43 protein-coding genes and 1 tRNA gene are annotated in these 52,706 nt (G+C 67.1%); 26 read left to right on the plus strand and 18 right to left on the minus strand.

The annotated features are described in order from the left end of the window. Positions 1-117 precede the first annotated feature (117 nt). From ACFCV3_RS30685 to ACFCV3_RS30695, 3 genes are all read right to left on the minus strand, one after another. Positions 118-190, minus strand: a tRNA-Asn gene (locus ACFCV3_RS30685). A 114-nt stretch (positions 191-304) separates the two neighbouring features. Further along, the gene (locus ACFCV3_RS30690) at positions 305-862 is read right to left on the minus strand and encodes a hypothetical protein (RefSeq protein WP_376035729.1); all 558 of its coding nucleotides are present in this window, start codon (positions 860-862) and stop codon (positions 305-307) included. Between the two features lie 44 nt (positions 863-906). Beyond that, positions 907-1,794, minus strand: a complete 888-nt coding sequence (locus ACFCV3_RS30695; RefSeq protein WP_376035731.1) for an RNA polymerase sigma factor RpoD/SigA — start codon at positions 1,792-1,794, stop codon at positions 907-909. A 152-nt stretch (positions 1,795-1,946) separates the two neighbouring features. Between ACFCV3_RS30695 and ACFCV3_RS30700 the strand changes: the two genes are divergently transcribed. Together ACFCV3_RS30700 and ACFCV3_RS30705 are read left to right on the plus strand one after the other, a co-directional pair. Next, positions 1,947-2,813 carry an exodeoxyribonuclease III gene (locus ACFCV3_RS30700; RefSeq protein WP_376035733.1) on the plus strand — a complete coding sequence of 289 codons (867 nt, stop codon included), beginning with the start codon at positions 1,947-1,949 and terminating at the stop codon, positions 2,811-2,813. Then, positions 2,813-3,934 (plus strand): hypothetical protein, encoded by a 1,122-nt coding sequence (locus ACFCV3_RS30705; RefSeq protein ID WP_376035735.1) that lies wholly within the window; start codon positions 2,813-2,815, stop codon positions 3,932-3,934. The genes ACFCV3_RS30700 and ACFCV3_RS30705 overlap by 1 nt, the downstream gene beginning before the upstream one ends. On the opposite strand, the gene ACFCV3_RS30710 is transcribed toward ACFCV3_RS30705, so the two are convergent. From ACFCV3_RS30710 to ACFCV3_RS30720, 3 genes are read right to left on the minus strand one after another with little or no spacing between them, the layout of a single operon-like run. Beyond that, entirely contained in the window at positions 3,931-4,431 is a 501-nt protein-coding gene (locus ACFCV3_RS30710) for a DinB family protein (RefSeq protein WP_376035737.1), read from the minus strand. The two genes, ACFCV3_RS30705 and ACFCV3_RS30710, sit on opposite strands and share 4 nt — an antisense overlap. Positions 4,432-4,488: 57 nt before the next feature. Further along, a complete protein-coding gene (locus tag ACFCV3_RS30715) occupies positions 4,489-5,193 on the minus strand; it encodes a M50 family metallopeptidase (protein WP_376035739.1) in 705 nt (234 codons plus the stop codon). A gap of 18 nt (positions 5,194-5,211) precedes the next feature. Further along, on the minus strand, positions 5,212-6,387 hold the full coding sequence (locus ACFCV3_RS30720) for a hypothetical protein (RefSeq protein ID WP_376035741.1): 1,176 nt from the start codon (positions 6,385-6,387) through the stop codon (positions 5,212-5,214). Between the two features lie 100 nt (positions 6,388-6,487). On the opposite strand from ACFCV3_RS30720, the gene ACFCV3_RS30725 reads away from it, so the two are divergent. Both ACFCV3_RS30725 and ACFCV3_RS30730 read left to right on the plus strand, forming a co-directional pair. Beyond that, complete coding sequence (locus ACFCV3_RS30725) at positions 6,488-8,389, plus strand: S41 family peptidase (protein WP_376035743.1); 1,902 nt, start codon at positions 6,488-6,490, stop codon at positions 8,387-8,389. A 128-nt stretch (positions 8,390-8,517) separates the two neighbouring features. Then, positions 8,518-9,312 carry a phosphatase PAP2 family protein gene (locus ACFCV3_RS30730; protein WP_376035745.1) on the plus strand — a complete coding sequence of 265 codons (795 nt, stop codon included), beginning with the start codon at positions 8,518-8,520 and terminating at the stop codon, positions 9,310-9,312. On the opposite strand, the gene ACFCV3_RS30735 is transcribed toward ACFCV3_RS30730, so the two are convergent. Then, positions 9,255-11,408 carry a bifunctional SulP family inorganic anion transporter/carbonic anhydrase gene (locus ACFCV3_RS30735; protein WP_376035747.1) on the minus strand — a complete coding sequence of 718 codons (2,154 nt, stop codon included), beginning with the start codon at positions 11,406-11,408 and terminating at the stop codon, positions 9,255-9,257. The two genes, ACFCV3_RS30730 and ACFCV3_RS30735, sit on opposite strands and share 58 nt — an antisense overlap. Before the next feature lie 215 nt (positions 11,409-11,623). On the opposite strand from ACFCV3_RS30735, the gene ACFCV3_RS30740 reads away from it, so the two are divergent. Beyond that, entirely contained in the window at positions 11,624-12,397 is a 774-nt protein-coding gene (locus ACFCV3_RS30740) for an SDR family NAD(P)-dependent oxidoreductase (RefSeq protein WP_376035748.1), read from the plus strand. Between the two features lie 24 nt (positions 12,398-12,421). Here ACFCV3_RS30740 and ACFCV3_RS30745 read toward each other — a convergent pair whose 3' ends face one another. Next, on the minus strand, positions 12,422-14,470 hold the full coding sequence (locus ACFCV3_RS30745) for a fibronectin type III domain-containing protein (RefSeq protein ID WP_376035750.1): 2,049 nt from the start codon (positions 14,468-14,470) through the stop codon (positions 12,422-12,424). 197 nt (positions 14,471-14,667) lie between these two features. Between ACFCV3_RS30745 and ACFCV3_RS30750 the strand changes: the two genes are divergently transcribed. Further along, the gene (locus tag ACFCV3_RS30750; RefSeq protein WP_376035752.1) at positions 14,668-16,152 is read left to right on the plus strand and encodes a lysyl oxidase family protein; all 1,485 of its coding nucleotides are present in this window, start codon (positions 14,668-14,670) and stop codon (positions 16,150-16,152) included. A gap of 58 nt (positions 16,153-16,210) precedes the next feature. Here the strand turns inward: ACFCV3_RS30750 and ACFCV3_RS30755 are convergent, their stop codons facing one another. Continuing rightward, entirely contained in the window at positions 16,211-17,599 is a 1,389-nt protein-coding gene (locus ACFCV3_RS30755) for an MFS transporter (protein ID WP_376035754.1), read from the minus strand. Between the two features lie 241 nt (positions 17,600-17,840). On the opposite strand from ACFCV3_RS30755, the gene ACFCV3_RS30760 reads away from it, so the two are divergent. Continuing rightward, on the plus strand, positions 17,841-18,713 hold the full coding sequence (locus tag ACFCV3_RS30760) for a LysR substrate-binding domain-containing protein (protein WP_132175360.1): 873 nt from the start codon (positions 17,841-17,843) through the stop codon (positions 18,711-18,713). A 258-nt stretch (positions 18,714-18,971) separates the two neighbouring features. Here ACFCV3_RS30760 and ACFCV3_RS30765 read toward each other — a convergent pair whose 3' ends face one another. Next, the gene (locus tag ACFCV3_RS30765) at positions 18,972-19,772 is read right to left on the minus strand and encodes a UbiA family prenyltransferase (RefSeq protein WP_376035756.1); all 801 of its coding nucleotides are present in this window, start codon (positions 19,770-19,772) and stop codon (positions 18,972-18,974) included. Positions 19,773-19,790: 18 nt separating this feature from the next. On the opposite strand from ACFCV3_RS30765, the gene ACFCV3_RS30770 reads away from it, so the two are divergent. The 4 genes from ACFCV3_RS30770 to ACFCV3_RS30785 all read left to right on the plus strand — a co-directional run bounded on the left by ACFCV3_RS30770 (position 19,791) and on the right by ACFCV3_RS30785 (position 23,320). Next, on the plus strand, positions 19,791-20,843 hold the full coding sequence (locus ACFCV3_RS30770; RefSeq protein WP_376035758.1) for a type III polyketide synthase: 1,053 nt from the start codon (positions 19,791-19,793) through the stop codon (positions 20,841-20,843). A 112-nt stretch (positions 20,844-20,955) separates the two neighbouring features. After that, positions 20,956-21,465 (plus strand): isoprenylcysteine carboxyl methyltransferase family protein, encoded by a 510-nt coding sequence (locus tag ACFCV3_RS30775; protein WP_376035759.1) that lies wholly within the window; start codon positions 20,956-20,958, stop codon positions 21,463-21,465. Then, the gene (locus ACFCV3_RS30780) at positions 21,462-22,571 is read left to right on the plus strand and encodes an NAD(P)/FAD-dependent oxidoreductase (RefSeq protein WP_376035761.1); all 1,110 of its coding nucleotides are present in this window, start codon (positions 21,462-21,464) and stop codon (positions 22,569-22,571) included. The genes ACFCV3_RS30775 and ACFCV3_RS30780 overlap by 4 nt, the downstream gene beginning before the upstream one ends. Positions 22,572-22,732: 161 nt before the next feature. Then, on the plus strand, positions 22,733-23,320 hold the full coding sequence (locus ACFCV3_RS30785) for a DUF305 domain-containing protein (RefSeq protein WP_376035763.1): 588 nt from the start codon (positions 22,733-22,735) through the stop codon (positions 23,318-23,320). Positions 23,321-23,517: 197 nt separating this feature from the next. On the opposite strand, the gene ACFCV3_RS30790 is transcribed toward ACFCV3_RS30785, so the two are convergent. Beyond that, positions 23,518-25,056, minus strand: coding sequence for a helix-turn-helix domain-containing protein (locus tag ACFCV3_RS30790; RefSeq protein ID WP_376035765.1), 1,539 nt, complete (start codon positions 25,054-25,056; stop codon positions 23,518-23,520). A 90-nt stretch (positions 25,057-25,146) separates the two neighbouring features. Here ACFCV3_RS30790 and ACFCV3_RS30795 point away from each other — a divergent pair, with 90 nt between their 5' ends. Continuing rightward, positions 25,147-26,412, plus strand: coding sequence for an NAD(P)/FAD-dependent oxidoreductase (locus ACFCV3_RS30795; RefSeq protein WP_376035767.1), 1,266 nt, complete (start codon positions 25,147-25,149; stop codon positions 26,410-26,412). A 245-nt stretch (positions 26,413-26,657) separates the two neighbouring features. Here ACFCV3_RS30795 and trxA read toward each other — a convergent pair whose 3' ends face one another. Next, positions 26,658-27,047: a thioredoxin gene (gene trxA / locus ACFCV3_RS30800; protein WP_344153778.1), complete on the minus strand. Its 390-nt coding sequence runs from the start codon at positions 27,045-27,047 to the stop codon at positions 26,658-26,660. Between the two features lie 67 nt (positions 27,048-27,114). Continuing rightward, the gene (locus ACFCV3_RS30805) at positions 27,115-27,990 is read right to left on the minus strand and encodes an aldo/keto reductase (protein WP_376035769.1); all 876 of its coding nucleotides are present in this window, start codon (positions 27,988-27,990) and stop codon (positions 27,115-27,117) included. A 633-nt stretch (positions 27,991-28,623) separates the two neighbouring features. Between ACFCV3_RS30805 and ACFCV3_RS30810 the strand changes: the two genes are divergently transcribed. The 8 genes from ACFCV3_RS30810 to ACFCV3_RS30845 all read left to right on the plus strand — a co-directional run bounded on the left by ACFCV3_RS30810 (position 28,624) and on the right by ACFCV3_RS30845 (position 38,571). Next, positions 28,624-29,709, plus strand: coding sequence for a conjugal transfer protein (locus ACFCV3_RS30810; protein WP_376035771.1), 1,086 nt, complete (start codon positions 28,624-28,626; stop codon positions 29,707-29,709). Between the two features lie 49 nt (positions 29,710-29,758). Then, positions 29,759-30,046, plus strand: a complete 288-nt coding sequence (locus tag ACFCV3_RS30815) for a hypothetical protein (protein ID WP_376035773.1) — start codon at positions 29,759-29,761, stop codon at positions 30,044-30,046. Further along, positions 30,046-30,624: a hypothetical protein gene (locus tag ACFCV3_RS30820; RefSeq protein ID WP_376035774.1), complete on the plus strand. Its 579-nt coding sequence runs from the start codon at positions 30,046-30,048 to the stop codon at positions 30,622-30,624. Before ACFCV3_RS30815 ends, ACFCV3_RS30820 begins: the two co-directional genes overlap by 1 nt. Then, a complete protein-coding gene (locus tag ACFCV3_RS30825; protein ID WP_376035776.1) occupies positions 30,621-33,488 on the plus strand; it encodes an ATP-binding protein in 2,868 nt (955 codons plus the stop codon). The genes ACFCV3_RS30820 and ACFCV3_RS30825 overlap by 4 nt, the downstream gene beginning before the upstream one ends. Positions 33,489-33,529: 41 nt before the next feature. Next, positions 33,530-35,467, plus strand: a complete 1,938-nt coding sequence (locus ACFCV3_RS30830) for a hypothetical protein (RefSeq protein WP_376035778.1) — start codon at positions 33,530-33,532, stop codon at positions 35,465-35,467. 7 nt (positions 35,468-35,474) lie between these two features. Next, on the plus strand, positions 35,475-36,347 hold the full coding sequence (locus ACFCV3_RS30835) for a hypothetical protein (protein ID WP_376035780.1): 873 nt from the start codon (positions 35,475-35,477) through the stop codon (positions 36,345-36,347). A 16-nt stretch (positions 36,348-36,363) separates the two neighbouring features. Continuing rightward, positions 36,364-37,509, plus strand: a complete 1,146-nt coding sequence (locus tag ACFCV3_RS30840; RefSeq protein WP_376035782.1) for a hypothetical protein — start codon at positions 36,364-36,366, stop codon at positions 37,507-37,509. Positions 37,510-37,737: 228 nt separating this feature from the next. Beyond that, positions 37,738-38,571 carry a hypothetical protein gene (locus ACFCV3_RS30845; protein ID WP_376035784.1) on the plus strand — a complete coding sequence of 278 codons (834 nt, stop codon included), beginning with the start codon at positions 37,738-37,740 and terminating at the stop codon, positions 38,569-38,571. A 71-nt stretch (positions 38,572-38,642) separates the two neighbouring features. On the opposite strand, the gene ACFCV3_RS30850 is transcribed toward ACFCV3_RS30845, so the two are convergent. Next, the gene (locus ACFCV3_RS30850; RefSeq protein ID WP_376035786.1) at positions 38,643-39,737 is read right to left on the minus strand and encodes a winged helix DNA-binding domain-containing protein; all 1,095 of its coding nucleotides are present in this window, start codon (positions 39,735-39,737) and stop codon (positions 38,643-38,645) included. A 92-nt stretch (positions 39,738-39,829) separates the two neighbouring features. Next, positions 39,830-41,386 (minus strand): hypothetical protein, encoded by a 1,557-nt coding sequence (locus ACFCV3_RS30855; protein WP_376035788.1) that lies wholly within the window; start codon positions 41,384-41,386, stop codon positions 39,830-39,832. A 192-nt stretch (positions 41,387-41,578) separates the two neighbouring features. On the opposite strand from ACFCV3_RS30855, the gene ACFCV3_RS30860 reads away from it, so the two are divergent. Beyond that, positions 41,579-43,987, plus strand: coding sequence for a tetratricopeptide repeat protein (locus ACFCV3_RS30860; protein ID WP_376035790.1), 2,409 nt, complete (start codon positions 41,579-41,581; stop codon positions 43,985-43,987). Here the strand turns inward: ACFCV3_RS30860 and ACFCV3_RS30865 are convergent. The 3 genes from ACFCV3_RS30865 to ACFCV3_RS30875 form a co-directional block, all read right to left on the minus strand. Beyond that, entirely contained in the window at positions 43,931-44,269 is a 339-nt protein-coding gene (locus ACFCV3_RS30865) for a hypothetical protein (protein ID WP_376035792.1), read from the minus strand. The genes ACFCV3_RS30860 and ACFCV3_RS30865 overlap by 57 nt on opposite strands. Before the next feature lie 89 nt (positions 44,270-44,358). Further along, complete coding sequence (locus ACFCV3_RS30870) at positions 44,359-45,174, minus strand: SDR family oxidoreductase (RefSeq protein ID WP_376035794.1); 816 nt, start codon at positions 45,172-45,174, stop codon at positions 44,359-44,361. Continuing rightward, complete coding sequence (locus tag ACFCV3_RS30875; RefSeq protein WP_376035796.1) at positions 45,171-46,625, minus strand: flavin-containing monooxygenase; 1,455 nt, start codon at positions 46,623-46,625, stop codon at positions 45,171-45,173. Before ACFCV3_RS30875 ends, ACFCV3_RS30870 begins: the two co-directional genes overlap by 4 nt. Positions 46,626-46,700: 75 nt before the next feature. Between ACFCV3_RS30875 and ACFCV3_RS30880 the strand changes: the two genes are divergently transcribed. The 5 genes from ACFCV3_RS30880 to ACFCV3_RS30900 all read left to right on the plus strand — a co-directional run bounded on the left by ACFCV3_RS30880 (position 46,701) and on the right by ACFCV3_RS30900 (position 52,495). After that, positions 46,701-47,288, plus strand: coding sequence for a TetR/AcrR family transcriptional regulator (locus ACFCV3_RS30880; RefSeq protein ID WP_376035798.1), 588 nt, complete (start codon positions 46,701-46,703; stop codon positions 47,286-47,288). A 136-nt stretch (positions 47,289-47,424) separates the two neighbouring features. Beyond that, positions 47,425-48,882, plus strand: a complete 1,458-nt coding sequence (locus ACFCV3_RS30885) for a M36 family metallopeptidase (RefSeq protein WP_376035800.1) — start codon at positions 47,425-47,427, stop codon at positions 48,880-48,882. Positions 48,883-48,919: 37 nt separating this feature from the next. Continuing rightward, a complete protein-coding gene (locus ACFCV3_RS30890) occupies positions 48,920-49,831 on the plus strand; it encodes an oxidoreductase (RefSeq protein WP_376035802.1) in 912 nt (303 codons plus the stop codon). A gap of 58 nt (positions 49,832-49,889) precedes the next feature. Then, entirely contained in the window at positions 49,890-51,458 is a 1,569-nt protein-coding gene (locus tag ACFCV3_RS30895; protein ID WP_376035804.1) for a CocE/NonD family hydrolase, read from the plus strand. After that, positions 51,455-52,495 carry a lactonase family protein gene (locus tag ACFCV3_RS30900; RefSeq protein ID WP_376035806.1) on the plus strand — a complete coding sequence of 347 codons (1,041 nt, stop codon included), beginning with the start codon at positions 51,455-51,457 and terminating at the stop codon, positions 52,493-52,495. The genes ACFCV3_RS30895 and ACFCV3_RS30900 overlap by 4 nt, the downstream gene beginning before the upstream one ends. Positions 52,496-52,706 lie beyond the last annotated feature (211 nt).

The raw sequence follows: 52,706 nt of genomic DNA on the forward strand, positions 1-52,706 counted from the left end.
GGTCATTTCTTGTTCAAGCCCACTACGGGGTGTCCACGCTCATGGCTGGCGGACGTGCGCCGGGCATGACTAAGGCCGGCTCCTGGTGGAACCGGCCTTTGGACTACTGCGTTGGAGCTCCCGCGACTGGACTCGAACCAGTAACCTGCCGGTTAACAGCCGGCTGCTCTGCCAATTGAGCTACGCGGGATCGTATTTTTCTGTCCTCGATCCCCTGAGGACTTGAGTAGGTTAGCAGGCCGGAGGCGTCCTGCAAAAACGGGATTCCATCGGTGGGATTCCCCCTTCTGAGTCAGCTTTGGCGTCAGACTCCGAACTCTTCGCGGACGGCGGCCAGGGCGGCTTCGGCGGCGTCGACGATGCCGGGCTGGGTGGGCTCCAAACCCTTGTCCAGCACGAAGTTCCAGGTGATCGGGGCTTCGGTGGTGGACGGGTTGCGGCGGCCGACGATGCGGACGCCGCGCTTGCCGGCCAGCGGGACATGCCGCTGTACGACGATGCTCGCGTCGACGCGCTCCCGCAGCAGCTGCCCGAAACGGCCGGGGTCGTCGATCTTCAGGTCGGTCGCGCGCAGGGGGGTGCCGAAGGCGGTGGTCTCGTAGACGTGCAGCACCGACGCCTCCGAATCCCAGCCGGCACGCTCGATCTGCTCCCACCCGACGCGTCGTACCGACTCGGGTGTCGGCTTGCCGGGGGACTCGGTCGGAGCGTCCGTCGGGAGGTAGACGGCCGCGCGGGTGCCCGCGACCCAGTTGCCATCCGCTAGCTGAGCAGCGGCCAGGATGGACTCCTTACGCCCGGTGCTCGATCCGCGCACGGCATCGGCAAGCTCGTTGGGCCAGGTGCTACGCCTGAATCTCACTCCTTCATCATCCCAGCCCCGGCCAACCCGCTGGCCGTGTGGGGTCAGGCGGCATAGTCGCGGAGGTGGTGGCCGGCTCGGCGGCGGAGATGGCGGAGGGCCTCGCGCTCGAGGGATCGGATCTGGTCGGGGGTCAGATTGAGATGGTTGGCGGTCTCCTCGATGGTGGCGGGGGTGTGACCTTGCAGGCCGTAGCGGTGCCGGATGACTTGCTCGTGGACCTCGTCGAGGAACTGGAGCTGGTGGGCGATGTCCCGGCGGAGAGCGGCCTGGAGGACCAGGGTCTCGTCGTCGATGAGGGGCTCGGAGTCGAGGAAGTCGAGGGCTTCGGGGTGGATCTGCCAGGCCTGGGCGCGCTCCAGGCGGGCGATGGTCAGGGCGGTGGCGCCGGCGAGCTCGTTGAGGGTGGGCTCGCGGCCGAGTCGTTGGGTGAGGTCGTGGCGGGTGACGGCAACCCGGCAGGCGTCGGCGTACGCCTGGGCCGGCATTCGAACGAGGCGCGAGCGGTCGGAGATCGCCCGGCCCAGGGCTTGGCGGATCCACCAGATCGCGTACGTCGAGAAGCGGTGGCCGAGGCGGTAGTCGAACCGCTCGATCGCGCGGATCAGCCCGATGTTGCCCTCCTGGATGAGATCCAGCAGGGAGATGCCCTTGCCCGTGTAGCGGCGCGCGATCGTCACCACGAGTCGCAGGTTGCCCTCGATCATGCACCGCCAGGAATGGCGCCCGAGCGCGACGACCTGCTGCAGCTCGGCAGCGTCGTCCGGCGCAGGGTCGCTGGTCAGCCGGTCGGCCGCCAGGACACCGGCCTCGATCCAGTGTGAGTGCTCAGAGACCTCCTCCAATGTCAGTAGTTCGTGCCGGCCGATCTCGCGCAGGTAGGCCACCAGCGCGGTCACGTCGGCAGGTTCGCAGTCCAGGTGCTCAGCCATCCGCTCCCTCTCTCCTGACAAGAGGATGCAGCGAAATCCACCCTCCGTGACCGACCAATTCCAAATCGGTGGATAACTCACTGACATCGCAGGTAGTTCGAGAGGTAGGTCGAGAGGTGGGTGGGGGACTGGTTGGCGGGTACCTTGGGGCGGTGCGAGTGGCTACGTGGAACGTGAATTCGGTGAAGCAGCGGATGCCTCGGTTGCTGGAGTGGCTGGACGAGCGGCAGCCTGATGTTGTTTGCCTGCAGGAGACGAAGTTGGCGGACGACGCATTTACCGCCTTGCTGGGTGGTGAGCTGGCCGGTCGGGGGTACGAGACTGCGCTGTACGGCGAGGTGCAGTGGAACGGCGTTGCGATTCTGAGCAAGGTCGGGCTCGAGGATGTGGTGACCGGGGTTGCCGGTGCGCCGGGGTTTCCGCATCCGGAGGCGCGGGCGGTTGCGGCGACCTGTGGTGGCATTCGGATCCACGGGCTGTACGTGCCGAACGGGCGGGTGCCGGACTCGGATCATTACCAGTACAAACTCGCGTGGCTCAAGGCACTCGCTGCCGTCGTTGCGGATGGTCCGGAGGACCAGATCGTCTGCGGTGACATGAACATCGCGCCGACCGACGCGGATGTCTTCGATCCGGCCGCGTATGTCGGTTCGACACATGTGACGCCGCCTGAGCGTGCGGCGCTGGCCGAGTTGATGGCGGCCAAGGACTTGCGTGATGTGGTCCGCGACCGGTGGCCGGACGAGCGGGTCTTCAGCTACTGGGACTACCGCGCCGGCATGTTCCATCAGAACCTGGGGATGCGGATCGACCTGATGCTCGCGACCGAGGCTGTGGCGAGCCGGACGAAGGCGGCGTGGATCGATCGGAAGGCCCGCAAGGGGACCGGGCCGAGTGACCATGCACCGGTGATCGTCGATCTCGACGTGGCACCGGACGGCGACATCGGCCCGATGGTGCCGCCACCGTCGGCGCCACGTGGCCGGAAGCGTCCGACGACGCTGCCGCAGAACCGCTGATGCGCCGGGTCATCGCGGCCACCGTACTGGCCGCCTCCGCCCTGACCGCGTGCACCAGTAAGAGCGAGGCCCAGCCGACCATCAGCTGGGAGAAGGTCGACGTCGGTGCCGAGCCGGTCGCCCTCGCCGAGCACGACGGTCAGATCCTGGTCGGCGTCAAACACCAGGGTGCCAAGATCGTCCCGGGCATCGTCGTGCTGAACGGTTCCGAGCGCAAGACGGTCGCCATCAGACCCTCGGCCTCGAGCCCGTACTCGTTCGAAGCGATCTGGTACTCGATCGCCTGGGACGGCAAACGTGTGCTCGGCCTCGGCGGCGCCTCCGGCGGTGCGCACGGTAACGTGCGGTGGACTGTCTGGACCGGCTCGGTCGACACCGGTCTGCAGGAACACCCGCAGACCTTCGACACCTTCAACGGCCTGTCCGCCGGCCAGATGACCTCCGCCGTCCTGACTCCGGCAGGGGAGGCCCTGACAGGATCGTGGGAAGGCGTCGTGACCGGGCTGGACGCTGCGGTCTGGTTGCCGCAGGCCAACAACAAGTGGCTCAAGCAAGACTCGGCCAAGACACCGTTGCAGAACACGAAGAACCTGCTCGTCGGCACCGGCTATGCGACCGCGTACGGCGAGGGTCTCGTGCTGACCGGTTCGCAGGTCCGACTCGAACCGAACGTCGTCCAGCAGAGCGCCGCGATCTGGCGTTCCGAGAAGCTCGCGCAGGGTTGGACCCGCGTCGAGCTACCGGACCCAGGTGACCGCAGTCAGGCGAACACCGCGACCTGCGCGGACACCTGCGTGATCTCCGGCTTCGTCGAGAACAAGCTTGCGATCTGGCGGTACGACGGCGCCCAGGCGCAGCGGCTGAGCGGCGTACCGGCGATCCCGGTCGGTGACAAGGACGTCCTGCCACCTCCGCTGTCCGACGGCACTCCCGACGGCAGCGTGACCCAGGTGATTGCCCAGGACAACAAAGTGAAGGTCGTCAACGGCCGCGACGGCAACTGGAAGGTCCTCGAGTCGACCGGCGGTCTCCAAGGCCCGGTGACCGCGCTGGTACGCACCAAGGATCATCAGGCCTACCTGATCGCCGGCGGCGCACTCTGGAAAGCGAACCTCCCCTAGCTGACCAGGCCCTTCAGGTACGCCGCCTGGCCGATGTGCTGTATGTCGTCGTCCAGCACGCTGACCAGCCGAGCGCCCAGCGTGACCGGCGGATCCCACCGGGTGTCGACGATCCGGTCGAAGTCCGAATCGGACTGCAACCGCAGGAACTCCAGCGTCTGCTGATGCACGGCGTCGTAGTACCCGATCAGCAGCTCCGCGGACACCTGAACCTGCTCGACCTGCTCCGGCGTGTGCCCGTAGCCCGTGTCAGCAGCGTCGAACGGCAGCCCGAGCCGCTCGTGCCACCCGCCGGCCGTATAGACCTGCTCGTGCGCGGCGACCTCCGAGACGTGGTCGTCCTGGACCCGCGTCAGATGCCAGACGAGCCAGGCAATCGAATTCGCCGAGTCGGATGGTCGTGAGGTGAGGATCTTGTCGTCCTGCCCCTGCACCACCTCGTGCACCTGCTCCTGAATCCGGCTGTACCCATCGATCAGTATCTCGTTGGCCTTCATCGCAAAATCCCTTCGTCGACGCACAAATCACACTAGACCTCGCCGCCGACAAAACCATTAGCCAGGGATTACGCCTGACCAGATCACACCGAGGGCCAGGCAGCCGAGCGCGACCAGCCCGAAGACACCGACCCACATCACCGCGGGTACGCCGGTGAGTCGCCGCAGCTGATCGGCATCCGAACTCCGCCCCTGCCCACCGCGGCGAGAGTGCTGCAACTCGACCACCGCACGCGGTGCAGCGAGCAGCAGGAACCACGTGAGCAGATGCGCGAACGCCGACTGCACCAACGGCGACCCCCACCAAGTCACCCCGAAGACGACCGCACCGAACACCAGCACCGACCAGAGCCCGTACAGGTTCCGGATCTGCAGCAGCAGAATCACCAATGCGAGGAGCAGTCCCCAGAGCAACGCAACGGCGTACCCACGGCTGAGCGTGAACGCGGCGGCGAGCCCGAAGAGCGCCGGGCCGGGATAACCGGCCAGCAGTACGGCGATCATCCCTACACCGGTCGGTTTACCGCGTGACACGGTCACCCCGGAGGTGTCCGAGTGCAGGCGGATCCCGGCCAGCTTGCGGCCGACCAGCGCAGCGATCAGACCGTGCGCGCCCTCATGCGCGATCGTCACGACGTTCCGGGTGAACCGCCACAACGGCCGCCAGCCGATCAGCACCAGCGCGACCACGCCGGTGCCGATGACCACGCGGACGGATGGGTCGGGTTGTGCGGACGTGATGCTGTCCCAGAACTCACTCACCCGCCCATCCTTGCAGTACTACGGAAATGCGACGTGCACGGTCACTCTCTCGCGCAGCTGCTCGTTCATCAGCCACAGCTCGTTGGTGGCCGGCCAGTAGGACAGGTTCTCGGTGTTCTTCGGTGCCTTCGTCCACACTGACGTCGAAACGCCGCCGGTACCGCGATGCAGGCAGCTCGGATAGTCGACGCCGTCCCCGATGTTGTCGGCGTACTCCGGACAGACCCCCGGGATCACGAAGCTGTTGTTGTAGGAGACCGCACCCTGCATACCCCACACCGGCGAGTTGAACGCCTCTACCGCCCGCACCACTCCGTCGGTACCAGCAGCCGGCAGTCCGGTCGCCTTGTTGAGCGGCCAGCGCACAATCCGTCCACCGCCACGCGTGGTGTGTTCAGCCGCAACGAACGAGCCAGTCCCGGCGTGGTCGAGCGCCAGGCTCGCAAAACACGGCCGTACGCCGGTGGTCGACGCGCACCCACCTCCGGCGTACCAGTAGGCCCCGACCTGCGGTAGCGCGAACGCGTGCCAGAGTGCGTGGTACTTGCCGTCAGCACCCAACCCGACCTCGCCAGTACTGGTGTCGGTCCGCCAGATGTGCCGCAGATCGAACACCCGCAGTACGGCGCCGCCCGTCGCGACCACCAGCATGTTGCCGGACCAGTACAGCCCATGGCCGTGCCCAGCGACCGCCTGGAAGTTGCCGTCGGCAGTCGGCTCCACCAACAGCACATGCCGGTACTTGTTGGTCGCCACGTCCAGGAAGGAGATCCGGATCGCCGTGTCCCCACTGTTGTGCCAGCTCGCGACGACGACCCGGCGCGCGCCGCCCGCCGGCTGCGCGTCGCCCGACCCCGACAAGCCCTGCGGGATCCAGACGTTCAGGTCGTCGTCCTCACCGTCCTGCCAGCAGAACCCCTTCGGATTCAGCGACGCGGTCAGGTAGGTCGCGTGGCACAGCGGGCGTCCGGTCCGGTTGGACGCGGCCAGGACTTCGGTGACGCCGACCGGTGCGAGGGCCGGCTTGGTCTCGAGCTGAGCCACGCGAGCGCCGTACGTCGCGAAGGTGTCGCCGGAGACGAGCTGGAATCCGCTCGCGTCGATTCGGGGGAAACTGGCAGCGGCCTGTGCCTGGGGTGCCGTGAGCACGCCGATCAGCAGGGCGGCGGTTAACAACATTCGACTGATCCGCATGGGTTCGATAGTCCTTCACATCTGCCGGCCCCGCACTTCGAATGTGGCGCGTCGTTGACAGTGCGCAGACAGCGGCGGACCGTGGGACGAGGGGGCGAAGATGGCTACTGCAATTGACGAGGGTGCCGTTGTCCCGTTGCCGGCGTTCCTGGCCGGAGCGGGGACGCTGACGCTGGCGCAGCGGAGGATCGTGGTCGACCAGGCATTGCTGCTGCTCGACCAGAACTACGTGCACCTGCCGCTGAAGGTCGCGATGCATGCGGTCAATCCGCTGCAGCGGCTGCGAGTGCTGCGGGCCCGAATGGATCGTCAGGCCATGGAGCCCGAGTGGCTCTTCCATCGGCGACTGTCGAACATCTTCCACTCGGTCCGCGACCTGCACACCAACTACCTGCTGCCCGCACCGTTCGCCGGGAAGATCGCGTTCCTGCCGTTCATGATCGAGAAATGCCATGACGACGACGGCACCGAGCACTACCTGGTCACCCGGACCGTGACGGGTTACAACGCACCGCAGTTCGGCGCGGGTGCCGAGGTGACGCACTGGAACGGTACGGCGATCGCCCGCGCGGTCGCGCTCAACGGCGCACAGTTTGCCGGTAGCAACGAAGCCGCGAACCTGGCACGCGGTCTCGAATCCCTGACCCTGCGCCCGTTGGTGATCCAGGCGCCGCCTGACGAGGACTGGGTCGTGATCAGCTACGCCGGCCTCGACGGTTCGCAGCGCGAGCTGCGCGAGCAATGGCAGGTCACCACCAACCTCCCGCCGATGACCGATCTCGACGCGATCAACGCGACCTCGGCGTTGATGGGCGTTGACCTGGACTCGGACGAGAAGGCCCGCGCGAAGAAGGCGCTCTACGTCCGCGAGGTCGTCGCGCTCGAACGCGGTCAGAGTTCGGCCGAGCTGTCGAAGCCGGCCGCAGTCGGTGGTTCCGACCTGCCGACCACGATGCCCGGCGTCTTCCGGGCCCGCTCAGTCAGTACGCCGTCCGGCAGCTTCGGCCATCTGCGCATCTTCACGTTCAGCGTGCCGGATCCGGTCGCGTTCCGGGACGAGTTCGTCCGGCTGGCTGCGGCACTGCCGCAGAACGGGCTGATCGTCGACCTCCGTGACAACGGCGGTGGGCACATCCATGCGGCCGAGTTCACCCTGCAGACGCTGACCCCGCGGCGCATCACGCCCGAGCCGGTTCAGTTCCTCAGCTCGCCGCTCAATCTGAGCATCTGCCGCCGGCATCGCGACAACCCGGCCGGGATCGATCTCGGGCCGTGGTTCGATTCACTCGACCTGGCCACCGAGACGGGAGCGGCGTACTCGGCGGCGAAGCCGATCACCCCGGAGGAGGGTGCGAACGACGTCGGCCAGACGTACCTCGGACCGGTCGTGCTGGTCACCGACGCTCGCTGCTACTCGGCGACGGACATCTTCACCGCCGGATTCGCCGACCACGGCATCGGCACGATCCTCGGCGTCGACGAGAACACCGGCGCGGGCGGCGCGAACGTGTGGACCCACGGCCTGCTCGCGGCCCTGCTCAACGAACCACCGCCACCCGACCCGACCTCGCCGTACGAGTCCCTGCCGAACGGCGCCAACCTGCGCGTCGCGATCCGCCGTACCCTCCGCGTCGGTGAGCTCGCCGGTACGCCGGTCGAGGACCTCGGCATCCAGCCGTCCGAACTGCACCGGATGACCCGGGCCGACCTGCTGAACGGCAACGTCGACCTGCTCGCCCGAGCCGGCGCCCTCCTGGCCGCGATGCCCACGCGCAGTCTCCAGGTCGCAACCGCCATCTCCGGTACGACGCTCACCGTCACGCTGACCGTGATCGGTATGGACCGCGTCGACCTCTACCTCGACGACCGCCCGATCAGCTCCGAGGACCTCACTGCCGCACCGCTCACCATCACGATCCTCGACGTCGCCCGGGGTCAGCGCCTGCGCGCGGATGGCTACGAATCCGGCAGCTTGGTGGCATCCCGCCGTACGACGATCTGATCGCCGTGCCCAGGTGAGCTGACCGATCGGGCAGGACCGCCCTGGTGTGACCGCGCTCACTGCACAAAACGAATGTCCGTTCTTAGAGTGGAATCTCAGAGAACGGGCGTTCGGTTTGGGGGGTCGTCGTGGCGCAGTTGGCTCTGGAACGGGTTGATCCGCAGCGCGGAGGGGTGCGGCGGATCGTGCGGGAGGCCGGGCTGCTGGCTGTGCTGTTCGGGGCGTACAACCTCGGTCGGCTGGTGTCGGCCGAGCACGCGGGATCGGCGTACCGGCATGCGGGGGAGCTGATCGCGTGGGAGCGTGCGATCGGGTTGCCGAGCGAGGCGGCGGTGCAGGGGAGTGCGCTGCGGATTCCGGGGTTGGCAGAGGGGGCCAACCTCTTCTATGCGGGCGTGCACTTCCCGCTGACTGCGGCGGTCCTGCTCTGGTTGATGATCCGGCGGCCGGGTGTGTACGGGCAGGTGCGCTGGGCGCTGGCGTCGTTGACCGGGCTGGCGCTGATCGGGCACCTGCTGTTCCCGCTGGCGCCGCCGCGGATGATGCCGGGCTGGGTCGACACCGGCGTCGAGCACGGTCAGTCCGTGTACGGCGCCGACGCGTCTCAGGGGCTTGCCAATCAGTTCGCCGCGATGCCGAGTCTGCATGTCGGCTGGGCGTTCCTGATCGCGGTCGTGCTGATCCGGATCTCGACGTCCCGCTGGCGCTGGTTGTGGATCGCGCACCCGGTGCTGACGTTCGCGGTGGTCGTGGTGACGGCCAACCATTACTGGTTCGACGGTCTGGTGGCGATCGCGCTCGCGATTCCGTTGCTGGTGGCCTTCGACCCCGGTGCCGCACGAGGGGGCGGCACCGGGATCGACGGTCAGCGGACTGTGCGGCGGCCTGAGGTGGCGAGCTCTTCGTCGGCGCGGACCAGATAGGGCTCACGATCGAGCACCAGCCGGGCCGCGGCCGCACCGATGTCGAACCAGAGTCCGATCAGCTCCAGCCGTCCTTCGGCCTCGGCCTTGCGGACACACGCGAAACTGCGCAGGTTCGACAGTTGTACGCCGACATTCGCGACCGATAGTTTGTCGGCCGGCGACAGCTTCACCCCGGCGGCCGGATCGACGATGTCGGGCATCGCGACCGCCCGCCGTACCGATGGTTCGAGATGACGCAGCCAGTTCTGCAGGCCGGTCCCGGCTGGGGTCTTCGCCTCCAGTGCGGCCGCGGCGGCACCGCAGTGCGAGTGCCCGCAGACCACGATCGACCGGACGCCGAGCACCTCGACCGCGAACTCGATCGCGGCGTCGACGGAGTTGCTGTCCGAGCCGTTCGGCGGGACGAGGTTGCCGATGTTCCGCACGCAGAACTGGTCGCCGGGGCCGGTGGACGTGATCAGGTTCGGCACGATCCGCGAATCGGCACAGGTGATGAACAGCTGCGTCGGGCGCTGCCCCTCGGCCGCGAGTTTGGCGAGCATCGGCCGGATCTGATCGGCCGACTCCTCGAACGCGCGGATGCCGTCGAGCATCGAGGCGCGCTGGTCCGGCTCCGCGATCACCTGGGGTTGCCAGGGCAGCAGCCGGTGCGTCGGGGTGGAGCGCAGGGCGGCCCGGAAGGCCATCCGGTTCAGCTCGACCGTGCCGCCGCGGGCGAGGTGACCGCGCCGCCAGTCCTCGATCGCTTCGTACGCCGCGTGGTCGAGATGGTCGACCGACAGATCGACCCGAACCCGGGCACCGGTCGGGATGGAGCGCAGAGTCCGGATCAAGGACGAGACTCCCAGGAAGACCAGGGTCCCGCGGATCTGCACGGTCCACCACCCGTCGTCGGACTCGGTCGCGGTGACCGTTGCCCTCGACAACCGATACAGCACCCGTACGATCGCGAGCACCAGGCCGATCAGCACCCCTTCGGCCAGTCCGAGTACGGCGACGCCGGCGCCGGTGACGACGTACACGAGGAGCTCGTCGTGGCGGCGTAACGTACGGATGTGGGCGAGCTGCACGAGTCGCAGCCCGGTCACCAGCAGCACGCCGGCCAGCGCGGCCATCGGGATCAGCTCGAGCATCGAGCCGGCCGCGAGGACGAACGCCGCGATCCAGAGACCGTGCATGATCGCCGAGGCGCGCGACTTGGCACCGGCCGCGACGTTGGTCGAGCTCCGCACGATCACCCCGGTCACCGGCATCCCACCGAGAGCGCCGGAGACCGCGTTGGCTGCCCCTTGCCCGATCAGCTCTCGATCGAGGTTGCTGCGTTTGCCGTTGTGTAACTTGTCGACGGCAACGGCCGACAGCAACGACTCCACGCTCGCGACCAGCGCAACAGTCAGCACCGCGGCGATGATCTGGCCGGGTGTGCCATCTGGGATGGCAGGCAGGATCAGCTCCTGCAGCGGCTGGTCCGGCAGGTTCACCCGGGTGACATCGGGCATCCAGAGCGCGGCCAGCGCCGTCACGGCGACCACCGCGACCAGCGGCGCCGGCACCACTTTGACCTTGGGCAGTCGCGGCCACACGAGCAGGAGCGCGACGGTCAGCACACCGACCAGCACCGAGTGCGGATGGTGGGCGACCAGTTGGCCGGGAAGCTCGGCCACGTTGGCGATCAGCGAACTCTGCGCTTGACCACCAAGGACGACATGGAGTTGCTGTACGGCGATGGTGACGCCGATCCCCGCGAGCATGCCGTGCACGACAGCGGGGGACAGGGAGAGTGCGAGCCGCCCGATCCGGGTGACTCCGAGCAGGATCTGGACCACACCGGCAGCGCAGGTGATGCCGGCCGTGGCGGCCCACCCGAACTGGCCGACGAGGCCCGCAACGACAACGGTCAGGCCCGCGGCGGGGCCGCTGACCTGCAACGCCGAGCCGCCCAGTGCACCGGCGACGACGCCGCCGACGACCGCGGCGACCAGGCCGGCGATGAGTGGGGCGCCCGATGCGGCGGCGATCCCCAGGGACAACGGAATGGCTATCAGGAAGACCACCAGCGAGGCTGGTAGGTCATGGCGAAGGATGGACCCCACAGAACTGCGTGTACTACTGGACGTGGCAGTAGTACTCGTTGGGGGCGGTGAGTGGGAAGTGGACATGGTCGGCACGGGTCCCTCCGGCGTCTGGTGCTCACGGCATCTGGCGTCGAAACAAAGAGTGTCGATCTGGTCACTTACTGTACTGGGCCGCTCAAGCCCACCCAAGCGATTCTCATAATTCGTTGCCAGAAGCATCCAGGAGGAACGCAGTGGATCTGCAACTGTCCGGAAAAGTTGCCGTCGTCACCGGAGCGAGCAAGGGAATCGGCCTGGCCTGCGTCGAAGCCCTGGCCTGGGAGGGTGCGACGGTCTTCGGGATCTCGCGCAATCCGGTCAACCTCGGCGCGGCCCGGGAGCAGCTGGCGGCCAAGGGCCTCGAGTTCATCCCGGAGCTCGCCGACCTGACCGACGCGGACGCGACCGCCGAGGTGTTCGCGAAGATCGGCGTACCGGACATCCTGGTCAACTGCGCGGGAGCCGCCCGCCAGATCCCGGTCGACGAGCTGAGCAGCAAGTCGTTGCACGATGCAATGGAGTCGAAGTACTTCACCTACATGCACGCCACCGAGGCAGTCATCCGCGGGATGGCCGAGCGCGGCAGTGGCTCAGTGGTGAACGTGGTCGGCTCGGGTGGCAAGTCGGCGAACCCGCTGCACATCGGCGGCGGTGCTGCGAACGCGGCACTGATGCTCGCGTCGGTCGGCTATGCCAAGGCGTACGCCGGACAGGGGGTCCGGGTGAATGTGATCAACCCGGGCCTGACGCTCACCGGCCGGATCGACGACCGGCTGGACGCAGCGACCCGAGCCACTGGCCGGCCGCGCGACGAGTTGCTGACCGAGATGGTGGCCGACATCCCGCTGGGCCGCCCGGCCGATCCGGCCGAGGTCGCCAACGTCGCGATCTTCCTCGCCTCACCCAAGGCCAGCTACGTCACCGGCGCCGTCATCACGATGGACGGCGGCACCGCGTCGATCATCTGACGCGGCACCGCCGTACTGGATCAATCAGACGGTGATCCAGTCGATGTCCGCGATGTAGCCGGACGGGTTGCTGACCTTGAGCGAGTTGGATCCGGCGGTGAGCTTCACCGGCAGGTAGACGACCTGCGGTGTTCCCCAGTCGTTGTCGCCGAGACCGTGGTAGTTCACCCAGTAGCTGTCACCGTCGTTCACCGTGAGCATGCTCTGCCGGCTGGTGTCGCCGTCGGTGTAGGCGATCTTCACCAGGTACGTCCCGGTCGTCGGCACGGTGATTCCGTTCAGCGTGACCGAGGCGTCGTACCCGATGTTGCCGATCTTCTTCCCGCCCGAGCACAAGGTGCACCCGTTCGCACTGGCGTTGCCGGTGAGCGTGCTGGTCGCGGCCTCGGCTTCGTACCGCACCGGTCCGCCGTTCTTCGCGGTCAGCATGGTGATCGGTGCGCTGGCTGCCGACGTACGACCGCCGTCGACGCCCTTCACGGTGAACGTGTACTGCGTCTGCGGCAGCAGCCCGGTCACCACGGCGCTCGTCGTCGAGCTCGTCGCCACCTGCTTACCGTTCGCATAGACCTTGTACGACGATGCGCCGGTGCTCGGCCGCCAGGTCAGCGACGTGGTCGTGCGGCTGACGTCGGTCGCGGTCAGGTCGGCCGGGATGCTCACCGACGGGCGGTCGTTCGGGGTGATCTTGTACAGCTTCGAACCGTGCGCAGGCAGAGCCGCGCTGACCGAGCCGGAGACGTTCCGCGTGTTCTGGTCGGCCCAGATGTCGCGGACGGTCGCCTTGCCGTTGATGCCGAGCTGCCCGAAGTCACCGGTGACGGTGGCCGGCGTCTCGGCCAGGTTGAACAGGCCGACCGTCACACTGCCGTCGGCGTTCTTGGCGTACCAGGTCTGCTGCAACTGGTCCTGGTTCAGCGGGCGGGCCGGGTTGCCGGACTGGTTGATCGCGATGACCTCGCGGTTCGTCAGCAGCTTCAGGCCGTAGGCGTCCAGCTTGGTCATGTCGTCGCCGACGAACAGCGGTGCCGCGTTGATCGCCCAGAACGACATGTAGCTCTGCCGCTCGGCCTCGTTGAGTCCGTCCATCTCGCCGACGCCGACGTTGATCGCGTCCAGGTTGTTCCAGTGCCCGGGGCCCGCGTCGTCGATCCACTGCGGCAGGTCCCACCAGCGCTGCTTCACCGAACCGTCCCAGCGGACGATCGTGTCGCAGTAGCACTCCACGTCGGTGTCGATCCGCCAGCCGTTCGAGTTCTGCTTCCAGACCTCGGCGTACCGGTGACTGAGCGACCACGACAGTGTGTACTGCATCGGGCGGCCGGCGTTCTGCACCGAGCGCCACCAAGCCTCGACGTCCTCGGTGTTGTTGTGGTTGGGGTCGTCCGGCGCACCCTTCCAGGAGCCGGGGCCGACGCCGTCCATCTTGATGAAGTCGACGCCCCAGCTCGCGAAGAGTTTGGTGATCGAGTCGGCGTACTTCTGCGCGCAAGGGCTCTCGTAGTTGATCTTGTACGCCGCGTCCCAGCCGTTGGTCTTGCGCAGGTCCGGGTAGACGATGTCGCGGGTGAAGCAGCCCGGCGCGTCGTAGATCGGTGTGTTGCCCTCGCGGTAGACGTCCATCCCGAGGCCGACCACCGTGTAGATGCCGAACTTCAGGCCGAGCTTGTGCAGGTCGTCGCCGACCGCCTTCATCCCGCGCGGGAAGCGCTTGAGATTGGCGACCGGGCGGCCGTACTCGTCACCGCCGTCCTGCCAGCTGGCGTCGATGTTGATGTACTCGTAGCCGTACGGCTTGAGCTTGGTAGCCATCGCGTGGGCCTGGGCGAGGATGTTCTTCTCGCTGATGAAGCTGCCAGGACCGTCCGGGTTCACCCCCGGGTAGTTGGTCGACTGCAGGCTCCAGGAACTCCAGCCCAGGTAGGGCTTGGCCGCGACCTGCGGGTACTTCGCCGGGACCGGGCGAGGGTCCTGGACAGGCAGTGGTTCGGCGGCGTCGGCGGGGGACATCACGGCTGTCGTCGTCACCAGAGCGACGGCAGCCAGGACAGTGGTGACACGGCGTCTGTTCACCTGGCCGAGCGTAGGGTCGCTTAATTTACATCGTCAAGTATTCAGCCCCGATGACTGTGAGTGCCGGTTGTGACACGGATGGCACGTGACTGTGATCAACCTCGGGAGGGAGGCGCGCGTCGTACGCACAGAGGCCGGTTCGTGAGGACCCGGCCCGATGTGGAGGGGGTTCCATCATCATCACGTCAAACAAAGCCGTGCGGACGGCGATCGCGGCAGCCAGTGCTGCCGGACTGGTCGCCGTCGCGGCAACCAGTGCATCGGCCGCAGGTCAGGCGGTGCCCGCCAGGCCCGCGCTGGCCCTGGTCGCACCGGCGACGGACATCACGCTGACCGGCGACCCTGAGCAGGGCGTCGATCTGAATCTCGGCACCCACCTGGTGGCCGGCAACGCACCGATCGAGGTGCGCGCGACGCGGGCGAACTACAACTCGCCGGTGGTCGCGCAGCGGATCGTCAACGGTAAGGCGGTGGCGATGCCGAAGGGTCTCGTCACCGACTTCGGCGGTCTGTCGAAGTTCCTGCACATCACGTTCACCGATGCTGCGGGCAAGAAGGTTCTCGACCAGGACCAGACACTGTGCCTGAACGGCGAGGGTTCGCGGACCCGGCCGGACGCGCCGGCCACGTCGCCGTACCCGGACGACTGCCGGGCCAACCCGTTCACCCAAGGTGCTGTCTGGGGAGTGCAGAAGGGCTGGTCGGTCAACACCGCCTGGTGGGGTCAGGAGCCGGTCAAGATCGCCGAGGGCAAGTACAAGGCCACGGTCTCGGTGAACAAGAAGTTCCGCGACTACTTCAAGATCCCGGCGAACCAGTCGTCGGTGACCCTGAACGTCACGGTCAAGCACGAGGACCACTGCGACCCTGGGCACCCGGTCCAGGGCTGCATCGCCGCCAAGGGCATGAAGGCGGAGGGCAAGAAGGGGGTCGCGCTGAAGGCGAAGGCTGCGCGCCCGACCGGCAAGGCGAGTACGCCGAAGGGTCCGAAGCCGGACCTGGTCTCGGTGCCGGCCTGGGGGATTCAGGTCGCACCGGGGGAAGCAGGCACACCGGATGCCGGCAAGGACTTCCTGGCCTTCTCGGCGACGGTGTGGAACGCAGGACCGTCACCGCTGGTGCTGGACGGGTTCCGTCAGAAGGGCAAGGACCTGATGGACGCCTACCAGTACTTCTATGACGACAAGGGTAAGGAGATCGGGTACCAGAACACCGGCACGATGGAGTGGGACCCGCGCGAAGGCCACACCCACTGGCACTTCACCGACTTCGCCCGCTACAGCCTGCTGAACGGCAAGCAGTCCGAGGTCGTCCGCAGTCAGAAGGAAGCGTTCTGCCTGGCCGCGACCGACTCGATCGACTACACGGTGAAGAACGCCAACTGGCACCCGATGAACACCGACCTGCACACCGCCTGCGGCGACCACACGTCGCTGTCGGTGCGTGAGGTCCTGGACGTCGGATCCGGCGACACCTACGAGCAGTTCCGGCCGGGGCAGTCGTTCGACATCACCAACCTGCCGAACGGCGAGTACTTCGTCGAGGTGAAGGCGAACCCGGAGGGCAAGCTGTTCGAGGGCAACACCAAGAACAACGTTGCCCTGCGCAAGGTGATCCTGGGCGGCGTGAAGGGCGCCCGCACGGTCAAGGTCCCGGCGGTCGGCGTGATCAACGTCCCGTAAGGCCTCGTGATCCCCGAAGGCGGCTCGCCCCGCCTTCGGGGGTTTCAGCGGTACGGCGTTATCTCCGCAGCCGGCTGCGATTGCGGCGTGGCCGTCCGTCGGCCGCGCAGCGGTGGGTGCTGCCTGACCACCTGATGTGTGCGGTGTTGGTTGATGGGTGCTCGACGTGGGTCGGAGCCGACAGTTGGATCGTGTTCTGCTGGAGGGTGAGGCGGATCGGGACCTGGTGCCAGGGGGAACGGGTGCGCACCAGGACGACCCGGAAGCCGCCGTCGCGGCGGAGGCGGAGACCGATCAAGATGGTGGCGATCGCCGGCACCAGGCCGGCCAGCGCAAGGCTGATCCGGGCGCCGAAGTTCTGCGCGATCAGGCCGACCAACGGACCGCCGATCGCGCCGCCGCCGATGAAGACCAGGTTGTAGATGCCGGAGACCCGGCCGCGCAGCCCGTCCGGCGTGGTCAGTTGCACCATCGACTGGCAGGCGGTCAGGAACATCAGCGTGGCCATCCCCATCGCGGCCAGCACCGGAATGAAGGTCCACAGCGACGGCTGGACCGCTGCCAGCACTTGGGTGATCGTCAGCAGGGCTGCGATCCCGACCAGGTTGCGTAGCCGAGTCGGCCGGACCCTGCGCGCCGACAGCAACGCACCGGCCAAGGCCCCAACCGCGACCACCGAGTTCAGTACGCCGTACCCGGTGGCGCCGGTGTGGAAGACGCGGTCCGCGAACGCCGTCAGGGTCACCGGCAGGCTGATCGCGAACATGCCGTAGATGCCGACGAGCGCGATCGCCCAGCGGACGGCGGGCTCGTGGAACGCGTACTGCAGGCCGTCGCGCAGCCCGTCGCGGATCCGCAGCCCGGTCTGTCTGGCCGCCTTGCGCGCGGGCATCTCGCTCTCGCGCATCATGGTGAGCGCGGTGATCGACGCGAAGAACGTGCACGCGTTGATCGCGAACGCCCAGCCGGTGCCGAGCGTGCCGAGCAGTACGCCGCCCAGTGCCGGACCGATCATGCTGCCGAGCTGGAACGTCGACGAGACCATGCTGATCGCGTTCCGGACCCGGTCGCGGCCGACGAGTTCGGTGACGAACGACTGCCGGGTCGGGTTGTCGACCGCGGTGGCCAGGCCGAGGAACAGGGCCATCATGTAGACCTGCCAGACCCGCACCTGGCCGGTGAACGCGAGCACGGCGAGTACGCCGGCCGCCACGCCCATCGTGGTCTGGGTGACGAGCAGGATCCTGCGCTTCGGGAAACGGTCCGCGAGCACGCCGCCGTACAGGCCGAGCAGGAGGGTGGGGAGGAACTGCAGGGCGGTGGTGATACCGACCGCGGTGGCGCTGCCGGTGATCGTCAGCACCAGCCAGTCCTGGGCGATGCGCTGGATCCAGCCGCCGGTCGAACTGACCAGCAGACCGCTGACCAGGAGGCGGAAGTTGCGCACCTGCAAGGCGCTGAAAGTTTCGCGGAACCCTGGGCGGCTTCGGGTTTCGCCTTGTTTTGCAGGGTTATGGGTGTGGTAGTCGGCTTCTCGGACAGGACCGCTGGTCCGGGTGGTCAAAGGAGATCCCTACACGAGTGGGGTTGTCAGGGGAGGACATGTCCATCCTGGTCGATAGGTCCTGAATTCCGACAGCGAATTACTCCTATTACTCTTATTGCGTCCCGTGATAGGAGGTCTATCGATGTACGACCCGGACCAGCTGCGGACGTTCCTCGCCGTCGCCCAGTCGCTGAGCTTCACCCAGGCCGCCGAGCGGCTGGGGATCCGGCAGCCGACGGTCAGCCAGCACGTCCGCAAGCTCGAGGCCGCCGTAGGTCGCCCGCTCTTCCTGCGGGACACCCGCACCGTCACCCTCACCGCCGACGGCGACGCCATGGCCGGTTTCGCCCGCACCATCCTGGCCGCCCACGAGGAGGCCGCCGGCTACTTCACCGGCTCCGAGCTCCGCGGTCGCCTGCGCTTCGGCGTCACCGACGACCTCGCCCTCACCCCACTGCCCCGGATCCTCCGCGACTTCCGCCAGCTCTACCCGCGCATCGACCTGGAACTAACAGTCGCCCAGAGCCCGAACCTCCTCCGCCGGGTCGAGTCCGGCCACCTGGACCTCGCCTACGTCAAACACTCCGTCGGCACCGGCTACGAACCCAACGGCCGTCTAGTCCGCCGAGACCCCCTCGTCTGGGCAGGCATAGCCGGCACCCGGATAGCCCCCGACGGCCCAGTCCCCCTGGTCGCCTACCAAGCCCCCAGCCTCAGCCGCTCCCTAGGCGTCCAAACCCTCGAGCAGGCCGGCCGCTCCTGCCGAATCACCTGCATCGTCCGCGGCGTCAACGGCGTACTGGCCGCCGTACGCGCCGGCCTGGGCATAGCCATCTTCGCCCGCACCCTCATGCCCGCCGACCTGGTAGAGCCCCCACCCAGCGCAGGCCTCCCCGAACTCCCCGCCATCGACCTGGTCCTCATCACCAACCCCCGAGCCGCCAAAGAACCAGCCGAAGCCCTAACCGCCGCCATCCTCGGCAGCAACGCCCCCCTAAAACCCGACGCCGCCTAGCCCCGGCCTCGCCCTCCGTCGCCCAGCCTCCGCCCTCCGGCCTAGCCCTGGCCCTGCCCTCCGCCGCCCAGCCCTCCGGCCTAGCCCCCCGCCGCCTAGCCCCGGCCTCGCCTCCGCCGTCCGGCCCTCCCGCCCAGCCCGCCTCCGGCGGCGCCCAGCCCAGCCTCCTCCGCCGCCCTCAGCCCCTGAGCCCGGCCTACGCCCCCACCTCGTTTGTCGGCGCGCCGTTCCCACGAACCACGCTGGCCCGGAGCACGCCTACAGCACCCCGCCGCGCAGTACCAGGGCTGCCACGCTCACTCCGGCTATTGCGATCGTGACCAGGAACGGCGCCTCCTGCCACAGCACGATTGTGATGAGCAGGGCCGCGGCGACGACTAGTGCGACCCAGCCCACCAGTCCGACCGGACCGGCTGGGGCGATCACCAGGAGTGCGGTGGCGACTGCCAGGGGGAGGGGAGCGAGCAGGCGAGCGGCAGGGCCGAGGCGGTGGGGCCAGCCGCGGATGCCTGTTGCCAGGTCGTCCTTCAGGTCTGGTACGACGTTTGCCAGGTGGGCACCGACCCCGAGTAGTGCGGTGGCTGTGGTGGCCCACCAGGGTGCCCACGTGTGGGTGGTTCCCAGGGTGACGAACGACGGCAGTGCGCCGAACCCGACGGCGTACGGGAGCCAGGAGATGACGGTGGACTTCAGACCGAGGTTGTACGCCCAGGCGCAGGCCACGAAGAGCAGGTGAATCAGACCGGCCGCGATTCCGTTGGCCAGTGAGACGGGGATGGTGACAGCCAGCATGAGCCCGGCCGCGACCGCCAGCGTGCGGCGACTCACCAGTCCGCGCACCACTGGCTTGTCTTTCCGGTTCACAATGGTGTCGCGGGCGGCATCTATCGCGTCATTGCTCCAGCCGATCGAGAGGTGGCCGGTGAGGATCGTTGCTGCGACAAGGAGACATCCGGCGGGACTGCGCCCGGCTGACCACGCCACGGCGGTCACCAGCGCGGTGACGGCGACAGTCGGCCCGAGGTGGCAGGCCAGTGCCAGTCCCTTCAGCGCTCTCACCGACACCACGATGTCACGATGACGCGGATCGCAGCGGTCCGGCCCGCGTTGCCGCCGTACCGGTATGAGCAGGCAGAGCTCACAGACGCCTTCGCTGCGATCTGCCTGCCGGACGGGCGTGGGAACGCACTACTCCGGCGACTGCACGCGAATGCGGGCGTGTCGTCACGCCATCTGGCGCTGCCACTCGAGCAGTACGGCGTACTGAAGGACTTCGGTGCAGCCAACGACGCATGGATCGCGACAGCTGTCGATCTGGGCGCAGAGGCAGTCGCTGGTGCAGTAGCGGACGCTGGACTCGAGCTGTCCGACGTCGACGTCCTCATGTTCACCACGGTGACCGGAGTGGCAGCGCCGTCGATCGATGCGCGGGTTGCGGTGCGGTTGGGGCTACGTGAGGACGTGAAGCGACTACCGCTCTTCGGACTGGGCTGTGTGGGTGGTGCGGCCGGGATAGCGCGGTTGCACGACTACCTGCTGGCCTGGCCGAAGCAGGTCGCCGTACTGCTGTCTGTGGAGTTGTGTTCACTCACCCTGCAGCGCGACGACTCGTCGCTACCCAACCTGGTCGGGGGAGCGCTCTTCGGCGACGGTGCAGCCGCCGTGGTGCTGACAGGTTCCGAACACCCGCTTGCTGCCGGACCATCCGTGCTCGCGACCCGGAGTCGCCTGTATCCCAACTCTGAGCGAGTCATGGGCTGGGACGTGGGCTCCGGCGGTTTCCGGATCGTGCTGGGTGCGGATGTGCCGGAGGTAGTGCGGAAGTACCTCGGGGGTGATGTCAGGGGCTTTCTGGCCGACCACGGCCTGACCGTGCCGGAAATCGGTACCTGGGTCAGTCACCCCGGCGGACCGAAGGTGCTGGAGGCAGTGGCCGAGACCCTCGACCTACGGCCCGGTGCACTCGACCTGACCTGGAAGTCCCTCGATGCGGTCGGCAACCTCTCCTCTTCATCAGTCCTCCACGTCCTCGGTGACACGCTCACCCTGCATCCTTCGGGAAAGGGCCTGCTGCTAGCTATGGGCCCCGGATTCTGTTCCGAGCTCGTCTTACTGGAGTGGGCCGAATGACTGTTCACATTGCCACGCTCCGCGCGGCGGGTCCTGAGGCCTGGTTACCTTTCTTCCCTCGTCTCTCCAGTCGCTTCGCTCCCTACGTTCCTCAGTCCAGAAAGGGGGCCTCATGACCTGGTACGTCGTCCTCGTGGTGCTCGTCGGTCTCGAACGCGTCGCCGAGCTGGTGGTTTCGCTGCGGAACGCCAAGTGGAGCTTCGCCCAGGGCGGAGTGGAGTCCGGGCGGGGGCACTACCCGTTCATGGTGGTCCTGCACACCGGGCTGCTGGTCGCGTGCCTGGTGGAGTCGTTCCACCGCCCGTTCATCCCCGCACTGGGGTGGACGATGTTCGCACTCGTGGTGCTGTCGCAGGCGCTGCGCTGGTGGTGCATCAGCGTGCTCGGGCAGCAGTGGAACACCCGGGTGATCGTCGTACCGGGTCTGCACCTGGTGGCGCGCGGTCCCTACAAGCTGCTGAAGCACCCCAATTACGTGGCCGTGGTGATCGAGGGGATCGCGCTACCGCTCGTCCACACCGGCTGGATCACCGCAGTGGTCTTCACGCTGCTGAACATCCCGCTGCTCGCAGTACGCATCCGCACCGAGGAAGCCGCGCTGAACGCAGCCCTGGTCAAGTGATCGACCTCCTGGTCGCCGGCTGCGGCCCCGCCGGCGCAGCCACCGCGATCAGAGCAGCTCTGGCCGGCCTGTCCGTAGTAGTCCTGGAACCCCGCCAGGGCCCGATCGACAAAGCCTGCGGCGAAGGCATCGCCCACAGCGCCGTCGACTACCTGGACCGTCTGGGCGTCCACCTCACCGGCCGCCCGTTCCACGGCATCCGCTACCTGGACGCCCACCACTCCGTAGACGCCCGCTTCACCACCGGGCCCGGCCTGGGCGTCCGCCGTACCGTGCTCCACCAGGCTCTCCTCGACCGCCTCACCGAACTGAACGTCCCCATCGTCCCCACCCGCGTGGGCCCGATCACCCAGAACACCACCTCAGTAACCGCGGCCGGTTACACCGCCCGCTACCTGGCAGCCGCCGACGGCCTCCACTCACCCATCCGCCGCCAACTGAACTTGTCGGGAGAGGGGAACCGTCTGGGGTTGTGGGGAGAGCGGAGCCAGCGGGTGTTGGCGGGGGAGGGGAGCGCCCGCCCGGCCGACCCCGGTGGCGCGCCGTCCCGCCCACGCGCCATCCGCCGTGGTCTCCGCCAGCACTTCCAGGTCCACCCGTGGACGGACCTGGTCGAGGTGTACTGGTCTCGGTTGGGTGAGGCCTACGTGACACCAGTCGCCGACGACCTCGTCGGCGTCGCCGTCCTCACCACCGCCCGCGGCACCTTCGACTCGCACCTCGACGCGTTCCCGGCACTCAAGCGCCGGCTGTACGGCGCCACCCCGGCAAGCACCGTCATGGGTGCCGGCCCACTCCGCCAACGCGTCCAGTACCGAGTCTCTGGCCGCGTGCTGCTCGTCGGCGACGCAGCCGGCTACATCGACGCCCTCACCGGCGAGGGCATCGCAGTAGCGCTCCGCACCTCGGCCGAGCTGGTCGACTGCGTCCGCGCGGACCGTCCCGCCGACTACGAATCCGCCTGGCGCCGCGTCTCCCGCGAGTGCCGTCTCCTGACCGCATCGTTGCTCTGGGCCCGCAACCGCCGCCTGCTCGCCCCACACATCGTCCCCGCCGCCGCCCGCCTCCCCGCCGTCTACGCCCACATCGTCAACCGCTTGTCCTAGGCAACAAACCACAACCGTTGCCGACGGCCGAGCTCGCTCCGACGGCCCGCTGTCGGCTTTCCGCCACCCTCTGTACCCCGCCCGCCACGCTCGGTACTCTCGCCCTAACCACCCGCCCCGCCCCCGCCGCCCGTCTCCTTCCGCCCCGAGGAGTCCGCCTCATGAAAGCTCTCGCCGTCCTCGCCCTCCTGGCCGTCCTCACCGGCTGCGGATCACCCACCGCGGCCACCCCGCCGCCGGCGGCCCCGCCCGCGACGGCACCCAGCACTCCGGTGACCGAGTGGACGATCGACCCGTCCTTCAACTCGTTCGACCTGGCCTGGATCGAGCTGATGATCCCCATGGACGAGCAGCTCCTGCAGGTACTCGCAATCGCGGAGAAGCAGGCTGCCGACCCGGCCGTCCGCGCGTTCGCGACCAGGGTGGCCGGCGGCCACCGCGACGAGGTGGAGAAACTCAAGCTGAACCGGACCCGGTCCGGGATGCCGGTCCGCAACCCGCACGTCGGGCACGACATGGCCGGCATGATGACCGAGCCCGAGATCGTTGCCCTCGGCAAGACCTCCGGACCGGCCTTCGACCAGCTCTCGGCGAAGAACCTGAAGGAGCATCTGGACGAGTCGATCGTGCTGGCCAAGGGCATCGGCACGAACGGCAAGGACGCCGCGGTGAAGCACCTGGCCGGGGAGATCCGGAGCAGCCGCTCGGCTCAGCTCACCGAACTGGCGGCACTCACGAAAAAGGAGTAGGCCCGGCGGTCGCTCAGACAACCGCCGGGCCCAGTGGTTTTGGGCTCCCTGGTGAAGAGTCCAACCCCGGTCACTCCTCGAGCTCCCTGGTGAAGAGCTCGATCAGCGACAAGGAAGACTCTGTCAGCCGGATGTTGCTCAACCATTGCCGGTAAATGAAGCCTTGTTACATGAGCCTGTGGCGTAGATCTCAGTGCTCAATGCTCGGTCCGGACGGCTGCGATCTGCAGTTGTAATGCCAGTCGTTCGAGTGGATCACTCAGGTCGAGCGCGGCGATCTCGCCGATCCGCTTCATCCGGTGCCGCAGGGTGTTGGTGTGCAGATGCAGTTCCCGAGCTGCCCGCTGCGGCTGCCCCGGATACTCCAGCCACGCCTGCAAGGTTTCGACGAACCCGGTGTCGTGCTGGATGTCGTGCCGCAGCAGCGTCGCGAGCGGACCGTCCATCTTGTTCACATCCAGCGACAGCACCGCCCGATGCACGGTCAGCACGTGCCACGCCTCCTCCACCCGCAACACCGGCCCAGGCGCGACCCCACGCCGTATAAGGCCGAGCAGCTCGACCGCCTCGGCCCGGGAGCTCGGCAGATCGGCCGGTCCGCGGGCGGGACCGCCGGCTGCAGCAATAGAGCCCTTCGCATGGTCCGCGACCAGCTTGGCCAACCAGGGCCACGACCCTGGCCCTTCGGTATCGGTCACGACCGCAAGGACAGTCCCGTCCAGGTCAGCGAGGTGCGGGTCGCTCCAGCCGTGCCGACGCCCGGTCGACTCCCACAGGTCGAGCTGCTGCGGTACGTCGTACCCCTCAGGTGAGGAGAGTGCGACAACCCGCCATGGTCGCGGTGGAAGGCGCACGTCGAGCGGATTGTCCGGTGAGAACTGTCGGAGCACAGTCCGGAGCCTGTCGATCGCACTGCGCCGGGCGACATCGGCCTGGGCTCGCAGACGTAGCAGGTGCAGCGCCAGTACGGAAGCGGCGTTGCTGAGCTCGGCCATCACCTCGTCACTGACCGGACCGTTCACCACAGCCCAGATGGAGCCCAGCCACTCGCCGCCGGCGCGCACCGGCACGATGAGGCGCGGACGGATCCCGTTCGGACCTTCGGGCACCAGGAACGGTTCGCTGGACCGCGCGAGCCGTCTGAACACCCCTCTGGCCCGGAAGTGCGCGATCACCTCCGGCGGGACCCGACGGCCGACGATGGTGGAGACCCGGGCGGGGTCGGTGAAGTCCTGACCAGAGGAGTACGCCAGCACCCGCGACTGGTTGTCCTCGATGGTCACCGGCGCGTCCACGATCGCCCTGGCCGCGTCCGCCAGTGCGAACAGCTCCTGGTGTACGCCGGCGTCCCCGGCCACGGGGGAGTCCGGTGCGGCCGCTCGGTCGAGGACACCGCGCAGCAGCCACACCACGTGTGCCCAGGCCACGCTCGGCTGCAGTGCGACCAGCGTGAGCAACCACCGCTCGGCCGCCGAGACTACGGCCGGGTCGCGGGCGAGCGTCGTACGCAGAACAACCCCAGAGGCGTTTCCGGCCGCGCAGCGCTCCACGAACTCCACGGCGTCCTCGGCATTGCGCAGTCCGAGTCCGAGAACCAGGTCGCCCGGATGACCGGTGGCAGGCTCCTGCGGATCCGCCAGAAAGACGTCCCGGACCTCGCTGTCTCCCTTGCCGGTCACCACCACCTCGAACAGGGCAGGACCGACGGCGACGATCAGGTCAGGCGCGGTGATCATGAGGTTATTGTGCGCTGAGCACAGTCATTTGTCCCGCGAATGGTGTGATCGCACCATGACAGCTGTCTCCAGCGGCCGCACCATCGATACATGGTCGCTACTGGCTCCACTCACATCGTCCCCGATCGCGTCGCTGTCGTCGGCGCGGGCATGGTCGGTCTGGCCACCGCCTGGTTCCTCCAGGAGGCCGGCGTCGAGGTCACCGTGCTCGACCGTGAAGGCGTCGCCGCCGGCGCATCCTGGGGTAACGCCGGCTGGCTGACGCCCGGCCTGGCCACCCCGCTGCCGGAGCCGGCAGTCCTCAAGTACGGCGTCCGCGCGGTGCTGAGCCCCTCCTCACCGGTGTACGTTCCGCCGACCGCGAGCCCGCGGCTCCTCAATTTCCTCACCCGCTTCGCTCGCAACAGCACCGCCGGACGCTGGAAGACCGCGATGGACTCGCTGGTCCCGATCAACCGCCAGGCGCTGCCGGCCTTCGACTTCCTGGCCAAGGCCGGGGTCGAGGCGCAGACCTACGAGGCCAAGTCCTTCCTGGCGGCGTACCGGACCGAGGCCGAGCGCAGCGTGCTGCTCGAGGAGATCGAGCAGATCCACGCCGCCGGGCAGGGCATCGAGTTCGAAGCGATCACCGGTGACGACGCCCGCGAGATCGAGCCGTCGCTGTCCGACGAGATCGGTGCGGCGATCCGGCTGCACGGCCAGCGCTTCATCAACCCCGGTGAGTACGTCCAGCTGCTGGCCGACTCGGTCGTCGCCCGCGGCGGCCAGATCATCACCGGCGTCGTGGTCAAGGACATCGTGGACGAGATCCGCGGCGTCCGCCTGATCACCGGTGACGGCGAGACCGACCCGTTCGACGCGGTCGTGATGGCCACCGGCGCGTGGCTGACCGATCTGGCCAAGGACTTCGGCGTGAAGACCGTCGTACAGGCTGGTCGTGGCTACAGCTTCAGCGTCCCGATCGCCCACGTACCGGCCGGCCCGGTCTACTTCCCGGCCCAGCGGGTCGCCTGTACGCCGCTCGGTGACCGCCTGCGCGTGGCGGGCATGATGGAGTTCCGCAAGCCGGAGGCGAAGCTCGACCCGCGCCGGATCAACGCCATCGTGGAGGCGGCCCGGCCGCTGCTCCGGGACGCCGACCTGGACGCCCGGACGTTCGAGTGGGTCGGCCCGCGGCCCTGTACCCCGGACGGCCTGCCGATCATCGGTGCCACCGCATCGCCACGGGTGTACGCCGCCGGCGGGCACGGCATGTGGGGCATCACGCTCGGCCCGATCACCGGCCAGCTGCTGGCCGAGACCATCACCACCGGCCGCACCCCGGCCGAGCTCGCCCCGTTCGACCCCTTGCGCTGAAGTCCTTCCCAGAAGGGACCGGCGTCGATCGGTCCCTTCGCCCGGTACTGACCACACCTCTTGCGGCAGTCGAAGTGAACCGCTTCCGGACGGCAACCTCACCCGCCCGGCAACCACCAGGGTTCACTCCAGCGCAACGGTCAGCACCTGGAGCGGGCCCTGGCCGTTGATCTCCTGCCCAGGGCCCGCTCCCATCAACGACAGAAGCCCCGGACACCTGCCCGGGGCTTCTGTCTTTGCTGACGTCAGTGCGTGTGCGGCTCGGTGCCGTGCTCGGCCTCGTGCGCGGCGATCTGGGCGCGGACCTCTTCCATGTCCACGGCGCGCAGCTGCTTGATCAGGTCCTCCAGCGCCGGCGCCGGCAGGGCACCCGGCTGCGAGTAGAGGACCACACCGTCGCGGACGGCCATCAAGGTCGGGATGGACTGGATCTGGAAGGCCTGGGCCAGCTCGACCTGCGCCTCCGTGTCCACCTTCCCGAACTTGATGTCGGTGTGCTCCTCGGACGACTTCTCGAACACGGGCCCGAACATCTTGCACGGACCGCACCACTCCGCCCAGAAGTCGACCAGGACGAGGCCCTCACCACTCACGACCTCGTCGAAGTTCTCCTGGGACAGCTCGACCGTTGCCACTACGACCTCCGAAGTTAGATGACTACACGCGCTTCAACACCGAACCACCCGCGAGTGTTCCCGGCGCTCAGATCGGCATGTCGATGAACGGGGAAGCGTAGTCCTGGACCTCCTGGAGGATGGAGGCCGCATCCTCGGCGGACAGGTCGGCCCGCTCGCGCTCCGCGACGATCATCTGCTGGAGCAACCGAGTCTCACCCGCGGTTGCCAGGCCGGTGATCTCCGGGTGCCCGTTCAGCAGCCAGGCGGTGGCCGCCGTCACGTACCGCTGCTCGTCGAACGGCCGGTACCAGGTGTCGTACGTCTTCTCCTCGCCCTCGCGCCAGCCCCGCCGGGCGATCATCTTGATCGTCATCAGGGCCACGTCCGAAGCCTGTACGGCGGCCACCAGCTCGGCGTAGTCCGCGGCGTACTGCGGGTCCGTCGAAAGGTGGTAGTTGAGCGGGGTGAGCACGCTGTCGAAGTCGAACCGGCGCAGGCCCTCGAGATGTACGGCGGGGGCCTGGGCGGTGTGGCCGGTGATTCCGATGGCCGACACCAGGCCCTCCTCCTTGGCCCGGATCGCGGCCTCGAGCGAGCCGCCCTTGCCGGTGACGAGGTCGAGGTTCTCCAGATCACAGACCGCATGCATCTGGATCAGATCGACATGATCGGTCTGTAACCGTTCCAGCGAACGATTGATCTCGCTCCACGCCTCTTCCGCCGTCCGGCGGCCGGTCTTGGTGGCGAGGAAGATCCGGTCCCGGATCTCCGGCATCCGCGGGCCGAGGCGCAGCTCCGCGTCACCGTAGTCGGCGGCGACGTCGAAGTGGTTGATCCCGGCGTCCAGCGCCTCCTGGATCGAGGCGTCGGCCCGGTCCTGGTCGACGCTGCCGAGTGAAGCGGCGCCGAAGATCAGCACCGAGCTCTGGTGGCCGAGCCGGCCGAGTCGGCGAGTTTCCATCCTGGTCCTCCAGGGGTAGCAGGGGTACTCCGACCCTATGCCAGGACATGTTTGTTTTGACCCCTCGCCACGGGAGAGTTTTCCACAGGCCGGTCCGCGGATCGGTTACTATGCGTGATCAGTTGATGCGGTCTTTTACCATGTTGTTCGCACGGATTTTCGAATCTGTCCGAGCGGTGTGGCATGGTGTGCGCTGCCCGATCGATGACGTGGGAAATGAGAGAGGAGCTATGGCGACGGTACCGAAGGTGTCACGCTTGGCGTTCGAGGGTGACACTGCCCGCAACTGGGGTAACAGTAAGGCTGCGGGGAGCGATGGAGCATCCGGATCCTGGTCTCAGGTCTCCCGGTGGACAGTTGCTTGCCGTATTCTCCCGGCTACTGTCCGCGTAACTGCTGTCTGAGGGGCGGGTAGCGATGAGTTGGTGGCGAACAGTGCTGAATCTGCCGCCAAAAGGTGAACACTGGTCGGACCAGCGGCGGCCGAAGAAGGCCGGCCGTGGACGCCCACAGAACACCGCACCGGAGTGGTGGGCCCACCCCGATGGCCCGGTGTCACCCACGCCTCGCCAGGCACAGGGTGTAGCCGCGCAGTACGCCGCACCCCAGACTCCTCCGCCGCCCGGCGGAGTGATGGCTCCGCCTCGTCGTCCCGGCGGGCAGCAGCCCGGTCAGCCGGTGCAAGGTCACCCACAGCCAGGTCAGCAACCGGCGCCTAGTGAGCAGCGGCATGGAGCCGCTCCTGGTCAGCGCACGCCCGAGCGGCTGCGGCAGCGGTCGCCCCACGGCGCTCACGCGGCCCCTGGTCCCGTCCGGGAGCCGCTGGAGCCCGGGCAGACCCCTTGGGCCACTGAGCCCGAGTCGTCGTTCTCGACCTGGGCGCGACGTTTCTTCCGCGGCCTGGTGGTCGCGGTCCTGCTGCTCGCGGCGATCAGCGGCATCCGGTCCTGGGTCAGCCCGAACCGGACACCCGACACCGTGGTCGGCAGCCAGAACAGCTACCCGGTCGAGGACGCCCGCGCGATCGCGACGCGGTACGCGATCTCCTACCTGACCTGGGACGAGGCGAACCCGGAGGCGCGTCCGGCTCAGGTCGGGCTCGACCTGGCCGCCGGCCTGGACAGCCGCGCGGGGTGGAACGGACGCGGCAAGCAGATCGCGGTCACCGCCTACCCCGGCGAGGTCAAGGTCGATCCGGGTGGCGTGGTCGCCAAGGTCGACGTACGGGTGCGGGTCCAGACGTACTACCTGAAGGGCAGGGTGATGACCGCCGGCCAGTTCGTCTGGCAGCGGTTGTCCGTCCCGGTCGCCCGGACCGCGGCCAGGGTGGTGGCCAGTGGCCCGCCGACCTTCGTACCGGACGGCCGGGCAGCACTGCCGGAGAACATGCCCGAGGCCGGCGTACCGGACGACGTGCTGACGGCTGCAACGAACAAGGACGCCGAAGCGTTCTTCAGCGCGTATGCCGAGTCCGACAACAAGGTGTCGGCCGTGACCGCCCCCGGCTCGACCATCCGCAGTCTGAACGGCGCCGTGAAGTTCGGCGAGCTGAAGGACTGGCAGGTCTACACGGGTAACGACGACGAGCGGCGGGCGACCGCTGCCGTCACCTGGGACGGGGTGGGAGACACCACCCTCGACCAGACGTACACGCTCACGTTACGGCGTACTGTCGCCACGGACGGAGCACAACGATGGCAAGTGGCCGCCGTCGGATGACCACAGCAACCCGCCGTCGGACGACCGAGGCACCAAGGGAGACACCGCAATGACGACGCACGAACTGGCTGCGAGCGTGGTTCAGCTCGTCGCGCCACTGGCAGGAGCCAATGTCCCGACCGGCGCGGATTTCAAGGACTGGGTCCTGGTCATCGCGGGCAACATCTTCATCGCCATCCTGGTCCTGCGCGCGATCGGGCACTACTTCAAGCGGGAGTGGGGCGAGCTGTTCGGTCACATCGCCGCCGGTGTCCTGGTCGGGGGGCTGATCTATGCGAACAACCAGACCATCAATGTGCTGAAGGGCTTCTGGGGATTGCTCTCCGGGGGTAATTGATGCGCGTCGGCCGTACCCTGACCCACCACTTCGAGATCGAGACCCGGCAGTACGACCTGCTCGGGATCGACCTCGGAGAAGGCGCGCGACGCCGGATGATCATCTTCGGTGCGGTGATCATCCTGGCCTGGATCGCGCTGCTGTTCCCGTTCGTCGGGGTGCCCCAGAAGGGCACCGTCAGCCTGTACGTCGTACCGCCGTTCGTGATCACGGCGTTCGGCTGGCGCCCCGGCAAGTTCCACGAACGCCGCCGCCGCGTCACCGAGTGGGCGCTGGCCGTCCGCTACGCGCTGCGCGCACACCGCCCGATCATCGGACTCGGCGCCCGGGCGGCGGACAAGACGGAGTACCTGCCATGGCGTGAGCGCGTCGCGACCCAGAAGGTGGCCAACCTGGCGAAGGCCAGGGTGACCCCGGAGTGGGAACGCGATGTCGTGGTGGAGCTGGATCCGATGGTCCGCGCGGGTGCGGACATCACCGTGAACCAGCGTGCCCGCCTGCTCGGGGCGGACCACGTTCGGAAGGTCAGTCGCAGGACGTCGTCAGGCAGCCGATTGGTTAACGAGGGGCACGAATGAAGATCGCTGACAAGCTCCTGAACCTGGTGGGCGTCGGCCGCGAGCGCGGCCTGCCGCCGCCCCGGCTGGTGGCCATCGCCGACGGACTGCTCGTCACCGAACGCAGCGCCGAGGCATGGTTCCTGATCTCGGTGGCGAACACCGACCTGGCCACCGAGGCCGAGCAGGACGCCGCCCTGGACGCCGCGGTGAGTGCCGCCGCGACCATCCTCGGCGACCGGCTCAGTCACCTGAAGGTGGTCTGGGGCCGTTCCACCGGCCAGGACTACATCGACTCCGTGGCCGGCCACTACCGGCTCGGCGACCACGAGGCCTGGGCACAGACCCGGGCCGACCGGATCGACGAGATGCGGATGCCCGAGCGGTACGTCGCCCTCGGCGTACACCTCAGTGACCGCGACCCCCGCGCGACCGCGCAGGTCCGCGGCTCGATCAGCGACGCCCTCGGTACGACGTCCTGGCGGGTCAGCGCGCGTGAGCTCGCGCACCTGGACGAGCGGGTCCGCAAGCTCGGCCGGCAGCTCGGCTCGACCGTGTGGCGTGCACACACCGCGCCGGCCGAGGTCATCTCCTGGCTGATCAGCCGCGAGATGCACCGCGGCGCCGTGGCCGCACCCCGTCGCGGTCTGATCACCGGCGCCTCGCTGGCCCGGCTCACCTCAGGCCGCGTCGTGCCGTACACCGATCACCTGCGCATCTTCGACTCGCGCGGCCAGATCGCGGCGTACACGACTGTCCTCGCGATGACCGACTTCCCCGAGGAGCTCGAGACCCCGGGCCCGGGGGAGTGGCTGCGGACGCTGTCGGAGATCAAGGCGATCGACGACGACGGCGACGAGATCGACGTGACCGTCGAGGCCTCGGTCCGCTTCCGCGTACTCACCAAGAAGACCGCCCGGCACCTCGTCGACGAGACCCGCAAGAGTGCCAAGGAGCAGCGCCGTTCGGCCGCCAAGGGCACCGCGGAGGAGACCGCCGACGAGATCGTCGAGACCGAGCGCGTGATGCGCGAGGTCAAGCGCGACATCAACCGCAGCGGCCTCACCCTGGTCGAGGACCACCCCCGCCTACTGGTCAGCGCGGACACCCGCGAGGACCTCGAGGCGTACGTCGACGCCGTCATCGCGCACTACGCCGACCGCGGCATCACCGTCGCCCCCGGCGCCGACGAGCAGCGCGACCTGTGGCTCGAATCGCTCCCCGGCGACCAGCTCCGCGTCCCCGACCTCGGCCACGTCCGCGAGTCGACCGCCTTCTTCGGCTCCTGGTTCTGGGGCGGTGCGTCGATCGGTGACGCGACCGGTCCCGCGATCGGCTACCTGACCGGTTCCACACCAGGTCTCGTGCGTTTCGACGCCGCGGCCGGTTCGGCCCTGGGCGACGCGACCACGACCCTCTTCCTCGGCCGCTCCGGCCGAGGCAAGACGACCGCCGCCATGCTCGGCGGCCTCGACTCCGCCTTCGCCGGCGCCTGGGTCCCTCTGCTGGATCTGAAGGGCGACGCGGCCGGCGTATCGGCCGTCGCCGCGGAGTACGGCGTACCGACCGCGGTCATCGAGATCACCGCCCAGTTCTCCGGCGCCGCGGACCTGCTCCGCGTCCTCCCGGTCGACGACGCCCTCCTGCAGGCGCCGTCCCAGCTGATGCTCCTGCTCCCGCCACACCTCCGTGGCGCCGCCGAAGCCCCCGTGATGGCCGCCACCCGCGCCGAGATCCAGTCACCCGACCCCTCGTCGTGGGGCGTCATCCAGCGCCTCTGCAACTCCGACTCCGAAACCATCCGCACCGTCGGCTTCGCCCTCCGCGACCTCGTCGAGACCGGCCTCGGTTCGGTAGTCGCCGGCCCACCCTCAGGCCTCTCCTCCCTGACCACCAACCCAGGCCTCTGGGTCGTCCAGATGCCCGGCCTCACCCTGCCGTCCCCCGAGTCGGCCCCCGAGTCCTGGTCCCCGATCGAACGCGTCGGCATGGCCTGCCTCCGCGGCTGCCTCGCCTGGATGGTCCGCACCACCGGCCGCCGCGAGTTCCGCGGCCGCTCCAAGGTCGTCATCGTCCCCGAGGTCCACCTCCTGACGAAGACGCCCGACGGCGCCTCCTTCCTCGACTACATCGCCCGCGTCGGCCGAGCCCTCGGCGCCTCCCTGGTCCTCGACACCCAGGACCCGGCCTCGATCCTCAAACTCCCCGGCCTCGTCGAGCAGATCACCACCCTCTTCGCCTTCAGCCTCCGCTCCCGCGAACAGGTCGACTCCCTCCTCGAACTGCTGGGCCGCCCCCAAACAGCCCCCTACCAAACCCTCGTCCGAGGCATCAACACCGCAGCCAACGGCAAATCCATCCGCCACGGCCACTGCATCATGCGCGACCGCTGGGACGAAGTAGCCACCGTCCAGATCGACATCCCCAGCCAGCAGGTAGCCGCCCTCCTCCGCACCACCCCCGAATCCGAACACGCCAACACCCCCGCCCCCGCCCTCCCCGCCGACCCCACCCCCGCCGACCCCTTCGCCGACGACGAAGACCCCCAAGACCTCCCAGCCCCCGCCGCCACCGCCACAGCCCAATCCGAAGCCCACACCACCCACCCAGAACCACCCCCCACCCCCGCCGTAGATCCCACCCCCGCCGTGGAGCCCACCCCCGCCCCGGACCCCACAGCCGTCTCCACCCCCCTAGACACCCCACCCCCACCCCCCGCCCCCACCAACGGCCACCACCCCCCAACCCGCCACGAAGCCCCCATAGGCCCCGACGACGTCTACGACCAAGAAGCAGACGAAGCCGCCTACAACGAAGCCATGTCACCCGCCTACGCCGACACCGAGCCCCAACACCCGCCCAAGGGCAAGGAGCACGTCGCATGAGGTGGGCACGCCGTCTTCGTGCTGCGCTCACTGTCGTCTGTGTGTCTGTCGTAGTCACCGCTCAGGTAGCTCTGGCAGCCGACCCGCAAGGGCCCACCAATCCCACGGGATTCGGTGATCTGCTGCCGACGCCTGATCTGACTCACGGCGACAGCCGGACGCTGTTCGAGCAATACAGCCCCACGGTCTACGGTCTGGATTTCGAGACCAGCCTGCGTGACCCGATGGAGGCTGTCTTCAACGGATATGCGCACATGGTGATGCTGTACATCGTTGCCATCACCAGGGCGGCGATCTCGGTCGGGTGGTGGTTGTTCTCGTTTACCGATATCAAGCCGCTAACGGACACGGCATCTTCGGCGATCGGCCTCGTGAACACGCAACTTGCTGGCTGGCTGTTGCCTTCGGCGCTCGCATTCGGTGCGATCGCGGCCTATGCACAGCGGAAAGCGAGTGGCAGCGCAATGGGTCAGCTTGTCTGGGTGTTCGCAGCCGGCCTCTTAGCGATCAGCTTCGCAGCTTCTCCGAATATCTGGCTGAACGGTGTCGATGGCGCCCGGCAGGTGGGGTCGGACGCCGTCGTCGGTACCTCGACCGAGGTGCTCGGTGGGACGTCGAAAGTGCCGATCGAGTGGCCCGAGCCTGGCTTCTCCGGAACGAAGCGCGACACACTCTTGCGAAAATCCGGTGACGCAACCTGGCGTGCGTTTGCGGCAACGCCGTGGTGCGTGGCCGAGTTCGGCTCGCTGGCTGCCTGCCAGCGTTACGGCAAAGCCATTCTGGACAAGGGAACTGACGGGGACGCACGCAAGAGCTACATCGACAACGAGATCAGCAAAGCCGAAGGTGGCGGAGACGCGCCGACCGTGAAATGGGCCAAGGGTGACCAGCCCTTCGGCAGAGTTGGTGTGCTGACACTCGGCGCGATCGCCGCCACGTTGTTCGCGTTCCTCACGATCTCGCTGGCTTTCACTGCACTGATGGCGTTCATCGGCTGCATGATTCTTCTTGTCGTCGGAGTGCTCTTCACTTGTCTGTGGGCGATTCCCGGGCGAACTCGGCAATGGGGGATGAACTGGTTCGAGGCGTTGCTGGGGTTGGTATTGCAGTCGATCCTTGCCCTGTTGGTCTTCTCGACCACTCTGGCGTTGGTCACTGCGGTCTTCAGCCTTACGGACACTCTCGGTTGGCTCCCGGTGAGTGGCCTGGCGATTGCGGTGCTGATCGCGGGCTTCCGGCTAAGACGCATGTTCGAAAGCATGAGTTCGATGATGCGACCTGGGATGGGAAGCCTGGTCATGGGAGGCCTGGCTCGTCGGGGCGCGATGTCAGCTGTCCGGCGAATCATGGGTGCAGTTGGAAGTCGAGCGGCCAGTCCGTCGGTGGCCGAGAGAGCTGGTCGCGGGGGAGCGCAAGAAGTTCAAGCCCAACGAGCGTCGTCGGTTCGACTGTTCCGCCAGGCACCGGCCCTGGGGTCCAATCTTAGGGTCCTCAGTGCCCGGCAAGCCCCTGCACATGAGATCGGGTCCCGCGAGCGGCGAGCAATTGAGCCTGCATCGGGGAACGCCTCGGGCGTGGGTGCGCGCAAAGAGGGACTGGGCGCGAGTGCCAAGGAGCAGGCGCGGGCCGTTGCAGCAGGACAACTTCAGGCCGCGCCGAGCACCGCTGGATCGTCGGATCGTCGGAGGACGGTAACTGTGGGCCTGAGTGGAGCTTCCACAGGGCAGGCAACCAGTTCAGGCGGCGGACCGAACACCTCCGATTCGCGGCAGGCGCGGCATGCGAAGAAGGAGGCAAGGCCTGCCTCGCACAGCAGATTCGAGCCAAGAATGCATACCCACTCGGCTAGCCTCCGCGACGGGCCGCCCAAGATAGCCCGTGATCGGCGCAAGCCACAGACGACAGGGAGCCGCAGTTTCCGGGAGTACACGAGCGTCACCAAGGACGGTGTGACGGTCATGGTGCCGAACCGTAGGTGACGAGCCGATGAGACGAGGCAAGGATTCGTCGGACCGCGACGCTGAGGACGACAGGTCCAGTGGCCGGCGTCAACCGGATCAACCGGAGAGCTGGCGCGACGTCGTTCGGACCAGCTATGAGTACCCGGACGACATCGACGAGCTGAATCGTCGTGAGCGGCGTCGGGCAAAGCGGACCTGGCGTCGGGATGACCAGGCGCAGCGGAATGCTTGGCTGCGGGAGCAGCGGCAGGCGGAACCGACGAGCCCTGTCACAGTCGTCGTTGCGATCGTGATCCTCGCGATCGTGATCCTCGGTCTGGGTGGCGGATTGCCGCGCCTGCTCCGGGGCGACGAACCTGCGCGGGGAAACGTTGGTCTCCTGACTCCGCCCGCGCAACCAGGTGCGAACTCTTCCGTCCCGCCACAGCCCACGGCTGCTCCGTCGTCACCGCCCACCTTGACGAACTCGACGCCGCCGATCCTGACCGAACGTCCACCGGCGTCGGCAGGGGCATCTGCGGAAGAAACGATCAACACCTGGTCCAGGCTCTTCTACCAACGCGACCCATCGTCGGAGACCTACACGAATCTGATCGACAAGGCGGCGCCGTACATCACGACGCAACTCGGTGAAACCCTTCTAGCCGAGGGAGACTCGACCTACGACGCGCTCAAGGCCGACGGAGGAAAGTCGAAAGTAGTGGCCGTTCAGATCGGACCGCCGCGCCCGGACACCTCCCCGGTCGACACCCCCACCCGGATCAGCCGACTCGTATCGATCACGATCGACGTCACGGGCAAGCGACCGAACCGGATTGTCCTTCCGCTGCTGATCACCTTGGTTCCGGAAGGAACCAAGTGGGTGATCAGCGATCTCAACGGCGGAACCGGCCCGTGATCAAGGAGGGGGACTGATGTTCATGGAGCCAGGCATCGGTGGCATCTTCGGCGCCTCGGCCGGAAAGGCGGTTGGACTCAAGGCCCTGGGGGCGATGGCGGTCGTCGGCCTGATGGGTCTCGTGATGATCGTTCCGTTCGGAGCCGGCGGTGACCACTACATCTCCAGCTGTCCCGTCATCGGGAACTTCAGGGCCGACGATCCGCCGGCGGATGCACCGACCCGCCAACGACAGATCGCCTTCGCGAAGATCATCGACGGCGTTGCTGTTGCGCGCGGACTACCCGGCCGCGCGACGCTTGTCGCGTTGATGACTGCGCTGCAGGAGTCTCAGCTGGAGAACATCGACTACGGAGACCGGGACTCGGTCGGCTTGTTCCAGCAACGGCCATCGGCAGGGTGGGGTACCGTCGCGGAGATCTTGGATCCGACATACGCGGCCGAAGCCTTCTTCGGTGGAGCCGAGGCACCTGATCCCCCGGGCCTCGTCGATATCGACGGATGGCCCACGATGTCGTACACCGAAGCCGCTCAGGCAGTTCAGGTCTCCGCGTTTCCGAATGCGTATGCCCGACACGAGCGCACCGCGAAGCAGATTGCGACCGAAGCGGGTATTGACCTTGAGCGTTCCGGTGATCCTTACGCCGGCCGAGTGGGGACGAAACCAACTGTCGGTGCGGAGCAGCAGGTCTCCCTGGACGATTGCGAAGACGGCGCGGGCCTGATTGCGGGCCGACCGATCAACGGCGTCTGGCCACCCCAGACGGCCAGTGTCACAGATCCAACTGGCACTGGCGGATTGGTCACCCAGCGAACGGCTGCTTGGGTCGCTCAGGCACGTGCCGCTCTTGCGAATCCGCCGATGAGCTGCTGGGACGCGCACTTGTGGAATCCAACCAGTGACCATCCGAAGGGGAAGGCCTGCGACTTGTTCGTGGGGGCTGACGCGCGCAGCTCAGCTGCGGCGCGATCCAAGGGCGATCGGATTGCGAACTGGACCATTCAAACCGCGGGCACGACGGGGGTCCGCTACTTGATCTGGTACGGAAGAATTTGGAGTGCACGCACAGGGCAGTGGAAGCCTTACAACGGCGGCGGTGTCTACGATCCGAGCAACGCGACAGGCGGTCATTACGATCATGTCCATGTGTCGCTTTACTGAGTCCAACCACTGAGGCGGTACATGAGCAGCGCACAAGATCCTGTCGAGCCCGCCGGGAGCGAGCCTCACCGGATTGAGTCGAATGAAGCGCGGTCCCCGGTGCCGCGCGCCGACGACTCGCTGAAGCAGCAGCCGAATCAGCAACCGTCTGTTCCGTGGGGGAACGGGGCGCCAGCTTCGCCAGGCGCACCCGGAGGAACTGCGCTGCTCGCAGCTGAGGTCTTGTCGATGATTCTCTGGGCCGGGGCCAGCTTCGTCATCCTCTACTGGCTGACGCAGACCTTCGACTGGACGGCCTGGGGACTGATCGTGGGCTGGCTGCTGACCGGGCTCATCGTGATCTGGCCAGGGTCCGATGCTCTCCTGGCGAAGTATCTGCTCGGCCTGCGGCGACCGACCATGGTCGAAGGTCAGCGTCTTGCGCCCAGCTGGTACGCAGTCGCGAACCGTGCGGGGATCGATCCCAATAGTTATACGGTCTGGGTACAGAACGCGGAGACGGCCACCGGGTTCGTGACCGGCGGCAACACCATCTCCGTAACGCGTTGGGCTCTTTACACCTTGCCCCCGGCTCACCTCGAGGCAGTCCTGGCACATGACCTCGAGATGCACAAGAGGGGTCACTCGTGGTTCGGTCGAGTCATGCACTGGTACTCGATTCCAGCGAGGCTGGTCAGCTTAGTCATCCGGTTGTTGCTCAAGCTGAGCCGGGCGATCCCGGCCGTCGGATGCACGATCATAGGCTTCTTACTTGTTGCCTACCTCGGCCTCATTCTGGTTGCCCTGGTCTTCTATGACAGCCTCGCGGTACCGCTGATGTTCTTGCTGCCGCTCTTCACGCCCTTGCTGTTCCTCGGCGCGGGGAAGCTGATGGAGCGTTTGGCAGATCGGGCGACCGTCGACCTGGGATTCGGCCGGAAGTTGCTGGAGGTCTTTTACGGTTGGCAGGGTCAGCACGAGGGTGGGCCGCGGCGGGGTGCATTGCAGCCGGAATGGCTTACGGGCCAGCCATCGATCGCCGAGCGAATTCGGGCCGTCGAGGTCTATCTTCAGCGTCAGTAAGGCGGTACTCGACTATCCGTCGAACACCGAATCACTACAGCCTGGCCCGGAAGGGGCGGGCTGTTTTGGTCTTACGGGGTGAGGAAGCGGATGTCTTGGGTGGCGGTGGGGTTGGTGAAGGTGAGGAGGGCTTGGGCTTCGGGTTCTATGAGGGACTGGGTCTTCTTGGGGAGGTTGGTGATGGGGGTGATTTCCAGGTGGGCTTGGGTCTTGGTGTTTTTGGGGAGGCGCCAGGTGGCGGTGGGGTGGCCGTTGTGGAGGAGGGTGCCTTGGACGTAGAGGGACTGGAGGCGGGTGGTGGGGGTGGGGAGCCAGCGGGAGCGGTTGGCGTGGGAGAGGTAGAGGTTGTCGAATTCGGGGAGGAAGCGGATGGGGGGATCGATGTCCGGGTCGGGGAGGGTGAGGGTGGGGAGGTCGTAGAGGGTTCGGCCTGAGTCGGCGTCGGTGTAGGTGCGGAGGTCCAGGCGGTCGAAGATTTCGGTGAGGTGGGTCAGGCCGGACCAGGACTGGGCGTCCATGACCGAGGCTGGGCCGTAGGCGGCCAGGTAGCGGAGGACCAGGGACTCTGGGTTGGGGGATGGGTCCAGGTCGGCGTTGAGCCAGAGGTGGGGGAGGGACATGGCGGGATTGCCGCCTTTGCCCCAGATGCCTCGGGGTGGGGTTTGGATGGTGGGGAGGAGGCAGCGGACGGCGTGGGCCAGGGCCGCGGGGTCGCGGTCGGGCCAGAGTGGGGCCAGGTGTTCGCGGAGTTGTACGGCGGTCGCCGGGCTCTCGGTGATGCGGTCGGTGCCGGCTTGGAGGACTGCGGGCATGTCCAGGCCCTCGAGGCGGTGGCGGCCGTAGGTCATGTTCTGGAAGACCTCGCGGTCGAGGCGGGGCTGGATGAGCGGGCGGAAGGCGAGGAAGTCGGGGCTCGTCATGAGGTGGATGGTGGCGCGCATCATCGAGCCGCGGACGGCTTCGCGGCCTTCGAGGAGTTTGACCAGGTCGTCGGGCTGGAAGTTGGTGAGGCGGGTCCAGAGGCCGACGTACGGCGCGAGGGGGACTTGGGCCTGCATGCCGACGAGGTGCTCGATGGCTTCGAGGGCGGTGGCGTCGTGGCGTTCGAGCAGCCACTGACGCTGGAGGGTGGCGCGGTTCTGGGCTTGCAGGCTCAACTTCGACATGGCCGATCTTCTCCCGGCCAGCGGTTCATCCGCCAGGATGCGCCGTAGCTAATGATGTAGGAGCGGGCAGATGCCTGCGGGTTTGCAGCGCTTTACAGAGAGTCAGATCTGGTGCGGACCAGCGACACGGCGAGTATGAACAACGCTGGTAGGTCGAGAGCCTCGGGCTCGGGATTGTCGATCGCACTGAGGACGCGCTTCGACAAGGTGCGGCCACCCAACTGCTCGGCGAGATTCGCTGCTCGCTTCGGGGCGTCATCGTCGGCGCTGATCTCGTCCAGCAGGTGGAGCTCCAGCGAATCGAGTACTTCGCAGAGCAGCACGACATCCGCGTGGTCAGCATTGCTTTCGATCAGGGCCAGCATTCGTCGAGCGAAGTTGGCGTCGGCCGCGGCCTCGTGAATGGTCAGGAATGCGAGCTGAAGACGAAGGTTGTCGAGTTCGCTCTCGAAATCAGGTGGAGACGCCTCCGGATGCTGCTGGACCCACCGTTCAATCGCACTATGGAAGTCCTGGCGGTCTTGTGCCGACGAGAATGAGCCGTCGGGCTGCGGCAGTGCTACCTCGTTGCCAAGGAAGACATCGATCCATGCGCGGTGAAGGCCGAAGGCTTCGAAGGCGGCCCTGGCGGTGTCGTCGGAGATGCGCTCGCCGTGTGATTCAACTCCGGCGAAGATACGGTCGTCCGGAGCCGGAGCACGTCCATGCTGCTTCTCGAAGCTGCGCGCCTCCTGGCGAAGCAGGTGGGCAACCGTCGGGTTGATCTTCATCGTTCGGAGCGATCTGGTGACAACGCGGTTGTGGCCTCGGGCGATGGCCAGCGAAACAAAGTCTGTTCCTGGCTCGCTGTGCCACCGGCGGTCTTCGTCGGTGACGGGGTCATGGATCGACGCGTGCATGAGCAACCGGCCTAGGGTTTCCTCTGCACCGAGATCGTGCACGTCGGCGTACAAAAGGGTGTCGACGACTGGGACGAGTGGTGAATCATCGGCCAGCCCGAGTGCCCACGCTTCTGCCCGCACCGAGAGGTCGGCCAGCTCTTCGCGGTCTGTCGCGACCAGCACGGAGTACAGGCCTGTGAGCATGAGTGCGCCGTGCGCATGTACCGGGAGGCGAGCTCGTGTCAGGAGAAGCGCTCCGTCAAGCACGAGGTCGAGGCATGAATCCGGAGAAGCGCCGGCGGTGTCGAGTTCGGACAGGAGCTGACGGGCTTGCTTGATGGCCTTTTTCGTCGGGGTGGGACTCTTGCTCTGAGGACCCTGGACGAATCGGGCGGATCCGAGGCACACCGCTGGGTGCAGAGCTTTCGGTATCGATCGCCGATCCAAGCCGGCTGCCTCGAGCCGCTCGGCAAGCGCATGGAGAACCTCACCTGAATCGGTAGGGAGGTCCAACTCCTGGCTCAGCCGAAGTGTTTCGTCGACGACGCATCCGATTCCCTCCCAGTGCCGAGTGTCGTGGAGCTTGCGGAACCAAGCCGTTCGCGTATTGCCGAATTGGTGCGCATCGGTGAAGGAGTTCGGAAAGACGATCCCCAGCAGGAGGAGATCCAGCGAATCGAGATCGTCGAACCAGTCAGGTGCATCCTTTGTGCTGATAGCAGTCGCGAGCGCGCCGTATCCCGTGGCGTAGGCTTCCGCGATGGTCATCCGGCTAGACGGATCGAGCCGTATCAGTCGTTGCAATGCCTGGTCTGCGGAGGAGATAGGTTCGCCGGAGTCAAGCCGATCCTGCCTGGGCTTCGATCGCTTCGACCGGTTCCGCTTGGCCTTGCCCACCACAGGATCCCCTCAATCGACGCATCCCAGCTCGTGCCTCCCTCAGCTATCCTAAGTTGTCGAGTGCAGGACGGACCGGCGGAGGACGGGAGCCAGGTGGATTCTCACAACGAGATCACTGGTGACATCCACGGCGTTGCGCTGCAGGTTGGCGCGAATCATGGCCAGATCGTCGTCAGTGGGGAAACCACCGCGGCCTACCTCCGTGATTCGAACGTCTGGCCTGCGGCCAAGGACTGGAATGCTCTGGCAGCCGGAATACATCCGGCGCGAGCAGAGGATGCTAGTGAGGCCATCACTCCTTACGTGACCCGCGATATCGATCAGCAACTTCGCATCGATCTTTCGTCGGCAGCGGAGCGCGGCGGGCTGATCCTGCTCGTCGGGCAATCGGCGTCGGGTAAGTCCAGGACGGCATTCGAAGCGCTCCGTGCGGAGTTGCCCGAGCACAGGGTCGCGACTCCGGCCGGTCGTCCGGACTTGGCCGCGGTGCTGAATGCTGTTCGGAAGACGCCATTGCCCTGTGTACTTTGGCTTGACGAGCTGGACGTGTTTCTAGGACCGGGTGGGCTGGATCACAATGTGCTCAGAGCCTATGCATCTCTCCGCATTCCGATCCTCGGCACGATGCGCATGCAGCGCTTCCTCACCTACAGCGGCAACCGGCGTCGCGCTGATGGCGATCCGTTGCTCCGGCAGATGGCGATGATCGAAGAGCGCGTGCTGAACATGGCGCGGGTACTTGAGGTCTCCAGCCGATGGACCGAAACGGAACTACACCGAGCGGAAGAGCAGAACGACCCACGCGTCCGTGATGCGCTTGCCCACCATGAGACATACGGCATTGCCGAGTACATCGCGGCCGGCCCTGCGCTGTGGAATGAGTGGCGAAGGTCGTCTGACGTCGGCGGCCATCCCAGAGGGGCGGCGTTGATTGCGGCGGCCGTCGATCTCGCTCGAACGGGATTGCCCGGCCCGTTCCCGGAGGACTTGGTGCTGGGCCTGCACGAGCGTTATCTCGAGGCGCATGGCGGTGCTCTGCTCCGGCCTGAACCTGTGCCCGAGGCGATCGAGTGGGCGACTCGAAGTCGTTATCGGGCGGTGAGTCCGTTGATGCCCGTGCGTACCGGGTTCTGGCGCGTGTTCGACTACCTGGTCGACAGATCTGAGGAAGCGATCCCGTCGCAACGCGTTCCGGCCGCTACGTGGGCGGTCGCTGCGGCCGAGGCCACCGGGACTCAGCGGTTCGATGTTGCGCTGAAGGCAGCCGAGAGCGGCACGGCGGCAGCACAAGAATTCGCAGAGTCCATCTGGCTCGAGGCCTTGGAGGTTTCCAACAACGCTTACGAAGCTGTCATCGCGTACAACCTGGGCGTGCTCTACCTAGACATCGGTCGAGCAGGCCGGGCGATCCCGCTGTTCGAGCGAGCGGCCGAGGCCGGCGAGCCTCGGGCGGCCTTCAACCTGAGCGTCTTGTACAGGCAGAACGACGACAAAGAAGCGGCGCAGCGTTGGAGTCGCTTGGCTGCGGAGCTGGGGTATCCGCCCGCCTTCTTCCAGGTTGGGTTCGATATCGAAGAGCGCGGAGACATCGAGGAGGCCGAGCGGTGGTACCGGCGCGGTGCTGAGGCTGGGGAGTACCGCTCAGCTACCCAGCTCGGGACCATCCTGAGCGAGCGGGGCCATGAAGGTGAGGCACAACTGCTGTATCACCAGGCGGAGGCTGCCGGTGACCTTGTGGCGACCTACAACATCGGTCTGTTCCATCACCTCGCCGAGCGGCTGGACCTTGCCGAGGCGCGGTACGCAAAGGTCGCCGGGAGCGTGCCAGAAGCGGCGCTGAACCTTGGAACTATTCGCGAGGCAGCCGGTGATGTCCGGCAAGCTAAACACTGGTACGAGCATGCCGCCGACGCGGGCTTGCCAGCGGGAGCGTACAACCTGGGCATTCTGCTCGAGAAGGCCGGCGACACGGCTGGAGCCGAGGAGTGGCTCGCACGGGCTGCGGAGAGCGGACACATCCCGGCGGTTCACGTACTCGCCAAGATCCTTTATCAGTCAGGTCGCCTCAGCGAGGCAATTCCGCTGCTTATGAAGGCGTCGTCACTTGGGGACGCGCTCGCCACGGGGGTGTTGGGAGAAGTGCTAGTGGACGTCGATCGTATCGATGAGGCGATTCACTACTTGACCGTGGCGGCAGAACAGGGCAATCGGGACGCGGCCTACAACCTAGCGGTTGCCTACGAACGACTTGACGACTTGCCGTCGGCAAAAAGCTGGTTCCGTGACGCTGCCGACAAAGGCGACAAGGAGTCCGCGCTCTGTCTGGCAGATCTGCTGTTCAGGAGCGGGGAGGTCGCGTCGGCTGCGTGGTGGATCCGCCGCGGCCGTCGGATGCCGACCAGCTCGGTGTCGTCAGAAAGTGATATTGCCGTGGATGTCGCGGGCTTGGACGACCTTGCCGCTGACTGATCCTGAGACCTGATTGGCGACACCGCCGTGCTCGGCTTGCAGTTCAGAAGCCCACAGCGAGCGCAGCTGGTCGGCGAACTGGGCGTCGCTCTGCTCGGCCTTGGCCAACTCGACGGCCAGCTGCTGAACTTCGGCCGACGTCGCATCCGTTCCCTCCGCAGCCTCTAGAGCTGCTCTGGCCTCAGCACGATGTGAGAAGGCTTGCTTGACCAGGTCATACATTGATTTGGCAGCGTTACCGGCAAGCGCCGTAGCTATCGACACGAGGATCGGATCAACCATCGGGGCACGCTCCAGATTGTCGGGGTATTCAGTGTCTACAACCTAGACGGCCAATCTCCCGCGCTCGTTCCGGATACTGCCGGCGAAAGCTAGTCCTTCCGAGATTCGGCGAAACCAGTGATGCGTTGGACATACTCAGTGCGACTGGCTGTGTCCAGCCTGAGTCCGCGGTCGTCGCCGGCTAGGCGGCGGGCTTGGGACATGAGGCGGGAGGGGACTAGGCCGTCGAGGGTTTTCCAGGCGCCTAGCCAGCGGGGGACTGCTAGCTCGGGTTGGCGGGTTCGGCAGGTTCGGAGGACGGCGGCGGCTACGTCGGTGGGGTCGGCGGTGGGGAGGAGACCGCCTAGGCGGACGCCGGAGGAGAGGGAGGTTCGGACGGCGGAGGGGAGGACTGCGCTGGCTGTTACGCCGGTGTTGTGGAGTTCGCGGCGGACGGCGGCGGTGAGGCCGACGGCGGCGTACTTGGAGGCGTTGTAGACGGCCATGCCGGGGAAGGGGATCTTGCCGGCCATCGAGGCGATGTTGACGATGTGGCCGTGGTGGCGGTCGAGCATGCCGGGGAGGACCAGGCGCATGCCGTGGATGAGGCCCCAGACGTTGACGTCCATGGTTGCTCGGCTGATCTCGTCGGGTTCGTCGAGGAAGGCGCCGAGCGGCATGACGCCGGCGTTGTTCACCAGTACGTCGATGTGGCCGGACTTGGCGAGGACGGTGTCGATGAAGGCGGCGAAGGAAGCGCGGGAGGTGACGTCGAGGGGGTGGACCGTGGGGTCGCCGGCGGGGTCGAGGTCGCCACGGTGGACCGTGGCGCCCGCGGTGGTGAAGGCCTCGGCGGTGGCTTGGCCGATGCCTCGGGCGGCGCCGGTGACTACGACTACGGCGCCGTTGAGGTCTAAGGGTTTCATCGGACTGCCTCCAGGGGCTTGGAGATGGTGTAGTCGGAGGGCGAGAACCGGGCGACGTCGCGTTGCAGGCGGGCGCTGGACCAGGGCCAGCTGAAGGAGTTGCGGCCGTTGGTGTCGTGGTAGTAGCTGGCGCAGCCGCCGGTTTCGTAGACCGTGCCGGTGAGGGCCGACTGGACCGAGGTGACGAAGGCTTCCTGGACTTCGGGGCGGACGTCGAGACTGGACCAACCCCGGTTGAGGAGGGTCGAGACGGCCTGCAGCACGTGGTCGAGCTGGGCCTCGAGGATCATGAAGGCCGAGGTGTGGCCGGTGCCCAGGTTCGGGCCGAGGAGGTTGAAGGCGTTCGGGAATCCGGTCACGGCGGTGCCGAGATAGGCCTGGGGTGAGCCGTTCCAGACGTCGTCGAGCGACTCGCCGGCGGCGTTGTGGACCCGGGAGGCGATCGGCAGGTCGAGGATCTTGAAGCCCGTGCCGAGGATGACGACGTCGGCCTCGATCCGCGTGCCGTCGGCGCCGAGCACCGTGGAGCCGTCGAAGCCTGCGACCGCGGTCGGGTGGACGGAAACGTTGCCCGAGGCAAGGGCTGGGTAGTAGGTGTTCGACATCAGGATGCGTTTGCAACCGAGCGTGTACGTCGGGGTGAGAGCCGAGCGCAAGGCCGCCGACGGGACCGAGCGGCGCAGGTGCATCCGTCCGACGGCCTCGACGAAACGCATCAACCGTGGATGCCGGAAGCCCAGTCCCAGCGTCTCCATGCCGAGGTACTCGACCTGCCGGAGCAAGCGTTGCGCGAGCGGAAACCTCCGGAACAGCCAACGCTCGGCAGACGGCACGTAGTGATCAGGCTTCGGCAGCACCCACTGCGCGGTCCGTTGGAAGACATGCAGCGAGGCCACGGAAGGCTGGATCGCAGGAATGAACTGCACCGCCGACGCACCCGTCCCGATCACCGCAACCCGCTTACCAGCAAGGGAAACCGAGTGGTCCCACCGCGACGAGTGAAACACGGGACCGTCGAAGGACCCAGGGATCGACGGCATCAGAGGCTCATGCCAAGGCCCGGTGGCCGTGATCAGCACCCGGGCTTCGAGCGGACCCGAAGAGGTCTCCAACGACCAAACGGCGCGCACCGGATCCCACGAGGCGCGCCGCAGCTCGACACCGAAGCGCAGATGCGGGCGAACGCCGTACCGATCGGTGGTGTGCTCCAAGTACTGCCGGATCTCCGCCTGCTCCGCGAAAGCGCGGGTCCACGACGGGTTCGGGGCGAACGAGTACGAGTACAACGCAGACGGTACGTCGCACGCACACCCCGGATACGTGTTGTCCCGCCACGTCCCACCGAGCGAAGGCCCCTTCTCCAGTACGGCGAAGTCCGTGATCCCGGCCTGGCGCAGCCGGATCGCCGCCCCGAGACCGGAAACCCCAGCTCCAACGATCACAACGTCCATGAGCAACCACCTCCAGAAACCGACAGTATCCGAATACCGAAGGAATTCCAATACCGAACAACTAGAGTGACAGTCATGGCGAGAATGACCCGCGCGGAGAGTCAGGCGCAGACCCGCGAAGCCCTCACTGCGACCGCGACCGAGTTGTTCCTGAGGGACGGGTACGCCGCCACGTCGCTCGAGAAGGTGGCCGACGAGGCAGGTTTCTCCAAGGGCGCGGTCTACTCGAACTTCCGCAACAAGGACGAACTCTGTCTCGCGGTGGTGGATGCGATCCGCGAGGACCAGGCGAACAAGCTGGCCAAGGCGCTCGAAGGAGCCGAGACCCTAGAGGTCATGCTGGAGGGCTTCCAGCGCTGGGCCGACACGACCATCGGTGACGTCGGCTGGACGGTGTTCGAGGTCGAGTTCTCGACGCGCGCGCGGCAGGACGAAGACCTGAGGCGAGAGCTTGCCGAGCGCAACGCAGCGATCCGCAATGCGGCCGCGCTGCTGCTGGGCGCACACGCGCTCGAGTTCGACATCACGCTGCCGATGCCGGCCGCGGACTGCGCGACGGCGCTACTGAGCCTCGGTGTCGGCCTCGGCGTGCAGCGCGCGATCGACCCCGGTGTCGGCGTCGACGTACTGCCCAGTGTCATCCGGCTGCTGGCCGGGCGTTGACAAGGTTTTCCCTTGCCGACGCGAAATGCCGGGAAGATCTGCTTCCCTCCGGGTACCGAAGCGAACTAGGGTCTCGACGGATCGTAGTGGTTGCGTCACGCAACCTGAACGAATCGCCGACTGTGGGAGGGAATGTATGTCGAACCGCCGCAAGGCGCTCGTGGCCGTCACCGCCGGACTGGCCACCGTCTCGCTCGGTCTGTCCGTCACCAGCGCCGCGGGGGCAGCGCCGGAAGCCACCACCCTGGGCAGCCTGAAGCTCGTCAAGACCAAGACATCTTTGCTCGGCAAGCACTACTGGTACCAGCAGACCTTCAAGGGGCTGCCGGTGATCAACGGGTACTACGCGAAGCACGAGTCCAAGTCCGGTGTGCAGATCGCCGACGGCCGCGACGCCGTACCGGCGAACCTGGACGTCTCGGCGAAGCTGCCGGCCGCGACGGCCAACACCAAGGCGGCCGAGGCGATCAACGCCAAGGCCGCGCGGGCCCGGATCGCGGGTGCGGACAAGGAGGCCGAGAAGGTTCCGGCCGCCGGTCGGAGCACCGCGCAGCTGGCCGTCATCGGTGGGCCGGACGCTCGCCTGGTGTGGGCGGTCACCAGCCGCTCGAACGAGGGCTCGACCCGGAGTCTGGTCGACGCGGACAGCGGTTCGGTCGTCGAGTCGAAGGTGCTCAGCGACAACGCCAACGGGCGCGGCTCGGTCTTCGACCCGAACCCGGTGGTCAGTGAGCAGAACGAGAAGCTCACCGACAACAACGACAAGAATTCCGACGAACTGTTCCTGGCGCAGAAGAACGTGATCCTGCGCAACCTGGACGGCTCCGGCAAGCTCAACGGCACCTACGTGAACATCGTGGAGGCCAAGGGCGGCGTCGCCGAGAACAAGAACAACAACTTCGTCTACCAGCGCGCGAACGACAAGTTCGAGCAGGTGATGTCGTACTACCACGTCAACCAGACCCAGGAGTACATCCACAGCCTCGGCTTCACCGAGGTGAACAACGAGTCCCAGGACTTCGCCATCAACACGTTCGACGGGGACAACTCGTTCTACGACCCCTCGGTCGACCGGATCACCATGGGTGAGGGTGGTGTCGACGACGGCGAGGACGCCGAGGTGATCTGGCACGAGTACGGTCACGCGATCCAGGACGACGTCGTCCCCGGGTACGGCGAGTCGCTGCAGGCCGGTGCGATCGGCGAGGGCTTCGGTGACTACTGGGCCGTCACGATGTCGGTCCCGGTCAGCAACGGGTTCGAGCTGCCCTGCGTGATGGACTGGGACGCGACGTCGTACACGTCCACCGAGCCGCACTGCCTGCGTCGTACCGACACCGGCAAGACCACCGACGACATCGTCGGCCAGGTGCACGACGACGGTGAGATCTGGTCGAACGCGCTGTGGGACATCCACCAGGCGCTCGGCCGCGACAAGGCCAACAAGGTGGTCCTCGAGGGCACGTTCTTCTACGCCCCCGACACGTCGTTCGCCGACGCCGCCCGGGTCACGGTGCAGGCCGCCCGCCTGCTCTACGGCAAGGCCGACGCGCAGAAGGTCACCGACGCCTTCAAGGCCCGCAAGATCCTCTAGCAGTAACAGGTCATGCGCCTGCAGCTACTGTGGGCGCATGACCTGGAGTACGGCGGACATCCCGGACCTGACCGGACGACGGGCGCTCGTCACCGGCGCCACGAGTGGACTCGGCTACGAGACGGCGAAGGTGCTGCTCGAGCACGGTGCCGAGGTGCTGGTCGCGGCGCGCAATCCGGAGAAGACTGCCGATGCGGTCCAGCGCCTCAAGCAGGCAACGGGCAAACAGCCTGTCAGGGTCGAGCTGGACCTGGCAGACCTGTCGAGTGTCGAGCGCGCCGCCACCCATGTCGCGAACAGCTACGACAGCCTCGACATCCTGGTCAACAACGCCGGCGTGATGGCGACGCCGTACCGGCAGACCATCGACGGTTTCGAGCTCCAGCTCGGGACCAACCACCTCGGCCACTTCGCCCTCACCGGCCGCCTCATGCCGCTGCTCCAAAGCGGACGAGTCGTCACCGTCAGCTCCTTCATGCACAAGTCGGCGCGGGGGATCGCGGAAGCCGATCTGAGGCAGCAGGCGAGCGGCTATTCGAAGTGGCCGCAGTACAGCAAGTCCAAGCTGGCCAACCTGCTCTTCATGTTCGAGCTCGGCCGCCGCGTGCCGTCCGTGCTGAGTGTTGGAGCGCACCCCGGGTACGCCTCGACCCACCTCCAGGCGGCCGGTCCCGAGCTCGCCGGGCAGAAGCTGCAGGCCAAAGTCTGGGCCGGGATCAACCTGTTCGCCCAGTCCGCCGCGGCCGGTGCCTGGCCGAGCCTGTACGCCGCGACCCGTCCAGACCTCCACCAGGGCGCGTACGTCGGCCCCAGCTTCTTCGAGTACCGCGGTAAGCCGGCAATCGTCCGTCCGACCCGGACTGCGCAGGACCCGGAGCTCGCCCAGAGCCTCTGGGCCTGGTCCGTAGAGGCGACCGGCATAGATCCAGCACTCGCCGTAGCGAGCTAGTGACAGAGCGGCGTTCCTGTGGTTACCATCCGGTAATTTCCCAGCCGGAGGTCGCCCCGTGCGCAGAATCGCCGCCGCCCTTGCCGTAGCTCTCCTCGCCGCCCTCACGCTCGGCCCGCCGGCGCAGGGTGCCGAGCCCGGCTTCAGTACGTCGTACCAGCGCATCCAGGGTGCCGGTGGTATCCAGATCGGTGCTGTCGTCCTGACCCCGACCGGTCAGGGCAGCGGCCCGTTCCCGCTCGTGGTGATGCCGTCGAGCTGGGGCGTGCCGAACCTCGAGTACGTCGGCCAGGGCAGCAAACTGGCCAAGTCGGGCTTCCAGGTCATCTCGTACTCCAGCCGCGGCTTCTGGGACACGGGCGGCGGCATCGACGTGGCCGGCCCGCCGACGGTGGCCGACGTCTCCAAGGTGATCGACTGGGCCGCCTTGAACACGCCCGCCGACACCAGCAAGGTCGCCGCGGTCGGCATCTCGTACGGCGCTGGTACGTCGCTGCTCGCCTCCGCGGAAGATCCCCGGATCAAGGTGGTCGGTGCCCTGAGCGGCTGGGCCGACCTCATCAAGTCGATCGACCCGAACGAGACGGTCTCCCTCCAGGCCGTCGCCGGACTGCTTGCCATCGGCAACATCACCGGCCGCCCTGGGCCGGAGCTGCAGTCACTGCAGGCCAAGTTCCTCACTGGCCGGTACGACGAGGCTATCGCCGAGGCGAAGGTTCTTGCCCCGGTGCGCTCCGCGCAGACCGTGGTCGGCAAGATCAACGCCAACAAGCCGGCCGTCTTCCTCGCGAACGCCTTCGAGGACTCGATCTTCCCGCCGACCCAGTACACCGACTTCTTCACCGCACTGACCGGTCCGAAGCGACTCCAGCTCGCCCACGGCGACCATTCGACTCCTGAGGTGCCTGGCGCGATCGGCCTGCCGAACGAGACCTGGGACGAGCTCGTCGCCTGGATGCGCCACTACCTGACCGGCACGGACAACGGCGCCGACACCGAGCCGCCCGTCCAGCTGAAGTCCCAGCGCAAAACCTGGCGCGGGTACGACAACTGGGCTGCAGTCGGTCAGCCGCGGACGACGTACCTGAGTAAGGCAAATCTCCAGACCAGACCAGCCACGGGTTGGCAGCGTGGCATCGCGGCCGGCGTGCCGACGGTTGCCGACAGTGGGATCGCCCTGGTGTCCGGTGCGCTGCAAGGCCTGCTCTCCATCCCGACCGGCGTCGCGACCCCTTTGATCGATCGATCATTCGCCGGCGTCTGGTCGGGAGAGGTCTACCCCAGCCCCACGATCGTCAACGGATCCCCGGAACTGCACTTCACAGCAACACCCTCTGTGAAGGACACTTCACTCTTCGCGTACCTCTATGACGTCAACGCGCTAGGAGTCGGATCCTTGATCTCGCACAAACCGCTCACACTGCGAGGGGCAACCCCCGGCAAAGCCGTCAGCATCGATCTGCGCATGGAAGCCACCAGTTGGGAGGTCCCGGCCGGTCACCATCTGGTCCTCGTTGTCGACACCGTCGACCCGCGCTACCTCGGCCGGAGCTCCGTCGGCAGCTCGGTCACCTTCAGCTCACCCGCGGGCGACCCGGCCAGCCTGACCGTGCCGGTGGCCGCGTGACCACGACGCGCCGGGGATTCCTCGGCCTCACCGCTGCCGCCATCGCCGCCGCCCCGCTCAAGGCTCAGGCCGCGGCACCGAAGTACCTCTACCACGGCCGGTACGGCGACGGTGTCGGCATCGCGTCGTACGACGCCGCCGGCAAGATCACGTCCACCGGCGTACTGAAGGGGGTGGCCGACCCGTCCTTCATCATCCGTTCGGGCAACTTCCTGTACGCCGTCAACGAGCAGGCGACCGGGGCTGTCAGTGCGATCGCGGTCGATGCCCCCGGCAAACTTCGACTGATCAATCGGCAACCCAACAAGGGTTCTGGTCCCTGTCATCTGGCCGTTGCCAACGGCTACCTCTTGAGTGCGAACTACAGCTCCGGTGATGTCGCCGTCCACAAACTCAGGGCTGACGGCGGTATCGGCACCCAGACCGACCTCGTCAAACATGCCGGTGACGGTCCGCATGCGCATCAGGTCGTCGTCGCCGGCAACTACATTCTGGCGGTCGACCTGGGGACCGACTCGGTCTACACCTACACGCTGACGAGCGGGAAGCTCGCGCTCAAGCACCAGCTGACGCTGACGGCAGGTGCCGGTCCGCGGCACCTCGCGTTCCACCCGTCCGGCAAATTCGCCTACGTGGCCAACGAGTTGAACAGCACGATCACCGTCTGCAGCTACGCCGACGGCAAGCTCACCGCGCTGAGCACCCAGAGCACGGTCCCGGCCGGCTCGCCGACGAACTACCCGGGTGAGGTGATCGTGTCCCCGGACGGCCGGTACGTCTACCTCACCAACCGCGGCCACAACAGCATCGCCGTCTTCGCGACCTCGGCGACCGGCGACGCGCTCAAACTCCAGGCGACGCCGAATGCCGGCGGTGTGTGGCCGCGGCACTGCATCATCGATCCGACCGGCGGTCTGCTCTTCGTCTCCAACCAGAACTCGGGCAACATCGTCACCTTCGCGGTCGACCTCGCGTCCGGGAACCTGACTCAGAAGAGCTCGTTCAGTACGCCGACGCCTGTGTGCGTCAATGTTTGATTCTGATCGAGGTCTTGCGTTCTTACGTTGAAAACGTTTCCATTGGAGCGCCTTTCCCCGCCCTGAAAGGAGCTCCAATGTTCAAGCTTGTCGTCGCGGCCGCACGTGCGGCCGCCACCACCCTCGTAACGACGGCGCCGGCCGCCCCCGCCGCTTGGCAGCGCCGAAACCCCCCCCGCACCCCCCCCAGGACCGACGCAGTCACACCCTC

Origin of the sequence: Kribbella sp. NPDC056345 (genome assembly GCF_042262745.1) — a bacterium.
Lineage (GTDB): Bacteria > Actinomycetota > Actinomycetes > Propionibacteriales > Kribbellaceae > Kribbella.

Bases quoted from the DNA above. Each gene is read 5' to 3' on its own strand.
- ACFCV3_RS30845 (WP_376035784.1), top strand. From the start codon at position 37,738: ATGATTCTCTGGGCCGGGGCCAGCTTCGTCATCCTCTACTGGCTGACG.
- ACFCV3_RS30835 (WP_376035780.1), top strand. From the start codon at position 35,475: ATGAGACGAGGCAAGGATTCGTCGGACCGCGACGCTGAGGACGACAGG.
- ACFCV3_RS30805 (WP_376035769.1), bottom strand. From the start codon at position 27,990: ATGGAAACTCGCCGACTCGGCCGGCTCGGCCACCAGAGCTCGGTGCTG.
- ACFCV3_RS30840 (WP_376035782.1), top strand. From the start codon at position 36,364: ATGTTCATGGAGCCAGGCATCGGTGGCATCTTCGGCGCCTCGGCCGGA.
- ACFCV3_RS30855 (WP_376035788.1), bottom strand. From the start codon at position 41,386: ATGACCATCGCGGAAGCCTACGCCACGGGATACGGCGCGCTCGCGACT.
- ACFCV3_RS30790 (WP_376035765.1), bottom strand. From the start codon at position 25,056: ATGATCACCGCGCCTGACCTGATCGTCGCCGTCGGTCCTGCCCTGTTC.
- ACFCV3_RS30820 (WP_376035774.1), top strand. From the start codon at position 30,046: ATGCGCGTCGGCCGTACCCTGACCCACCACTTCGAGATCGAGACCCGG.
- ACFCV3_RS30885 (WP_376035800.1), top strand. From the start codon at position 47,425: ATGTCGAACCGCCGCAAGGCGCTCGTGGCCGTCACCGCCGGACTGGCC.
- ACFCV3_RS30770 (WP_376035758.1), top strand. From the start codon at position 19,791: ATGACGCGGATCGCAGCGGTCCGGCCCGCGTTGCCGCCGTACCGGTAT.
- ACFCV3_RS30785 (WP_376035763.1), top strand. From the start codon at position 22,733: ATGAAAGCTCTCGCCGTCCTCGCCCTCCTGGCCGTCCTCACCGGCTGC.
- ACFCV3_RS30870 (WP_376035794.1), bottom strand. From the start codon at position 45,174: ATGAAACCCTTAGACCTCAACGGCGCCGTAGTCGTAGTCACCGGCGCC.
- ACFCV3_RS30725 (WP_376035743.1), top strand. From the start codon at position 6,488: ATGGCTACTGCAATTGACGAGGGTGCCGTTGTCCCGTTGCCGGCGTTC.
- ACFCV3_RS30775 (WP_376035759.1), top strand. From the start codon at position 20,956: ATGACCTGGTACGTCGTCCTCGTGGTGCTCGTCGGTCTCGAACGCGTC.
- ACFCV3_RS30760 (WP_132175360.1), top strand. From the start codon at position 17,841: ATGTACGACCCGGACCAGCTGCGGACGTTCCTCGCCGTCGCCCAGTCG.
- ACFCV3_RS30890 (WP_376035802.1), top strand. From the start codon at position 48,920: ATGACCTGGAGTACGGCGGACATCCCGGACCTGACCGGACGACGGGCG.
- ACFCV3_RS30815 (WP_376035773.1), top strand. From the start codon at position 29,759: ATGACGACGCACGAACTGGCTGCGAGCGTGGTTCAGCTCGTCGCGCCA.
- ACFCV3_RS30850 (WP_376035786.1), bottom strand. From the start codon at position 39,737: ATGTCGAAGTTGAGCCTGCAAGCCCAGAACCGCGCCACCCTCCAGCGT.
- ACFCV3_RS30720 (WP_376035741.1), bottom strand. From the start codon at position 6,387: ATGCGGATCAGTCGAATGTTGTTAACCGCCGCCCTGCTGATCGGCGTG.
- ACFCV3_RS30695 (WP_376035731.1), bottom strand. From the start codon at position 1,794: ATGGCTGAGCACCTGGACTGCGAACCTGCCGACGTGACCGCGCTGGTG.
- ACFCV3_RS30705 (WP_376035735.1), top strand. From the start codon at position 2,813: ATGCGCCGGGTCATCGCGGCCACCGTACTGGCCGCCTCCGCCCTGACC.
- ACFCV3_RS30710 (WP_376035737.1), bottom strand. From the start codon at position 4,431: ATGAAGGCCAACGAGATACTGATCGATGGGTACAGCCGGATTCAGGAG.
- ACFCV3_RS30865 (WP_376035792.1), bottom strand. From the start codon at position 44,269: ATGGTTGATCCGATCCTCGTGTCGATAGCTACGGCGCTTGCCGGTAAC.
- ACFCV3_RS30795 (WP_376035767.1), top strand. From the start codon at position 25,147: ATGGTCGCTACTGGCTCCACTCACATCGTCCCCGATCGCGTCGCTGTC.
- ACFCV3_RS30825 (WP_376035776.1), top strand. From the start codon at position 30,621: ATGAAGATCGCTGACAAGCTCCTGAACCTGGTGGGCGTCGGCCGCGAG.
- ACFCV3_RS30875 (WP_376035796.1), bottom strand. From the start codon at position 46,625: ATGGACGTTGTGATCGTTGGAGCTGGGGTTTCCGGTCTCGGGGCGGCG.
- ACFCV3_RS30810 (WP_376035771.1), top strand. From the start codon at position 28,624: ATGGCTCCGCCTCGTCGTCCCGGCGGGCAGCAGCCCGGTCAGCCGGTG.
- ACFCV3_RS30880 (WP_376035798.1), top strand. From the start codon at position 46,701: ATGGCGAGAATGACCCGCGCGGAGAGTCAGGCGCAGACCCGCGAAGCC.